This window comes from Bacillus sp. BC05(2025) (assembly GCF_056725905.1).
The window spans coordinates 1-57,671 of record NZ_JBWYRA010000007.1 but is presented as its reverse complement, the minus strand read 5'-3'; the positions used below and the strand labels follow the sequence as shown (position 1 = coordinate 57,671).

53 protein-coding genes (1 of these 53 running past the window's edge) are annotated in these 57,671 nt (G+C 35.6%); 33 read left to right on the top strand and 20 right to left on the bottom strand.

Annotated elements, in window-relative coordinates; genetic code table 11:
- The 4 genes from rbsB to ACZ76X_RS20550 all read left to right on the top strand — a co-directional run.
- Positions 1-698, top strand: partial view of a ribose ABC transporter substrate-binding protein RbsB gene (rbsB, locus tag ACZ76X_RS20565; RefSeq protein ID WP_060629555.1) — the 3' portion only. Its footprint begins 229 nt before the window's first position; the window shows 698 of its 927 coding nt (coding positions 230-927); its start codon lies beyond the left edge, outside the window; it ends in the stop codon at positions 696-698.
- A 34-nt stretch (positions 699-732) separates the two neighbouring features.
- On the top strand, positions 733-1,380 hold the full coding sequence (gene fsa / locus ACZ76X_RS20560) for a fructose-6-phosphate aldolase (RefSeq protein ID WP_000667664.1): 648 nt from the start codon (positions 733-735) through the stop codon (positions 1,378-1,380).
- A gap of 313 nt (positions 1,381-1,693) precedes the next feature.
- On the top strand, positions 1,694-4,093 hold the full coding sequence (inhA2, locus tag ACZ76X_RS20555; protein ID WP_479851535.1) for a M6 family metalloprotease immune inhibitor InhA2: 2,400 nt from the start codon (positions 1,694-1,696) through the stop codon (positions 4,091-4,093).
- A 317-nt stretch (positions 4,094-4,410) separates the two neighbouring features.
- Entirely contained in the window at positions 4,411-4,752 is a 342-nt protein-coding gene (locus tag ACZ76X_RS20550; protein ID WP_087955397.1) for a hypothetical protein, read from the top strand.
- Positions 4,753-4,788: 36 nt separating this feature from the next.
- On the opposite strand, the gene ACZ76X_RS20545 is transcribed toward ACZ76X_RS20550, so the two are convergent.
- Positions 4,789-5,961 carry an MFS transporter gene (locus tag ACZ76X_RS20545; RefSeq protein ID WP_479851534.1) on the bottom strand — a complete coding sequence of 391 codons (1,173 nt, stop codon included), beginning with the start codon at positions 5,959-5,961 and terminating at the stop codon, positions 4,789-4,791.
- A 225-nt stretch (positions 5,962-6,186) separates the two neighbouring features.
- On the opposite strand from ACZ76X_RS20545, the gene bdhA reads away from it, so the two are divergent.
- The 6 genes from bdhA (at position 6,187) to ACZ76X_RS20515 (ending at position 12,467) form a co-directional block, all read left to right on the top strand.
- Positions 6,187-7,239 (top strand): (R,R)-butanediol dehydrogenase, encoded by a 1,053-nt coding sequence (gene bdhA, locus ACZ76X_RS20540; protein ID WP_000645822.1) that lies wholly within the window; start codon positions 6,187-6,189, stop codon positions 7,237-7,239.
- A 118-nt stretch (positions 7,240-7,357) separates the two neighbouring features.
- Positions 7,358-7,702, top strand: a complete 345-nt coding sequence (locus ACZ76X_RS20535) for a potassium channel family protein (RefSeq protein WP_479851533.1) — start codon at positions 7,358-7,360, stop codon at positions 7,700-7,702.
- A 254-nt stretch (positions 7,703-7,956) separates the two neighbouring features.
- Positions 7,957-8,808 (top strand): phospholipase CerA, encoded by an 852-nt coding sequence (gene cerA / locus ACZ76X_RS20530; RefSeq protein ID WP_479851532.1) that lies wholly within the window; start codon positions 7,957-7,959, stop codon positions 8,806-8,808.
- A gap of 73 nt (positions 8,809-8,881) precedes the next feature.
- A complete protein-coding gene (gene sph, locus ACZ76X_RS20525) occupies positions 8,882-9,883 on the top strand; it encodes a sphingomyelinase C (protein ID WP_479851531.1) in 1,002 nt (333 codons plus the stop codon).
- Positions 9,884-9,993: 110 nt separating this feature from the next.
- Positions 9,994-11,166, top strand: a complete 1,173-nt coding sequence (locus ACZ76X_RS20520; protein WP_479851530.1) for an amino acid deaminase/aldolase — start codon at positions 9,994-9,996, stop codon at positions 11,164-11,166.
- Positions 11,154-12,467, top strand: coding sequence for a D-arabinono-1,4-lactone oxidase (locus ACZ76X_RS20515; RefSeq protein ID WP_479851529.1), 1,314 nt, complete (start codon positions 11,154-11,156; stop codon positions 12,465-12,467). Before ACZ76X_RS20520 ends, ACZ76X_RS20515 begins: the two co-directional genes overlap by 13 nt.
- Positions 12,468-12,474: 7 nt before the next feature.
- Here the strand turns inward: ACZ76X_RS20515 and ACZ76X_RS20510 are convergent, their stop codons facing one another.
- Positions 12,475-13,626 (bottom strand): VanZ family protein, encoded by a 1,152-nt coding sequence (locus ACZ76X_RS20510; RefSeq protein WP_479851528.1) that lies wholly within the window; start codon positions 13,624-13,626, stop codon positions 12,475-12,477.
- 172 nt (positions 13,627-13,798) lie between these two features.
- Between ACZ76X_RS20510 and ACZ76X_RS20505 the strand changes: the two genes are divergently transcribed.
- On the top strand, positions 13,799-14,002 hold the full coding sequence (locus tag ACZ76X_RS20505) for a hypothetical protein (protein ID WP_001268332.1): 204 nt from the start codon (positions 13,799-13,801) through the stop codon (positions 14,000-14,002).
- A gap of 50 nt (positions 14,003-14,052) precedes the next feature.
- Here the strand turns inward: ACZ76X_RS20505 and ACZ76X_RS20500 are convergent, their stop codons facing one another.
- The 3 genes from ACZ76X_RS20500 to ACZ76X_RS20490 form a co-directional block, all read right to left on the bottom strand.
- Positions 14,053-14,352 carry a hypothetical protein gene (locus ACZ76X_RS20500; protein ID WP_479851527.1) on the bottom strand — a complete coding sequence of 100 codons (300 nt, stop codon included), beginning with the start codon at positions 14,350-14,352 and terminating at the stop codon, positions 14,053-14,055.
- Between the two features lie 164 nt (positions 14,353-14,516).
- Positions 14,517-15,329: an undecaprenyl-diphosphate phosphatase gene (locus tag ACZ76X_RS20495; protein WP_087955389.1), complete on the bottom strand. Its 813-nt coding sequence runs from the start codon at positions 15,327-15,329 to the stop codon at positions 14,517-14,519.
- 132 nt (positions 15,330-15,461) lie between these two features.
- On the bottom strand, positions 15,462-16,142 hold the full coding sequence (locus tag ACZ76X_RS20490) for a methyl-accepting chemotaxis protein (protein ID WP_370174618.1): 681 nt from the start codon (positions 16,140-16,142) through the stop codon (positions 15,462-15,464).
- Between the two features lie 484 nt (positions 16,143-16,626).
- Between ACZ76X_RS20490 and ACZ76X_RS20485 the strand changes: the two genes are divergently transcribed.
- The 5 genes from ACZ76X_RS20485 (at position 16,627) to ACZ76X_RS20465 (ending at position 20,695) form a co-directional block, all read left to right on the top strand.
- Positions 16,627-17,889 carry a 3D domain-containing protein gene (locus ACZ76X_RS20485; RefSeq protein WP_479851526.1) on the top strand — a complete coding sequence of 421 codons (1,263 nt, stop codon included), beginning with the start codon at positions 16,627-16,629 and terminating at the stop codon, positions 17,887-17,889.
- A gap of 112 nt (positions 17,890-18,001) precedes the next feature.
- Complete coding sequence (locus ACZ76X_RS20480) at positions 18,002-18,220, top strand: helix-turn-helix transcriptional regulator (protein ID WP_000154008.1); 219 nt, start codon at positions 18,002-18,004, stop codon at positions 18,218-18,220.
- Positions 18,213-18,686, top strand: coding sequence for a hypothetical protein (locus ACZ76X_RS20475; protein WP_001977888.1), 474 nt, complete (start codon positions 18,213-18,215; stop codon positions 18,684-18,686). The genes ACZ76X_RS20480 and ACZ76X_RS20475 overlap by 8 nt, the downstream gene beginning before the upstream one ends.
- Before the next feature lie 116 nt (positions 18,687-18,802).
- Positions 18,803-19,435 (top strand): class A sortase, encoded by a 633-nt coding sequence (locus tag ACZ76X_RS20470; protein ID WP_479851525.1) that lies wholly within the window; start codon positions 18,803-18,805, stop codon positions 19,433-19,435.
- 138 nt (positions 19,436-19,573) lie between these two features.
- Complete coding sequence (locus tag ACZ76X_RS20465) at positions 19,574-20,695, top strand: YHYH domain-containing protein (RefSeq protein WP_479851524.1); 1,122 nt, start codon at positions 19,574-19,576, stop codon at positions 20,693-20,695.
- A gap of 30 nt (positions 20,696-20,725) precedes the next feature.
- Here the strand turns inward: ACZ76X_RS20465 and ACZ76X_RS20460 are convergent, their stop codons facing one another.
- On the bottom strand, positions 20,726-22,111 hold the full coding sequence (locus ACZ76X_RS20460; protein WP_479851523.1) for a peptide MFS transporter: 1,386 nt from the start codon (positions 22,109-22,111) through the stop codon (positions 20,726-20,728).
- Between the two features lie 252 nt (positions 22,112-22,363).
- On the opposite strand from ACZ76X_RS20460, the gene brnQ1 reads away from it, so the two are divergent.
- Positions 22,364-23,665, top strand: a complete 1,302-nt coding sequence (brnQ1, locus tag ACZ76X_RS20455) for a branched-chain amino acid transport system II carrier protein BrnQ1 (RefSeq protein ID WP_479851522.1) — start codon at positions 22,364-22,366, stop codon at positions 23,663-23,665.
- 133 nt (positions 23,666-23,798) lie between these two features.
- The gene (locus ACZ76X_RS20450; RefSeq protein ID WP_479851521.1) at positions 23,799-25,520 is read left to right on the top strand and encodes a DUF2339 domain-containing protein; all 1,722 of its coding nucleotides are present in this window, start codon (positions 23,799-23,801) and stop codon (positions 25,518-25,520) included.
- Between the two features lie 35 nt (positions 25,521-25,555).
- Here the strand turns inward: ACZ76X_RS20450 and ACZ76X_RS20445 are convergent, their stop codons facing one another.
- Both ACZ76X_RS20445 and ACZ76X_RS20440 read right to left on the bottom strand, forming a co-directional pair.
- The gene (locus ACZ76X_RS20445) at positions 25,556-27,103 is read right to left on the bottom strand and encodes a DNA-binding protein (RefSeq protein ID WP_479851520.1); all 1,548 of its coding nucleotides are present in this window, start codon (positions 27,101-27,103) and stop codon (positions 25,556-25,558) included.
- Between the two features lie 181 nt (positions 27,104-27,284).
- Complete coding sequence (locus ACZ76X_RS20440; RefSeq protein ID WP_479851519.1) at positions 27,285-28,676, bottom strand: amino acid permease; 1,392 nt, start codon at positions 28,674-28,676, stop codon at positions 27,285-27,287.
- 280 nt (positions 28,677-28,956) lie between these two features.
- Here ACZ76X_RS20440 and ACZ76X_RS20435 point away from each other — a divergent pair, with 280 nt between their 5' ends.
- The 3 genes from ACZ76X_RS20435 (at position 28,957) to ACZ76X_RS20425 (ending at position 31,018) form a co-directional block, all read left to right on the top strand.
- Positions 28,957-30,249, top strand: a complete 1,293-nt coding sequence (locus ACZ76X_RS20435; protein ID WP_479851518.1) for an NCS2 family permease — start codon at positions 28,957-28,959, stop codon at positions 30,247-30,249.
- A gap of 135 nt (positions 30,250-30,384) precedes the next feature.
- Positions 30,385-30,585 carry a helix-turn-helix transcriptional regulator gene (locus ACZ76X_RS20430; protein ID WP_000301182.1) on the top strand — a complete coding sequence of 67 codons (201 nt, stop codon included), beginning with the start codon at positions 30,385-30,387 and terminating at the stop codon, positions 30,583-30,585.
- Between the two features lie 4 nt (positions 30,586-30,589).
- A complete protein-coding gene (locus ACZ76X_RS20425; protein WP_479851517.1) occupies positions 30,590-31,018 on the top strand; it encodes a hypothetical protein in 429 nt (142 codons plus the stop codon).
- Between the two features lie 38 nt (positions 31,019-31,056).
- Here the strand turns inward: ACZ76X_RS20425 and ACZ76X_RS20420 are convergent, their stop codons facing one another.
- The 8 genes from ACZ76X_RS20420 to ACZ76X_RS20385 all read right to left on the bottom strand — a co-directional run bounded on the left by ACZ76X_RS20420 (position 31,057) and on the right by ACZ76X_RS20385 (position 39,337).
- A complete protein-coding gene (locus tag ACZ76X_RS20420; protein WP_098669160.1) occupies positions 31,057-31,494 on the bottom strand; it encodes a GNAT family N-acetyltransferase in 438 nt (145 codons plus the stop codon).
- A 14-nt stretch (positions 31,495-31,508) separates the two neighbouring features.
- Complete coding sequence (locus ACZ76X_RS20415) at positions 31,509-31,748, bottom strand: DUF4022 family protein (protein WP_098669161.1); 240 nt, start codon at positions 31,746-31,748, stop codon at positions 31,509-31,511.
- 70 nt (positions 31,749-31,818) lie between these two features.
- Positions 31,819-33,648 (bottom strand): monovalent cation:proton antiporter family protein, encoded by a 1,830-nt coding sequence (locus ACZ76X_RS20410; protein WP_479851516.1) that lies wholly within the window; start codon positions 33,646-33,648, stop codon positions 31,819-31,821.
- A gap of 219 nt (positions 33,649-33,867) precedes the next feature.
- The gene (gene qoxD / locus ACZ76X_RS20405) at positions 33,868-34,179 is read right to left on the bottom strand and encodes a cytochrome aa3 quinol oxidase subunit IV (protein ID WP_000081349.1); all 312 of its coding nucleotides are present in this window, start codon (positions 34,177-34,179) and stop codon (positions 33,868-33,870) included.
- On the bottom strand, positions 34,180-34,782 hold the full coding sequence (qoxC, locus tag ACZ76X_RS20400; RefSeq protein ID WP_000729315.1) for a cytochrome aa3 quinol oxidase subunit III: 603 nt from the start codon (positions 34,780-34,782) through the stop codon (positions 34,180-34,182).
- A 13-nt stretch (positions 34,783-34,795) separates the two neighbouring features.
- Positions 34,796-36,730 (bottom strand): cytochrome aa3 quinol oxidase subunit I, encoded by a 1,935-nt coding sequence (qoxB, locus tag ACZ76X_RS20395; RefSeq protein ID WP_142337505.1) that lies wholly within the window; start codon positions 36,728-36,730, stop codon positions 34,796-34,798.
- A 33-nt stretch (positions 36,731-36,763) separates the two neighbouring features.
- A complete protein-coding gene (locus tag ACZ76X_RS20390) occupies positions 36,764-37,639 on the bottom strand; it encodes a cytochrome aa3 quinol oxidase subunit II (RefSeq protein ID WP_098669164.1) in 876 nt (291 codons plus the stop codon).
- Between the two features lie 282 nt (positions 37,640-37,921).
- Positions 37,922-39,337, bottom strand: a complete 1,416-nt coding sequence (locus ACZ76X_RS20385) for an amino acid permease (protein WP_479851515.1) — start codon at positions 39,335-39,337, stop codon at positions 37,922-37,924.
- A 381-nt stretch (positions 39,338-39,718) separates the two neighbouring features.
- Here ACZ76X_RS20385 and ACZ76X_RS20380 point away from each other — a divergent pair, with 381 nt between their 5' ends.
- The 8 genes from ACZ76X_RS20380 (at position 39,719) to ACZ76X_RS20345 (ending at position 47,409) form a co-directional block, all read left to right on the top strand.
- Entirely contained in the window at positions 39,719-40,429 is a 711-nt protein-coding gene (locus ACZ76X_RS20380; protein WP_113742549.1) for a C39 family peptidase, read from the top strand.
- Positions 40,430-40,560: 131 nt separating this feature from the next.
- Entirely contained in the window at positions 40,561-41,736 is a 1,176-nt protein-coding gene (locus ACZ76X_RS20375; RefSeq protein WP_479851514.1) for an amidohydrolase, read from the top strand.
- Position 41,737: 1 nt separating this feature from the next.
- The gene (locus tag ACZ76X_RS20370) at positions 41,738-41,935 is read left to right on the top strand and encodes a DUF3311 domain-containing protein (protein ID WP_144656802.1); all 198 of its coding nucleotides are present in this window, start codon (positions 41,738-41,740) and stop codon (positions 41,933-41,935) included.
- A complete protein-coding gene (locus ACZ76X_RS20365; RefSeq protein ID WP_061658273.1) occupies positions 41,932-43,404 on the top strand; it encodes a sodium:solute symporter family protein in 1,473 nt (490 codons plus the stop codon). Before ACZ76X_RS20370 ends, ACZ76X_RS20365 begins: the two co-directional genes overlap by 4 nt.
- A gap of 144 nt (positions 43,405-43,548) precedes the next feature.
- Entirely contained in the window at positions 43,549-44,985 is a 1,437-nt protein-coding gene (gene gerLA, locus ACZ76X_RS20360) for a spore germination protein GerLA (protein WP_479851625.1), read from the top strand.
- The gene (gene gerLB / locus ACZ76X_RS20355; RefSeq protein WP_000802022.1) at positions 44,986-46,110 is read left to right on the top strand and encodes a spore germination protein GerLB; all 1,125 of its coding nucleotides are present in this window, start codon (positions 44,986-44,988) and stop codon (positions 46,108-46,110) included. It begins immediately after the preceding gene.
- Complete coding sequence (gene gerLC, locus ACZ76X_RS20350) at positions 46,094-47,260, top strand: spore germination protein GerLC (RefSeq protein ID WP_071716141.1); 1,167 nt, start codon at positions 46,094-46,096, stop codon at positions 47,258-47,260. The genes gerLB and gerLC overlap by 17 nt, the downstream gene beginning before the upstream one ends.
- Before the next feature lie 11 nt (positions 47,261-47,271).
- On the top strand, positions 47,272-47,409 hold the full coding sequence (locus tag ACZ76X_RS20345; RefSeq protein ID WP_061658275.1) for a hypothetical protein: 138 nt from the start codon (positions 47,272-47,274) through the stop codon (positions 47,407-47,409).
- 61 nt (positions 47,410-47,470) lie between these two features.
- On the opposite strand, the gene ACZ76X_RS20340 is transcribed toward ACZ76X_RS20345, so the two are convergent.
- From ACZ76X_RS20340 to ACZ76X_RS20330, 3 genes are read right to left on the bottom strand one after another with little or no spacing between them, the layout of a single operon-like run.
- Positions 47,471-48,871, bottom strand: a complete 1,401-nt coding sequence (locus tag ACZ76X_RS20340; RefSeq protein WP_000443600.1) for a nucleoside recognition domain-containing protein — start codon at positions 48,869-48,871, stop codon at positions 47,471-47,473.
- Entirely contained in the window at positions 48,849-49,571 is a 723-nt protein-coding gene (locus ACZ76X_RS20335; RefSeq protein WP_479851513.1) for a FeoB small GTPase domain-containing protein, read from the bottom strand. The genes ACZ76X_RS20340 and ACZ76X_RS20335 overlap by 23 nt, the downstream gene beginning before the upstream one ends.
- Positions 49,568-49,825 (bottom strand): FeoA family protein, encoded by a 258-nt coding sequence (locus ACZ76X_RS20330; RefSeq protein WP_071716140.1) that lies wholly within the window; start codon positions 49,823-49,825, stop codon positions 49,568-49,570. The genes ACZ76X_RS20335 and ACZ76X_RS20330 overlap by 4 nt, the downstream gene beginning before the upstream one ends.
- A gap of 512 nt (positions 49,826-50,337) precedes the next feature.
- On the opposite strand from ACZ76X_RS20330, the gene ACZ76X_RS20325 reads away from it, so the two are divergent.
- The 4 genes from ACZ76X_RS20325 to ACZ76X_RS20310 all read left to right on the top strand — a co-directional run bounded on the left by ACZ76X_RS20325 (position 50,338) and on the right by ACZ76X_RS20310 (position 53,769).
- Positions 50,338-51,237 (top strand): phosphate ABC transporter substrate-binding protein PstS, encoded by a 900-nt coding sequence (locus tag ACZ76X_RS20325; protein WP_142337508.1) that lies wholly within the window; start codon positions 50,338-50,340, stop codon positions 51,235-51,237.
- A gap of 70 nt (positions 51,238-51,307) precedes the next feature.
- Positions 51,308-52,198, top strand: a complete 891-nt coding sequence (gene pstC / locus ACZ76X_RS20320) for a phosphate ABC transporter permease subunit PstC (RefSeq protein ID WP_074607438.1) — start codon at positions 51,308-51,310, stop codon at positions 52,196-52,198.
- A 2-nt stretch (positions 52,199-52,200) separates the two neighbouring features.
- On the top strand, positions 52,201-53,121 hold the full coding sequence (pstA, locus tag ACZ76X_RS20315; protein ID WP_479851512.1) for a phosphate ABC transporter permease PstA: 921 nt from the start codon (positions 52,201-52,203) through the stop codon (positions 53,119-53,121).
- 123 nt (positions 53,122-53,244) lie between these two features.
- Positions 53,245-53,769: a P-loop nucleotide/nucleoside kinase family protein gene (locus tag ACZ76X_RS20310; protein ID WP_479851511.1), complete on the top strand. Its 525-nt coding sequence runs from the start codon at positions 53,245-53,247 to the stop codon at positions 53,767-53,769.
- Between the two features lie 42 nt (positions 53,770-53,811).
- Here the strand turns inward: ACZ76X_RS20310 and ACZ76X_RS20305 are convergent, their stop codons facing one another.
- The gene (locus tag ACZ76X_RS20305) at positions 53,812-56,856 is read right to left on the bottom strand and encodes an efflux RND transporter permease subunit (protein ID WP_479851510.1); all 3,045 of its coding nucleotides are present in this window, start codon (positions 56,854-56,856) and stop codon (positions 53,812-53,814) included.
- Positions 56,857-57,671: the final 815 nt, after the last annotated feature.

Sequence of the window (57,671 nt, the reverse complement as noted above, 5' to 3'; positions counted from 1 at the left end):
AAAATGATGCAGCAAAGCAAACAAATGATGTTGAAGATTTAATTCAAAAAGGTGTCGATGTAGTTGTTATTAATCCAACCGATTCAGATGCTGTTGCTTCAGCAGTAAGTGCAGCAAATGCAGCGAATGTTCCTGTTATTACAGTAGACCGCGTTGCCAATTCAGGTAAAGTTGTTTCTCACATTGCCTCTAATAACATTGAAGGTGGTCAAATGGCTAGTGATTACATTCGTGAATTAGTTGGCGAGGGAGCAAATGTTGCTGAATTAGAAGGAATCCCTGGATCTTCTGCTGCTCGTGAGCGCGGGAAAGGATTCCATAACGTAGCGGATAAGTCTTTAAAAGTAGTTGCTAAACAAGCGGCTGATTTTGATAGAGCAAAAGGGTTGTCTGTTATGGAAAACATTTTGCAAGCAAATGGTGATATTAAAGCCGTGTTTGCGCATAACGACGAAATGGCATTAGGGGCACTTGAAGCATTGAAATCTGCTGGGAAAACGGATGTAGTCGTTGTTGGATTTGATGCAACAGAAGATGCTGTAAAAGCGGTTAAAGATGGGCGTATGGCTGCAACAGTTGCTCAAAAACCGGAATTAATCGGGGAGAAGGCGATGCAAACAGCAAAAGAGATCACACAAGGTAAAAAAGTGGACAAATCTATTCCGATTGAATTAGAGCTTATTAAGAAAAACAAATAAATATAAAATGAAAATTAGGAAGGAAGAATAACAAATGAAATTCTTTATTGATACAGCAAACATTAACGAAATTAAAGAGGCAAATGCATTAGGCGTATTAGCTGGAGTAACGACAAATCCATCACTTGTAGCAAAAGAAGGAGTAGATTTCCACGAGCGTATTCGTGAAATTTGCAGCGTTGTAGAAGGCCCTGTAAGTGCAGAAGTAATTAGCTTAGAAGCTGATAAAATGATCGAAGAAGGAAAAGAATTAGCGAAAATTGCTCCAAACGTTGTTGTAAAGGTTCCGATGACAACAGAAGGTTTAAAAGCAGTAAAAGCATTCTCTGACTTAGGAATTCGCACAAACGTTACATTAGTATTCTCAGCAGTTCAAGCGTTACTTGCAGCTCGTGCTGGTGCAACATACGTTTCACCATTCTTAGGTCGTTTAGACGATATCGGTCATAACGGTATGGACTTAATTCGCCAAATCGCAGAAATCTTTGCCATTCACGGTATCGAAACAGAAATCATCGCAGCATCTGTACGTCACAGTGTTCACGTAACTGACGCAGCATTAAACGGTGCACATATTGCAACAATCCCAGCAAACGTAATTGCTTCATTAGTGAAGCATCCATTAACAGATCAAGGAATTGAGAAATTCTTAGCTGATTGGGAAAAAACACAAGAGAAATAATAGAAATCAAGAATCCTAGTTTAATTGACTAGGATTCTTTTTTATTTAAAAGAATTTTCATGCAATTTTGCATATTGTCTTTTAAATTTGTTATATAAGCTATTTAATATATATCAAATCACTTTTTATTTTTCATATTTCGACATAAAACGGTAGAAGTTCTGACCAGAAAACTGGAGGGCATGATTCTATAACAGAAAGCTTAACGTTTATAGAATTATGCCTTTTTTATAGGGAGGGCAGTAAACGGGGATTTCGACAAAAATACACTTATTTATCTGAATTTTAAGTTTTATAAAAGGAGAGAAATAGAATGAGAAGAAAAGCGCCATTTAAAGTGTTATCGTCATTAGCAATTGCGGCAATTATCGGATGTACATCTGTAATGAGTGCTCCATTAGCGTACGCAGAAACGCCAGCAAAAAAGAAAGAAAATGTGTCTACAACACCAATTGATTACAATTTAATTCAAGAAGATCGTCTAGCGGAAGCGCTGAAAGAAAGAGGAACAATTAATCCAGCATCTTCTAAAGAAGAGACGAAAAAGGCTGTAGAGAAATATATTGAAAAGAAACAAGGAGATCAGGCAAATAAAGAAATTCTTCCAGCTGATACTGCTAAAGAGGCATCTGATTTCGTGAAAAAAGTAAAAGAGAAAAAAATGGAAGAAAAGGAGAAAGTAAAGAAACCTGAAAAAAATGTTAGCCCTGAGCAAAAGCCTGAACCAAATAAAAAACAATTGAATGGACAAGTTCCAACATCTAAAGCAAAGCAAGCGCCATATAAGGGAGCTGTTCGAACAGATAAAGTATTAGTATTACTCGTTGAATTTAGTGATTATAAACATAATAATATCGATCAAACACCAGGGTATATGTATTCGAATGACTTTAGTAGAGAGCATTATCAAAAGATGTTATTTGGTAATGAACCATACACGTTATTTGATGGTTCGAAAGTAAAAACATTTAAACAATATTATGAAGAGCAGTCTGGTGGTAGTTATACGACAGACGGATATGTAACGGAGTGGCTAACTGTTCCAGGAAAAGCGGCTGACTATGGTGCTGATGGTAGTAGTGGGCACGATAATAAAGGACCAAAAGGTGCACGTGATTTAGTGAAAGAAGCTTTACATGCAGCTGCTGAGAAAGGATTAGATTTATCTCAGTTTGATCAATTTGATAGATATGACACAAATGGTGATGGGAATCAAAATGAACCTGACGGTGTAATTGATCATTTAATGGTAATCCATGCTGGTGTCGGTCAAGAAGCTGGTGGCGGTAAATTAGGTGATGATGCAATTTGGTCACATCGTTCAAAATTAGCAATAGATCCAGTAGAGGTTGAAGGTACAAAATCAAAGGTAGATTACTTTGGTGGAAAAGTAGCGGCGCATGATTACACAATTGAACCAGAAGATGGAGCAGTAGGTGTATTTGCACATGAATTTGGACATGATCTTGGCTTACCCGATGAATATGACACGAAATATACTGGAACTGGTTCACCTGTCGAAGCTTGGTCATTAATGAGTGGAGGTAGTTGGACAGGGAAAATTGCAGGAACAGAGCCAACTAGTTTCTCACCACAAAATAAAGACTTCTTACAAAAGAATATGGGTGGCAACTGGGCAAAAATTTTAGAAGTAGATTACGATAAAATTAAGCGTGGTGTAGGAGTACCTACATATATCGATCAAAGTGTTACGAAATCAAATCGTCCAGGCGTTGTACGTGTTAACTTACCAGGTAAGAGTGTTGAAACGATTAAGCCGGAGTTTGGAAAGCATGCATATTATAGTACAAGAGGCGATGATATGCATACAACATTAGAAACACCATTCTTTGATTTAACAAAAGGAACAAATGCAAAATTCGATTATAAAGCAAATTATGAGTTAGAAGCAGAGTGCGATTTTGTCGAAGTACATGCAGTAACAGAAGATGGAACGAAAACATTAATTGACAGACTTGGAGAAAAAGTAGTCCAAGGAGATAAAGATACAACAGATGGGAAATGGATTGATAAATCATATGATTTAAGTCAATTTAAAGGAAAAAAGGTGAAACTACAATTCGATTATATTACAGATCCGGCTGTAACATATAAAGGTTTCGCGATGGATAATGTAAATGTAACTGTTGATGGACAAGTTGTATTTTCTGATGATGCAGAAGGACAGTCTAAAATGAATGTAAATGGTTTTGTTGTTTCTGATGGAACAGAGAAGAAAGCTCATTATTATTACTTAGAGTGGAGAAACTATGCGGGATCAGATAATGGATTAAAAGCAGGAAAAGGCCCAGTGTATAATACAGGTCTTGTCGTTTGGTATGCAGATGATAGCTTTAAAGATAACTGGGTTGGGGTGCATCCAGGTGAAGGATTCCTTGGTGTTGTAGATTCTCATCCAGAAGCCCTTGTTGGTAATTTAAACGGGAAACCAACATACGGTAATACAGGTATGCAAATTGCAGACGCTGCATTTTCATTTGATCAAACACCAGCATGGAGTGTAAATTCATTAACACGTGGACAGTTTAACTATTCTGGATTACAAGGTGTTACAACTTTTGACGATTCAAAAGTCTATAGTAACAAACAAATTGCAGACGCAGGAAGAAAAGTTCCAAACCTTGGACTTAAATTCCAAGTTGTTGGACAAGCAGATGATAAATCGGCAGGCGCTGTTTGGATTAAACGTTAATAACAGAAAAGCACATTCTTCCTATGAAGAATGTGCTTTTTAATTGTACAGTAAGTTATTATTTTAGCTTATGTAATACAAGTGTCTGTTCATATGTAGTGTATCAAATTATGTAGGGAAAGGAAATATTTCCGAGGAAATTGTCGAAGTATCGTCGGTATTTATACACCTTTTTTGTAAAAGAAGAAATGTAGTATTGCCTTTACAGTTTAATTTATTTACATTGTTACTTGGTTACACACAAAAGTAATATATTCGGCAGTAAAAGAGCGCTATTGGATAGTGCTCTTTTTATAGATAGAAAGGAGTTGAGTTAAATGAAAGAAATAATTGAATGTCCACAGTGTGAAGGAGATATTACTGCGCAACATATTATTGATCTCCCGCATCCTTTTTCATTCAGGTGTCCACACTGTAAAGTGAGGCTAAAAGAAATGAGGATTACACCGTGCTTAATATTAGCAGCAATTTGTATAATCCCACTGTTTATTATAATTGGAGAGAGTAGTAAGGAATTATTAGTAAAATATTTTTCTATTATAGACGATGTACCAACTGTACTTATTTTCTTCTTGTTTTGTTATCCATTGTATTATCTCTATGAAAAATATAATGCCATATTGTTTATTAAATACGGCTTATTGAAAGTTAAAAGTTGAATAGAAGTTTATCATTAAAAAAAGACAATGATGGAATTATCCTATCATTGTCTTTTTTACTTTGTCTCTGCCTTTTACTTTGCTTCTTACGTAAATCATTCCGGCAAATGTTAATAAGAATGCAGTTCCAATAACGAAGCTAATGCTAGGGGATGCCCCGATTGCACCAACTGTAAAGGATCCAGCAACAACTCCTAATGAGAAGAAAGCATAAAACAATCCGAATGCTTTTCCGCGCTTATCATCTGTCGTATTTTCAACAAGTAATGCATTTATTGATGGGAAAAGGATAGCGAATCCAATGCCATAAACCATCATAACGATAAAGAGCATACCTTTTGTTGCGAATAATCCAAGTAAAGCTAATGCTAACGCCATTACTGCAATACCGATTAGCATTAGTTTTGAACGATTAAATCGATCGTAAATACGATTTGTTGGTAGTAAGAAGAAGAGGATAGCGGTAATACCGAATACACTTAACATCATGCCTGTTGTAGATGCTTTAAGTGCTAATGCCTCAACTTTCACTGGTAACATATAAGTGACAATTCCTTGTGAAAACATGAGTGTGAAAGCACCAATGTATGCTTGTAATAACGGTTCCGACTTCAATAGTTCAATCATATCTTCTTTGTTCATCATTTGTGTTCTTGAAGTATCTTTTCTCGATACGTTATTTGGTAAGAAGAATAGAGATACGATTGTACCAAGAACCATTAAAATAGAAATGGTAATGAACACCCACTCTATACCAGCAGTTGCTTTCATAATCCCGCTGAAAGCAGGTCCTACAATTGCCGCTGTTCCAACAGCAGCACCAGATAGAGCCATTGCCTTACCTTGTCTTGCTGCATTTGTTTGTTTTGATAAAAACGTAAAGGCAGCAGGAATTAAAAATCCATCACTAAAGCCGTGCATAAAGCGCACAACTAATAGTTGTTCACCATTTTGAACAACTGTGTATAACAATACTATGAAACTCGTAAGGCCCATGCTTATATAAAGTATTTTTTTTGCACCAAATTTATCGACAGCAGCGCCAGCAATAATATTACCGATCATATTAGCGAATGAGTACATGCCGACAACTAGCCCAATAATAAGAGGGGATCCTCCAAGACTTTGAGCGAACGTACTCATAATAGGTAATTGTGAAAATGTATCTAGAAATGCTACGATAACAATAAAGTAAATAAAATATTTCAAGCGATATTCACCTCTCCTATGCTATTATGGCATAATGCTAATTTCAACCGCAATGAAATTGAATTAACAGATGTGGAAAAAAGTACAAAGTGACAAAATATTGAACGTTATTTGTTAAAATTTAGTGGAAATGAGATTGTTTTTTTGAAATATATGGATAGAAGTATTATAATAGATTTGTAAACTTCACCAGGTTAAGTATATACATAGAGAGGGATGTATAAAATGAAAGCATTACTTTGGCATAATCAACGTGATGTAAGAGTAGAAGAAGTACCAGAACCAACTGTAAAACCAGGAGCAGTTAAGATTAAAGTTAAATGGTGTGGTATCTGCGGGACAGACTTGCATGAATATTTAGCAGGACCTATTTTTATTCCAACAGAAGAGCATCCATTAACACACGTAAAAGCACCGGTTATTTTAGGTCATGAGTTTAGCGGTGAGGTAGTTGAAATCGGTGAAGGCGTTACATCTCATAAAGTGGGAGACCGCGTCGTTGTAGAACCAATTTATTCTTGTGGTAAATGTGAAGCTTGTAAACATGGACATTACAATGTTTGTGAACAACTTGTTTTCCACGGTCTTGGCGGAGAAGGCGGCGGTTTCTCTGAATATACAGTAGTACCAGAAGATATGGTTCACCATATTCCAGATGAAATGACGTATGAACAAGGTGCACTTGTAGAACCAGCAGCTGTAGCAGTTCATGCAGTACGTCAAAGTAAATTAAAAGAAGGCGAAGCTGTAGCAGTATTTGGTTGTGGTCCAATTGGACTTCTTGTTATCCAAGCAGCTAAAGCAGCAGGAGCAACTCCTGTTATTGCAGTTGAACTTTCTAAAGAGCGTCAAGAGTTAGCAAAATTAGCAGGTGCGGATTACGTATTAAATCCAGCTACTCAAGATGTATTAGCAGAAATTCGTAACTTAACAAATGGTTTAGGTGTAAATGTGAGCTTTGAAGTAACAGGTGTTGAAGTAGTACTTCGTCAAGCAATTGAAAGTACAAGTTTCGAAGGACAAACTGTAATTGTTAGTGTATGGGAAAAAGACGCAACAATTACTCCAAACAATCTTGTACTAAAAGAAAAAGAAGTGGTTGGTATTTTAGGATATCGTCATATCTTCCCAGCTGTTATTAAATTAATTAGCTCTGGCCAAATTCAAGCAGAGAAATTAATTACGAAAAAAATTACAGTGGATCAAGTTGTTGAAGAAGGATTTGAAGCACTTGTAAAAGATAAAACACAAGTGAAAATTCTTGTTTCACCTAAATAATATAGAATAGTAAAAAGTAGCTCTTTTCTAGAAATAGAAGAGGGCTACTTTTTTTCTATACAGAAAGGTGATAGACTTTCCTGTAACTACAGGTATTTTGTTTGGAAGGGGAAGTCGAATGCTTTCATTTATGTTGACGTTGAAACGGATGCTAAAAGCTTGTTTACGAGCGTGGAAAGATAAAGAATTTCAAGTATTATTCGTATTAACATTTTTAACATTAACGTCTGGTACGATTTTTTATAGTACAGTCGAAGGATTACGTCCTCTTGACGCTTTATATTTTAGTGTGGTCACGTTGACGACTGTCGGTGATGCGAGTTTTAGTCCGCAAACTGATTTCGGAAAGATATTTACAATCTTATACATATTTATTGGAATTGGATTAGTATTTGGATTCATTCATAAGTTGGCAGTTAATGTACAATTGCCAAGTATATTATCGAATAGAAAAAAAGAGTAAAGCATGTGTATGCTTTACTCTTTTTTTACATTAGTTTAGACAAGCCTTAATAATAGTTTATTAAAATGAAAGTGCATTCAATCATTATATTCACTATGTATAAAGTTATAATGATATGAACATTTACATATTTTAATTTAGTGATAGAAATTTCATGAAAGGTGGGATATTCTAGTCATAGGTTAACCGGACGACATCATAGGATCCTAACAAAAAAGTTTACAATAATTCAATTATAAAATGGAGGATTTCAGATGAAAAAGAAAGTACTTGCTTTAGCAGCAGCTATTACATTAGTAGCTCCGTTACAAAGTGTTGCATTTGCTCATGAAAATGATGGGGGAAGTAAAATAAAAATAGTTCATCGCTGGTCTGCTGAAGATAAACATAAAGAAGGCGTAAACTCTCATTTATGGATTGTAAACCGTGCGATTGATATTATGTCTCGCAATACAACACTTGTAAAACAAGATCGAGTTGCACAATTAAATGAATGGCGTACGGAGTTAGAGAACGGTATTTATGCTGCTGACTATGAAAATCCTTATTATGATAATAGCACATTTGCTTCACATTTCTATGATCCAGACAATGGAAAAACATATATTCCATTTGCAAAGCAGGCAAAAGAAACTGGAGCTAAATATTTTAAATTAGCTGGTGAATCATATAAAAATAAAGATATGAAACAAGCATTCTTCTACTTAGGATTATCTCTTCATTATTTAGGAGATGTAAACCAACCGATGCATGCGGCAAACTTTACAAATCTTTCGTACCCACAAGGATTCCATTCTAAGTATGAAAACTTTGTAGATACGATAAAAGATAATTATAAAGTAACGGATGGAAATGGATATTGGAACTGGAAAGGTACAAATCCAGAAGAGTGGATTCATGGAGCGGCAGTAATGGCGAAACAAGATTACTCTGGAATTGTAAATGATAATACGAAAGATTGGTTCGTAAAAGCAGCTGTATCACAAGAATATGCAGATAAATGGCGCGCTGAAGTTACACCAATGACAGGTAAGCGATTAATGGATGCACAACGTGTTACTGCTGGATACATTCAGCTTTGGTTTGATACGTACGGAGATCGTTAAGTATTTAAAAAAGGTCAAATCTCACAATAGAGTATTTGGCCTTTTTATCACTATACAAATGGAGGTATGAAACGTGAAAGGTAAATTACTAAAAAGTATACTTAGCGTTGGAATCGGTCTAGCGGCTTTATATAGTGGATCGTCAGCTCAAGCGGAAGTGTCTACAAATAAAAATGATACATTAAAAGTGATGACACATAATGTGTACATGCTATCAACTAACTTATATCCGAACTGGGGACAAAGTGAGCGTGCTGATTTAATTGGAGCAGCAGATTATATAAAGAATCAAGACGTTATTATATTAAATGAAGTGTTTGATAATAGCGCATCAGATCGTTTGTTAGGAAATTTGAAGAAAGAATATCCAAATCAAACAGCGGTATTAGGTCGTAGTAACGGAAATGAATGGGATAAAACGTTAGGTAACTATTCATCTGCAACTCCTGAAGATGGGGGCGTTGCAATCGTGAGCAAATGGCCGATCGTTGAAAAGGTTCAATATGTATTTTCAAAAGGATGCGGACCAGATAATTTATCAAATAAAGGGTTTGTATACACAAAAATTAAGAAAAATGATCGTTTCGTTCATGTGATTGGGACACACTTGCAGGCTGAAGATAGTATGTGCGGAAAAACTTCACCTGCATCTGTACGTACAAACCAGCTAAAAGAAATTCAAGATTTTATTAAAAATAAAAATATACCAAATGACGAGTACGTTCTATTTGGTGGTGATATGAACGTGAATAAAATAAATGCAGAGAACAATAGTGACTCAGAGTACCCATCCATGTTTAAAACATTACACGCTTCTATTCCATCTTATACGGGACATACAGCAACTTGGGATGCGACGACAAACAGTATTGCGAAATATAATTTCCCTGATAGCCCTGCCGAGTATTTAGATTATATTATTGCAAGTAAAGACCATGCGAATCCGTCATTTATAGAGAATAAAGTGTTACAACCGGAATCTCCACAGTGGACTGTTACATCATGGCTCAAAAAATATACGTATGATGATTATTCTGATCATTATCCAGTAGCAGCAACTATTTCTATGAAGTAGTCCTAAAAAAGTTTCTTCTTAAATAGGAAGAAACTTTTTTATTTTGTAGAGGAGATTCCAACTTTCTTTCCAATATGTATAAGACATATAGAGAAGAGGAGAGAAAAAATGTGGATCGAGGAATTTTTAAAGAAGTTCCATTACCGTGTGCATTTTTGGATGAAGTAGCTTTAGATAGAAACATTCAATCGATTATAGAATTAAGTGGAAATAAGAAGATTCGTATAGCGAGTAAATCGTTACGTTCTGTTCCGGTTATGCAAAAGGTTTTATCTGCAAACGATTGTTTTCAAGGTATTATGTGTTTTTCACCTAGGGAAGTTTTGTTTTTAATTGAACAAGGATTCAATGATTTATTACTCGGATATCCTGCTTATGATGATAGAGCGTTACATGAAATAAGTTTGCTAACAAAGCAAGGGCTCATTATAACTTGTATGGTGGATTGTGAAGATCATATTGTTTATTTAGAAAAAATTGCTGAGAAGTCTAAAGGATGTTTTCGTGTTTGCTTAGATATTGATATGAGTAGTCGTTTTTTTAAGCTTCATTTTGGGGTCAAAAGATCACCGGTAAAAGATGTGCAGGGTGCTTTGAAAATAGTAAAAAGATTGAAGGAATCATTATTTTTAATACTAGACGGTGTCATGGGATATGAAGCACAAATTGCTGGGGTAGGAGATCATATACCGAATCAACGAGTGAAAAGTAAAGTGATTTCGTACTTAAAGAAGAAATCGGTGTTAGAAGTTAAAGGAAGAAGAGGACATATTGTGAAAGAAATCCAAAAACTAGGTATTGAACTAAGATTTGTAAATGGGGGAGGCACAGGAAGCATAAAAACAACTGAGAAAGATAATGCAGTTTCGGAGATTACAATAGGTTCTGCTTTTTATGCTCCGAAGCTATTTGATTATTATAAAGAGGTGCAATTTCATCCAGCTGTCGGATTTGCTTTACCAGTTGTGCGTAAACCAGCCCCGTTTATTTACACTTGTCTAGGTGGTGGATATATTGCCTCAGGCGCAATCGGGAAAGATAAAGAACCTGAGATTTGGAGGCCAAATGATGCGAAACTATTAGCTTTAGAAGGCGCTGGTGAAGTACAAACACCGATTTTTTATAACGGTGAGGAACGGATAGAGATAGGAGATCCTATCTTGTTTCGCCATAGTAAAGCTGGAGAGTTATGTGAGCGGTTTCCATTTTTATATCGTGTGAAAGAAGGAGAGATTGTTGGGAAGTATGCAACATATCGGGGGGATGGCCAATGCTTTCTATAAAGGGACAAAAATGGAGAAATTGGACAGGGAATGTAGAAGGAACGCCGCATTATACGATGTATCCAGAAAGTATACAAGATGTAGTAGAAGTTGTAGAGCTTGCACGAAAAGAAGGGAAGAAAATTCGCGTTGTCGGTTCAGGACACTCGTTTACCCCTCTTGTGCAGACGGAAGAAATTTTAATTTCTTTAGATGAATTGAAAGGTATTGTGAATATTGATGAAGAGAAGATGGTTGCCGAAGTATGGGCAGGAACAAAGCTACATGACTTAGGGAAGTTACTTGCAGAAAAAGGTTATGCGCAAGAAAATTTAGGGGATATTGATTCACAATCAATCGCAGGAGCGATTAGTACAGGGACTCATGGAACGGGTATTACCTTTGGAAGTTTATCAACACAAGTTATAGAGATTACCGCAGTTTTATCTACAGGTGAGAGTATAGTTTGCTCGGAAACTGAGAATGTGGAATATTGGAGAGCCTTTCAGTTATCGCTTGGAATGTTAGGTATCATTGTAAAAATAAAATTGAAGGTTATTCCAGCCTATTCACTTGTTTATAAAAGTGAAAAACAGTCATTATCTACTGTAATGAACAAGCTAGAAGAATATAAAAAAAATCGCCATTTTGAATTTTTCGTTTTTCCTTATTCAGATGAAGTACAAGTGAAATTTACAAATGAAACGACGGGTAAAAAAAGTGATTTGAAGTGGCATAAACTAAAGGTAGAGTTGCTTGAAAATAAGATGTTCTCTTTGTTATCTAAAGGATGTAAATGGTTTCCTTCTATAAGTAAAGGAGTAAGTCGATTATCAGCTAAAGCTGTACCGAATACAAAAATAATTGGTCCGAGTTATGAAGTATTTGCTACATCTCGTGCAGTTCCATTTTATGAAATGGAGTATAGTGTTCCGTCAAAGTATATGCAGGTCGTTGTAGAAGAAATATCAAATCTTATTGAAAAGAAAAAGTATAAAGTACACTTTCCGATTGAATGTCGTTATGTGAAAAGAGATGATATATGGCTCAGTCCAGCATACGGAAGGGATTCAGCGTACATTGCTGTTCATATGTATAAAGGTATGAAGTATGCTGCTTATTTTGGTGAAGTGGAGAAAATTTTTCTAAAGTATGAAGGGCGCCCGCATTGGGGGAAAATGCATACGTTAACGTACGAAAAATTACAAAATATATATCCGGAAATGCATTCGTTTCTAAAGGTGAGAAAGTTACTAGATGAAGCAGAAGTGTTTTCAAATCCTTACACAGAAAAATTATTTACGATTATGAAAAAAAGCTGACAAAGTATTACTTGTCAGCTTTTTTTAGTATGATCGCATTTCTTGTTTGACTAATGTGCTCGTAAAATAGTAACTTATCACGACTAAATACATGTAATAAAACATGAATAATAAATAGACCGTTAATTACGAGTTGGAATAATAATATAACTACTAATACTAAAGGCTCTTTAAGGTTTAAGATAGAGCTACTCGAAAGAATATAATTGATTCCACCTAAAATGAAATAGAATATACCGTAGCGGATGAATAATTCTTTTAGTGTAATACGCTCTGCCTGGCCTTTAATGTAAATCCGAAGCAATGCTTTTCCTATTGTTCTTCCATTTGTAAAGTATGGAATGATAATAAAGTAAATGAAGATTGAACATGTAATGAAAAGGAGTTCGTATACATTTGTATAAGATTGGATGTTAGCGATAAATAGTGAATTTCCTTTGTTTTTAATGAACGGTACAACGATAGATAAAAAAATCCAATCAATTTGCATAGCAATGAGACGACGAATAAATCCGACTGGTTTTGTTTCTAAATCAATATGAATATCTAATTCGCTTGTTTTCGGAAGGAAGTACGTAAATATTGGTGCAATGATAAAACCAATTACGCCGCCTAGTGTGTTTAAAAACAAATCGTCAATATCAAATAAGCGATAGGCACAATTATAAATACCATATAATCCAGTTACTTGTGTTAACTCAAAGAACAGCGAAAGGCAAAAAGAAATGCACGCTGTTTGTAAGAAGCTGCGTCGGAAATAATAACGTAAGTATATACCGAACGGAACGGTTAGTAGAACGTTAAAAGCAACTTGTAAAAAGGCAGACTCCTTTAATAAATAGAAGTACGTAGCTGGTTTCGTTAAAATCGCTGAGGTATGATTACCAATCTCTTGTATGAAATAAAATGGTGAGAGCTGCATATGTTGTGTGTTAGCCGGTTGTAGGCTACACGTGTCATATGTTTGGGGTAAAGGTAAAATAACAAGAAAATAGGCATTTAATACATAAAGTAATAATGAGTATAAAATAAATGAACGCCATTTATTTAAATAACCGTACTTGCGATAATTAAATATTAAAAAAGGGATTAATAGAAACATTGCTAAAATAGGAAATAAAATAAATGCTGTTTTTATTGGAAATAAATATGCAGTCAAAATGAAACTCCTTTCAATGAAAATTCGTTTATCATTATAACGTTAAAAGAACTTGAAAACAAAATTAAAATATTTCGAAATAGAAAAAATTACAAATTTAAACGAAATTAAGTTATACTAACTTTAATATAAGGATATTATGATTATTATAAGTTGAGAGAGGGTACAAGATATGCGATATGAGCTTTTTTCTGTAAGTGGGGATCATATTACAACTTTTGAAAGTGCATGGCGTTTTCAGGAGGGAGAACAGATTTTTGTTCATGATGATCAAACAAAACGAAATTTTATTATTATCCGCCTAACGCATGATGTATTTCAACAAAATAAACATGTTATTCGTTTGTATTGTCAAGAAAAGAAAGTATACGCATAAAAGAGCCCCTCTTACTGTACAAAAAAAGTAAGAGGGGTTTTACATGTCTTTTAGGAATGGCAAGCGAGAGGATCGTGCATATAGGTAGCATTTGATTTTGAAGAAAGGATATAGTTACGTTTCCAAGTTTCAATTTCTTCTCTTTGAGAAAGCCATGTATGATAATTTTGTTGTGTTTTCCATAACATACGAATCATATATTGTGCATCATCACTTGTACGATGCACATGTAAAAATTCTATATTAATACAACCATTTGTTCCAGGGGATGGATAACATTTTTTAAGCGAATTAAGTAGTTCATTTTCATAACTATATTTAATGCGAATGAGTTTAGTAACAATAAACATATGAACACCTCTTTTGCGATAATGGTAGAAAAGATTTACCGTAATAAGTATTATACTATTCAGAAAATTTAAAGTAAATGATAGGTTTTAACTTCATAGAGTTATAAAAAACGAGTCGTTCTAGTGTAATAGAATGACTCGTTTTTTGATTTGTAAGTTTCACCTTATAAGAAAATAAGAGTAAGTACACCTACGATAATGCAATAGAAAGAGAAATATTTTAAATTTCCTTTTGCCATAATGTTCATAAACCATTTTAACGAAATATATGTCATGATAAATGTTGCGATAAAAGCAACGACATATGGTACGAATAGTGTGTCTAGATTTGGATCTTTTGCAATGTCTGTAATACTTAGTAATAAGCCGCCTAAGCTAACAGGGATATATAGTAGGAATGAGAAACGAAGTGCTGTTTCTTGCTTCATACCAAGTAACATCGCCGCTACAATTGTTGCACCTGAGCGGCTTATTCCAGGAATTAGTGCGCAAGCTTGTGCTAATCCGACGATGATCGCATCTTTCATAGAAAGATCGCCATCATTTTTACGTCCACGCAAGTTTCTAATAATCCAGAGGCCGACAGCGGTAATAAGAAGGGAAATCCCAACCATCTTCACACCTTTTAAGTACTGGTCGATGTAATCTTTAAATAAAACACCAATAACACCTGCTGGAATAGTCGCAATAACAAGATAAATAATAAAGAAGAAATCTGATTTTGCGTCCTCTGCTCTTGTAAAGATATAAGATAGACCATTCTTCGTTAGACGAATTAAGTCCTTTCTATAAATAAGTAACACAGCTAATAATGAAGCTGAATTAACAAGTAGTTCGAAGCTAAACCCTTCTATTTTTAGTCCTAGCAAATGCTGTGCTAAAACGAGATGCCCGCTGGAAGAAATCGGAATGGGTTCTGTTAGTCCTTGGAACAGACCAAGAATTAAATATTTTAAAATGTAGTAAAATTGTTCCATAATAACCTCCTTGTTTAATAGTTGAAAGAAACAACTTGTCCATTATAACAAAGATACGGATGAATATTGAGAAGAAATAAATATTCTAAATATAATAAAAATCCCTTATAAAAGTATAAGGGATTTTTATTATTAATGAGAAACTACTGTTTCTTCAAGACTTTTCGTTAATTGAACATCGACTTTCTCAGCATCATGAATGTGATTCATAATAGTAGTATTTAACTTTTGGAACATTTGTTGTGTATTAGCAAATTCTCGTAATATATCATCATTACAAGATTTTTGGTTTTCGATAGCTTTAATAACATTTGTAGCACCGTTTTGTAACGTTTGAATCATAATTAAAATATTTTCGATTCTAGCGTTTGTATCGGCACTCATTTCTACACCTTCATCGACTAAATGTAAATTATCTTTTGTATTATCGTATGCTTTTTCAATTTCTTCTTGAATTTTTTTCGTTAAGTTGCCGATGTTTTTTGTACTTTCCGCTGTACTTTCTGCTAGTTTTCTTACTTCATTAGCAACGACAGCGAATCCTTTACCGTGCTCTCCAGCACGCGCGGCTTCAATACTTGCATTTAAAGCAAGTAAATTTGTTTGTGCTGCAATGTTTTGAATGACTTCTACAATTTGCTCGATTTCTTTTGAGCGTTCACTTAAATGATTCATACTGTTAGATGTACGCTGAGATTGTTCACCTAATTTGTTAATTACAATAAGTAAACGATGAACAGATTCTTTACCTTCATTAGAACAGTCAATAATTTCTTCAATAGATTGAATTAAGCTTTGTTCTTTTTGTAACATTTCGTTATTCAATTCATTGGAATGTGTCGTGCGCGTTGAAACATTTTCGAAACATGAGTTTAATTGTTGAACTAAATTTTGAAGTGTATGGTGCTGGCTATTTACAAGTTTATGTTCTTGAACAACGCTTTGTACACGATCGTGGATAGAAGAAATAGTCTCTTGTTGTTCGATATCCTTTTGTTTTAATTCTGCTTCTAGTTCTTGTATACGACTTTCTAATTGATCAATTTTATGTTGGAGTGATTTCTTTTGAGTAAACATATATTTATTTCAACCGCCTTTAGAAGTTATATTTTCTCTATATTTGGATTTTAGCATCTTTTATAATTTTTAAATATAGGAATTGTTAAATATTTAAGAATCTATTACATTTTATGCATAATTCCCTTTTTTTCGTCATGAAAAATAAACTGTATTTAATGATATTGTAAACAAACTGTAAAATAAATCATGTATAACTGTATAAGAAGGGAGTCGGATTATGAACTATTTTAAGCGAATCAGTAGTCTAGTATTAGCAGGAATTATAGGTCTTTCTAGTACAGTCGCTGTTAAAGCAGAGTCAAACGACGAGAAACTTAACAACATGCAACAGCAATTACAGCAAAACGATGCAGAAATGCAAAAGAAAGAGCAAGAGAAGCAAGCTGTTAGCAAAGAAATTCAAGGTATCGAAAACGAACTACATAATTTAAATAATACAATTGCAAAAAATAAAGAGGATCAAGCTGCTATTCAACGTAAAATCGATGAAACACATAAGCAGATTGAGCAAAAAAAGAACGAAATTGTCGTTTTAGAGGATAAAGTCCTTGCTCGTAAGGATATTATGAGAAAACGTATGGTTTCTGTTCAAAACAGTTCAAATACGAGTTTAGTAGTAGAAGTTGTAGTAGAGTCAAAGAACTTTGCAGATTTCTTACAACGTATGAACGCAGTTTCTACTATTCTAGAAGCTGATAAAGAAATTTTACGTCTACAAGAACAAGATCTTCGTCAAATTGAAGAAGATAAGAAAACAATTGATGAAAAAGAAGCATCTTTAGTAGTAGACAAACAAAAATTAGCAAAAGCACAAGCTGAGTTGCAAGATAACTTGAAAAAACGTCAAGCTAACTTACAAACAGTTCAAGCTAAATATAATCAGGTTGCAAGCCAACTTAATTTAGCAGCAGAAGAAAAAGCTAAAATTGAGTCAAATATGAAGGCAGTGCAAGAAACAATTGCTCGTGAGCAAGAAGCAGCAAGAATTGCAGCAGAAGAGCGTGCGAAAGCAGAAGCAGCTGCAAAGGCTGAGCAAGAAGCTTTAGCTAAGGCACAGGCGGAAGTTGCTGAAAAGAAAAAGCAAGAACAAGCTAGTAAACCAGCTGAACCTGTTGCTAATAATAATTCGAAGGTAGAACCTGCACAACCATCTAAACCAGCTGCTGGTGGAAGAGAAATCTATGTACATGCAACAGCTTATACAGCAGATCCAGGTGAAAATGGCTATGCACCAGGTCAACAAGTATATTCTGCATGGGGAGGCTATAATCTAACTGCAAACCCAGGAATGAAATTAATTGCAGTGGACCCATCTGTTATCCCATTAGGTTCTCGCGTATATGTTGAAGGATACGGAGAAGCAATTGCAGCAGACACTGGTGGTGCGATTAAAGGTCACAAAATTGATGTTTTAATGCCTGATAAAGCTTCATCTAGTAATTGGGGCAGAAAAAATGTTAAAGTTACAATTTTAAACTAATACGTAATCCAACTTTACAATACGTAAAGTTGGATTTTTTTATGAAACTAATGTTAAGTTGAGTTTACATTTTGTTAAGGTTAGCATACAATATAAATGAGAGGTGGTAAATTTGACCATTTTAAATAGAGTGAAGGAATTAAGAGCTCGGTTTAATTTTTCGCAAAGTGTATTAGCAGAAAAGGTTGGAGTGACGAGACAAACGATTGCTGCAATTGAAAAAGGGGATTATGTTCCTTCATTATTATTAGCGCTTATGATTTGCGATGTATTTCAGTTGAAAATGGAAGATGTGTTTGTTTTAAATAAGGAGGGGAAAGAGGATGAATAGACTTGTATTTTCTTATATGTTAAATGTACTTTTAATGGTATTAGCAGGTTGGGCGTTTATTGAGTTGTATTATTTTACTATCGAAGTTGCTAACTTTATTCAAACGGAGAGAGTACCATTTGAAATTTCATTGAGTTTAATGCCGCTAACATTATTATTAATATTTAGTATTGTATCGACTATTCTTTATAAAATTCAAAAGAAAAAATATAAAAAGCTCTCGTATTGGATGTTTCCACTATTATTTCCTCAAGAAGATGAACGAGAAAAGGCAATTACAGAAAAAGCTTGTCGTACTACATTTATGTCATTATGGTACGTGTTGCCTTGTGCGGTTGGTTTTTTAACTCTTTCTCCAATTGCTAATCTATATATTCCTGCATATCCTGTATATATTGCATTTAGTATTTTCTTTATTCAAATGACGATTTTCCACGTGTCCTTATATCGAAATAAAATCGCTTAAAAAGAAACCTTCTTGCATCGGCAAGAAGGTTTCTTTTTAGCTTATACTTGTACATATAGCAATATTATCTTATCATTTTATATAGAGTAAGATTTTGTATGGGAAAGGAATTGTATATGAATAAGCAAAGAATTTATAGTATAGTAGCAATCCTTCTATTTGTTGTAGGTGGTGTGTTAATCGGAAAGCCATTTTATGATGGATATCAGGCTGAAAAGAAACAGACTGAAAATGTGCAGGCTGTTCAAAAGATGGATTATGAAAAACATGAGACGGAATTTGTAGATGCTTCGAAAATTAATCAGCCAGACTTGGCAGAAGTGGCGAATGCATCATTAGATAAGAAACAAGTAATTGGGCGTATTTCGATCCCGAGTGTTTCATTAGAACTTCCTGTTTTAAAATCTTCTACTGAGAAAAATCTATTATCTGGTGCAGCGACAGTAAAAGAAAATCAAGTAATGGGAAAAGGGAACTATGCATTAGCAGGACATAATATGTCTAAAAGAGGTGTTTTATTTAGTGATGTATCCTCTTTAAAAAAAGGTGACAAAATTTATTTGTATGATAATGAAAACGAATATGAATATGCGGTTACTGGTGTATCTGAAGTAACTCCTGATAAGTGGGAAGTTGTTGAAGATCATGGGAAAGATGAAATAACGCTTATTACATGTGTATCTGTGAAGGATAATTCTAAGCGTTACGTTGTTGCTGGTGATTTAGTAGGAACGAAGGCGAAGAAATAAAAAAGAAGGTCAACTCTCTAAGAGTTGACCTTCTTTTTTACTAATGTTGAGAAATAATAGAATATTTTAGTTGGTATTTAAGTATTTTTCTATTTATGTATAATAAAGTTAGAATTCAAGATTTTGGGAGGAACAAGAGTGAAACAACAGGTGAAGAAACTTCTTTTAACAACAAGTGTAGCATTATTGGTAGCTCCAATTTCAGCTTATGCGCATCCAGGGCGTACAGATGCTAATGGTGGGCATACATGTCGTACAAATTGTGAAAAATGGGGATTACAGTACGGGGAGTATCATTATCACAATAAGCCAGCTTCTAGTAGTGGTGCAACGAGCCCAGCTCCTAGTCAAAATAATAATGGTGCTGTAGAAGCTGAAAGAAAAGCGGAAGCGCAGCGCAATGCAGAGGTTGAAAAACAACGGGAAGCAGAAGCACAGCGTAAGGCAGAGGAAGAGAAACAACGTGCGGCAGAAGAGCAACGTAAAGCTGAAGAGGAGCGTCAACGTGTAGCCGAGGAACAAAGAAAAGCAGAAGAGGCACGTAAGCGAGAGGAAGCACTGCGTCAAGCTGATATGGAAAAAGGGCAGCTTGAGGGACAAAAAAGTGGAGAGACTGATTTTAAAGCAGGGAAAAATGATGCGGAATCACAATTAGCTGGAAAATCAGATACATATAAAGAGGCATTTAAAACTGCTTATGCTGCATCTTGGTCTTTAGAAGAGCAGAAGAAAATGCATTTTGAAAAAGGAAAAGAGCAAGGTTTAGCGCAAGAGACGATGGAAGATAGTCAAATTGCTCCAGAGTTTAAGCAGAACTTTGCAGAAGGTTTCCAAGTAGGGAATAAAGAAAGAACAGAAAAAATTGAAAAAGAGCAAGCTGAACTAGGGGAAAAGGCAGGTAAGGAACTAGCTGGAAAGAACCCTGGAAATAGAGAGAAAGATGTGTATGTGAAGGCGTATGAAACAGCTTATGAAAAGGGTTATAAGTCTACAAAAAAAGCAGTAGAAAAAGCTGGCTATAAGTATGCGTTTGAAAATTATGATTTGAAGGTTCCTGCTAAGTATGAAAAGAATGAATCATTCAAGAAATGGTTTACTGAAGGATTTAAATCGAATAAAAAAGCAATGGAAATTCGAGAAGAAGGATATAAAAAGGGAGACAGTTGGCTTTCATTCTTCTATAAGAGTTTCATACCAAGTGAATATAAAGAACATAAAGAGCTGTATGAGCAAGCGATAGAAAAAGGTAAGAAAGCGTAAAAAAAGATGAGGGAAATCCCTCATCTTTTTTTAATCCATCCATTTCACTAATTTTTTAGAAATTAATAATAAAACACAACCTAATACAATTGCTACAGCTCCAATTACGGTAAATACTTCAGCATATCCAAGTGAAGTTGTGAAGCTTGCAAGTTGTCCGCCTAAAATGTTAGCGATACCTGAGCTTGCCAACCATACTCCCATTAATAAAGAAGCAAGTTTTACTGGGGCAAGTGCACTAACCATTGATAGTCCAACAGGTGATAAGAATAGCTCACCTAACGTATGGAAAAGATACGTAAAGACGATAAATAGTAAGTTTGCTTTTTCTGTAATGTTATGTTCATCACTACCTGTTTTTAATGTAGCGATAACGAGAATGATATAACCGATACCGAGCAAGATCATACCAAGTCCCATTTTAGTTGGGATTTTTAAATCCCCGCGCTTGCGAGTTGCAAGTTTTGCCCATAATGCTGAAATGACTGGAGCGAGTAAAATAATAAATAATGGATTGACCGATTGGAACCAAGATGTTGGAACTTCCCATCCGAACACAGAGCGGTCTACAAATTTGTTTGTATATAATGTTAATGAGCTACCAGCTTGTTCGAAGCCAGCCCAGAAGAAGACAACGAAGCATGTTAAAATGACGATAACTGCAGTACGTTGTTTTTCTTTTTTTGTTAACGGTGTATCTCCAACTGATGGTTGTCCATCTGTTGTTTGTAAATCGCGAGTTGGTTTTTTACCGATATCACCAAGGAAGCGATTTGATAATGTTGTAAATAAAATTTGTCCAATGATCATTCCGATTGAAGCGGCTAAGAAACCGTAACGGAATCCGAAATGTACAACGCCATCAACCGTTGTTTTGAATAAATTTTCTGATAAAAATCCGCAAACGAGTGGAGCTAAAAATGATCCGACGTTAATACCCATATAGAAAATGGTAAATGCACTATCACGTTTTGGATCGTTCTCTTCGTATAATTCCCCAACCAGTGTAGAGATGTTCGGTTTGAAGAATCCGTTACCGATAATAATAAGCGCTAATCCGAGGTATAGGCCGACTTGGTTTTGCAAGGCAAATAGTGTAAGGTTACCGATTGCCATTGTTATACCACCAATTGTGATCGCTTTTCGTCTACCTAGGAACCGGTCTGTTAAGTATCCACCAATCATTGGTGTGAAATAACAGGCTCCAGTATAAAATCCGTAAATGGAGAGTGCCCATGCAGGACTAAACCCAAGACCACCGCTTACTAAAGCTGTCGTTAAATATAATGTTAATAATCCTCGTAATCCATAGTAACTAAATCTTTCCCACATTTCTGTAAAGAAGAGTAAGTATAAACCTGGAGGATGTTTCTTTTTTCTTTGTTGTTCTCTTTCTAGTTGTATCGCTGATTCCATGTTATTTTCCTCCTGACACAAACAAAAACAAAGTTAATAATTTTGTACATTTAATATTTTACTTTATTAACTATTATAAGTCAATAAAGGTTGATTTTTCAGAAGAAATTGGAAAAGAGAGATAGCTATAGAATGGGTGTTTCTTTTGTGATAGACTATGGACTATGTTTTCTTTATAAGGAAGCGAGTTTTTGCACTTTTTTATATGTGGAATTGATTTCATAGAAGATGGAATTAAAGAAGGAGAAAGAGATGAAATTGTTACAGAAAAAAGAAATTTTACTTATTAGTCTTATGTTATTCTCGATGTTCTTTGGCGCGGGGAATCTTATATTCCCACCTTTCCTTGGGTATGAAGCAGGAGAACATGTGTGGATTTCATTAGTAGGGTTTATTATATCAGCAACGGGTCTTCCGATATTGGGAGTTATTGCGATTGCGAAAGCAGGAAGTTTTCAAGCGCTAGCGGGTAGGGTTCATTCCTCATTCGCCATTATTTTTCCGTGTATCGTGTATGTATTCATTGGACCAGGACTTGGTATACCACGTGCAGGAAGTTTAGCTTTTGAAATGGGGCCAGGTCAATTCTTCCCAGAAGCGGGAAGCGTAGTGTTATTATGTTATACGGTTATTTTCTTTAGTATTGTGTACTGGTTAAGTTTATCACCGTCTAAATTAATGGGGTTGTTCGGAAAGGTTTTAACACCGTTATTATTAGCTATGATTGCCCTTATCTTTATAAAGAGCATGTTTACATCAGTAGGTAGTGTGAAAGAGGCTGCTGGAAACTATGGACAAGCTCCTATGTTCCAAGGGTTTTTAGATGGATATTTAACGATGGATGCATTAGCAGCTTTAATTTTCGGGATTGTTATTGCAAATGCTCTTCGTGCAAAAGGTATTGAAGATGATAAAGGGTTAGCGAAATATATGAGTATTGCTGGAATTGGGGCAGGACTATTATTATCTATTATTTACGTCATACTTGGATATGTTGGTTCAATGAGTGGCTCATTGGGGAAATTTGATAATGGTGCACAAGTGTTAGCGCAAGTGATGACTACATTATTTGGACAAGGCGGAGTCGTTTTATTAGGTCTTATTTTTACGATCGCGTGTTTATGTGTGTCAATCGGACTTGTTACATCTTGTAGTCAATTTTTCGCAAGTGCATTTCCGAAAGTAGCTTATAAAGTTTGGGCATTTATATTAAGTTTGGTTAGTATGATTTTAGCTAATTTAGGATTAACACAAATTTTAAAAGTATCAGTACCGATTCTTGGATTTATTTATCCAGTTGCATTAACGCTTATTATTTTAGGGCTATTCCATAAGTATATTGGGAAGTATGCATATGTATATGCAGTAACTGTTGGGATTGTAGCAGCATTTAGTGCAATCGATGTTTTAAATAAAAATATAATGTTGAATCAGTGGACACCAGTATTGAAATACATTCCGTTTTATATGGAAGGTGTTGGGTGGATTGTTCCAGCTATTATAGGTGCTTGTATTGGTGTTATCGTGAGTATTGTTTTCAATAAGAAGAAATAAGTAAGAGGTGTTTTCCTATTTTGGGGAACACCTTTTTTTTTTGGAAAAATGGTATTGAAAATGAATAGACTAAGAGTATGATAAAGATAATTGGTAATATATAGGTTTCGAACGGATAATGAGGGGGGAGCGCATGAAGGAGGATTTGAATAAGAAAATAGAAGCACTCGAAACGGCAATTGAAACGATTCAAGAAGCACTTTTTGAATTGAAAGCAAAACAAAAAGAAATAGAAGTAGAAAATGCTCAGCAACATGTTAGTAAGGGAAAGAAAGAATATATTGAAACGGTTATGGAGGAAAGACAAAAAGTAGAAGTAGCTACAATAAAAGAGCCTGTGCAAGAACGTGAGGTAAAACAAGTGGATATATCTGCTTTTAAGCCGGAACCATTTAATATTATTAAGTTTTGCCAAACGTGGTTACCACGCATATTCGTCGGTATTATGTTGCTTGGAGTAATTTGGTTATTTAAAGCAGGGGTAGATGCGGGATTATTAACACCAGCAATACGAATTGTGTTTGGTATTGTCCTATCAATCGGTTTTTATTATATAGGGGATATACAAATTAAACGCGAGCGGCAAGCGTTAGGGTTAGTATTAGCAGGAGGAAGTATAACGGGTATAGTTTTAACGACATTTGCGGCACATTATTTATATGGATTTATTCCAGCGAGTGTCGCGTTTCTATGTAATATCGCATGGGTCATTTTAGGCATTTATATAGCGAAGAGGTATCAATCGGAATATCTTACTATCTTTGTAGCGGTAGGAGCTTTCTTTGTGCCATTCTTATTAAATAGTACGACTCCTAATCCTTATATTTTCTTTGGATATGAGACGATACTAACGCTTAGCTTATTATGGTATGCGTTGAAAAATCGTTATCAGTATTTATATATGATTTCTTATGTTGTTGCTGCGATTGTTCTTTTTGTCTTCTTTGCTGTTATGTCAATGTTAGTAGAGGATTTGCAAGTACAGTTAACAGTAGTATATGGTTTGATTCACTTACTATTATTTTGGCATATGTTTACGGAGAGAAGTTTTATAGTAGAGCCACGCTTGGCGATATTTAGTGCGAATGCAGTCTTCTTTATATTAGCCATTTCAAAAATACCTGAATTTACAACATGGGGATTAATGATAAGTGCACTCGTGCACGCTATTATGTTCGTGTTTGAATATAGGAAGAATAGACATTCTGCATTTACAAATCTTTTATTTGGTTTCGCAATGGGGGCATTTAGTTTAGCAATTTTATATGAGTATAGTTTAGTGAATGCAGCGATTGTACTATTATTACAAGGTTTCCTCGGTATGTTTACTTCTATTAAAGGAAAACAACAGATAAAATTGTATGTCAGTGCAACGATTTATGCAATTGGAATGGTACAGACGATTTTTAGCCCATTTGATCAATTTATTTCAGCAGGATTTGTTGCTCATCTTATTTTAATAGGAACGTTCTATTATTGCATGAGACAGGCGAAAGAAGTATTAGCAAGCTTTGGCAAGTATGTGTATTCTATAATACTCTATTGGTTTATGGTGATTGTATTCATTACAATTACTAGAATTGGTGAAGTTTTGTCTACAGATGGAAGCATAATAAGTGTATCTGTATCGTTATTATGGATGGTATATGCATTATTTGCAGTTTGGTTTGGACGGAATAAAAATATGAATGAAATATTGTATGCTGGATTAGTCGTGTTAGTCGTAACGATAGGAAAGCTATTCCTTCTAGACTTACCAGAAGTTTCAATGATGATCAGGGCAGTGTTATTCTTAATCGTAGGAAGTATAGGTATCGTTATTTCAAGAATGTTTTTCTCAAAAGAAGAGAAGTGAGAAGAAGGCAATCCATATCCGGATTGCCTTTTTTATTATTTCTTATTAATCGTTACAGTCTCACTATATTTCGCCGTTGTATTTTGGCGTAGACGAAGCGTTGCTTGTCCAGTTGTATTTGAATCGATTTGTACGTTCACGATTTTCTCAGCAGAACCTAAGCTGTTTGTTGTGAAAGAGAATGCACTACTATATCCGAAAGTAGATGGCCAAGTACCATTTGTATTTTGAACTTTTGCTACTTGTGTACCACCAGTCGTGAAGATACCTAAAGAGTAATTATTGTATGTTGTGTTTGGTAATAAGTTATTTACTTGAATTTTCATTTGGAACACTTCATTGTTTGGTAGAGTGCTAGGGTGTGTAACTACGTAGTCGTTTGCTGTTACAGCACCGTTATAACCGTATGAACCTGGTTTGAAAGTGTTTGTATTAAACCATTGATAACCTGCATTTGGTGCACTCCAAGGTTCAGGTTGTGGCTCAGTTGATAAGCTTGGTTGTTCAAATGTTTGTAAAGTAGTAGGTAAATCAAGTTGTAAACCATTTACTTGATCTAAACTTGTAAATGTTTCTTTATTCGATAGCCAATTTACGATGTTTTCTAGTAAGGTAGCATCGTTTTCTTCTTTATATCCATCGTAAGTTTTCTTTGTTTGACCAGAATCTTCACGAACGTACTTTGGCGATGCATCTTCAACAGGAGAAGAATCCCCGATAAAGGCAGCTTTTCCAAGTCCTACTTTAGCAATAGCAGCATAAGGACCCTCTGCAACACCACCGCCGTTATAAACACCGCTATCAACAGCGTTATTCCATTTTGACGGGTTTTCTGGAAGGTAAACAAGTCCTTTTGCTAGTTTTGGATTTGTAATTGCTAGAGTTGAACCAGCGTGCATTGCTACAGATGAAACACCTTTTGTAATTCCAAACGATTGTTCAGGTGACACAATATTTTTAGCGGAAACATCACCGATTGCATTGTAACGGAAGCGAATACCGAAGTTGTCAGATAGCCAATCAGAGCTTTCTACTCCTTGCATAGCTTGTGAGTTTACTTCCTCAGTAGACATTCCTTTTGCAGGATTATCCCAAGCACCGCGTCTATATCCATTAAATACTTCAGAAGAGTCCCAGCGATTTTTATTGCGATCTGCATTATAATGATCGGCAATGAAGAAGATACTGCCACCATTTTTCACGTATTGTAACATAGCGTCTTGTTCAGATTTTTTGTAAGGAATATTTGCTTCTGGAACGATAAATACATTGTAGTCTTTTAAATCTTCGTATGTAATTGGTGTAGATTTACGTAGTTCTTTTACATGATAGCCGTTTTGGGCAATGCCGTTTCCGAAATCAGAAAAGCCACCATCAATAACCCAGTCAGCGGTCCCAGCAGTTTGACCGTGTGTATTATCGAATAATACTTTTTTCCCATTGTTTTGATTTACAACTTTTGCAGCAATTTCAGGAGCTGGGTCTACAGAGCTTTCTGCATAAGTAGATGGTATGAACGAAGTCCCTATACTTAGTGTAATTGCTGTTGCTAAAGAAAATGTAATCCATTTTTTATTCTTCATAGAAGAATCCCCCTAATAATAAATATATGTGCTTTAATAATGTAATTTATTTTTCTGTAAAAATAAAGACGGAAAACATAAAAAATATTAAAAATTTGTAAAAATACCGTGAATTTTGTTGAGAAATATTTATAGAGATTTAAAAACATCCCTTCCAAGTAGTAAGGAAGGGATGTTTTGTTTAACTAATTTTTGAATTAGGTGTTTCATCAATTTTATGAAAACCTTTCATGTAATACACGACAGCTAAACCAATAAGCCAAATTGGTCCTACAATTAATGCAATTCTTGTATCTTCTGAATACGCCATTATACATAATACGAGTGCAAGGAAAGCGAGTGAGAAATATGAACTTAATGGGTATAAAGGCATTTTATACGATAACTTTTGTTTGTTTTGCGTAGGCAAACTTTTACGGAACTTAATTTGAGCGACTAATATAATACTCCAAGTCCAAATTGCCCCGAAAGTTGAAATACTAGTGAGCCATGTAAATACTTTTGCGGGCACAAGATAGTTTAATATAACACCGAAGAGTAAAACGATAGCTGTTGCTATAATTCCTTGACTTGGAATGCCATTTTTATTTAAACGACCGAATCTTTCAGGAGCTTTTTTCTGCTGAGCTAATGTATACAGCATACGGCCTGTACTAAATAAACCACCATTACAAGAAGAAAGAGCTGCTGTTAATACGACAAAGTTAATAATTCCTGCTGCTTTTGCAATACCGATTTGCTGGAATGTTAATACGAATGGACTGCCTTTCTCACCAAGTTCGTTCCATGGATAAATTGCCATCATAACGAATAGAGCCCCAACGTAGAACAGTAATATTCTCCAAAATACATTATCGATTGCTTTTGCGAGTGTTTTTTTCGGGTTTTGCGCTTCACCCGCTGTAACGCCGATTAGTTCAACGCCTAAATAAGCGAATAACACCATTTGCATGGAGAGTAGTAATCCAGAAAAACCATTTGGGAACCAGCCACCATGTGACCAAAGGTTTGAAATACCGGTAGCTATACCGCCGTTTCCGAATCCGAATAAAATAATCCCAGCTCCAACCACTATCATACAGATAATTGTGACAATTTTAATGAGAGCAAACCAAAATTCAAGTTCTCCAAATACTTTTACAGATAAGAAGTTGAAAGCACTCATTAATAATAGAGCGAGTAAAGCCCAAGTCCAGCGCGGGATATCTGGGAACCAGTATTGCATGTAAATGCCAGCTGCTGTAATTTCAGCCATACAAGTAACAACCCATAAGAACCAGTAGTTCCAACCGGTAATGTAGCCAGCTAGTGGTCCAAGGTAATCATAAGCATATTTACTAAAAGAACCAGCAACAGGTTGTTCAATTGCCATTTCTCCGAGTGCTCGCATAATGAAAAAAATAACGAGCCCAGCAATCATATAACCTAGTAGAATAGAAGGACCAGCTAGTTTAATAGCAGAAGCAGATCCTAAAAATAGTCCAACGCCAATAGCTGAACCGAGTGACATTAAAGTAATATGTCGTTCTTTTAAACCACGATTTAAAGTTCCAGATTTGTTTGTGTGTTGCATAAGAAGAATCCCCCTTGTAGAGTGAACGGTATTTGAATGCGTTTACTAAATATTTAACTATTTCAAATTATAAAACATTTCTATCTGTTATGCTACAAAAATAATCAGTATGAACTGTACTACATCTGTGCTTGTCAGACTTAAACTTAAAATTCGAACTATTAGTGAATATATTGACTCTTCTTTTTATTGATTGTTAAGATTAAGTATTATATTTTCTCACATACTAGTAAGAAAAGAATGTGTGATAATAATTCAGATGTAGGAAGGGTACATAACCATGTTTCAATTACAAAAATATAACACTTCTGTGAAGCAAGAGCTTTTAGCTGGCATCACAACTTTTTTTACATTTGCGTATATTCTTGTCATCAATCCGAAAATATTATCTGATGCAGGTGTACCATTTGATCAAGCTTTTACGGCAACTATTATTGCGACTGTTGTAGGGACACTATGCATGGCGTTTTTAGCTAACTATCCAATTGTTATTGCTCCAGCTATGGGAATGAATGCGTATTTTGCTTATTCTGTTGTTCAACAGGCAGAGGGGATTACATATGTCATTGCGTTTTCAGCAGTATTTGTAACAGGTATCATTTTTCTTTTATTATCTTTCACTTCGTTTAGACAAAAGCTAATCGTCGCAATTCCTGACAGTTTAAAACATGCGATTGCAGGTGGAATTGGGTTGTTTATTGCTTTTATTGGATTACGTCTATCTGGAATTATCGTTGATCATCCATCTAACTTAGTTACGATTGGTGACTTCCATTCTCCAGCCGTTATTTTAACCTTAATTGGTTTAATATTAGCGGCGGTATTAATGGCATTACGTGTGAGCGGTGCATTATTTATTAGTATGATTGTGACAGGAATTATAGCCTTCTTTACAGGGCAACTGAAGTTTACGGATAAAATTGTTGCGATGCCTCATTTACCAGAGGGAATTATCGTTTCAAATCCAATCAACGCCTTTACAGATGTAATTGAATACGGATTATACGGTGTTGTATTTTCTTTTTTACTTGTACTGTTATTTGATACAACAGGTGCATTACTCGGTTTAATTAAACAAGCAGGTTTAATTACAGATAATACAGAGAAGCGTTTTGGTAAAGCGTTTATTGCGGATGCAATTGGTGGGACTACGGGCTCTATCTTTGGGACAAGCCCAACAGCAGCGACGATTGAATCGTCAGCTGGTATTGCTGCGGGTGGTAAAACGGGATTAACAGGTATTGTAGTAGTCGGTCTAACGATTATAACGGCATTCTTCAGCCCTGTTATTGCTTCTTTATCAAGCGTAGCCGCTATTACAGCTCCTTCATTAATTATTGTAGGTAGTTTAATGGCGCAAAGTCTTCGTGATATTAATTGGAATGAATTTGATGATGCGTTACCAGCATTTTTAATTTTCGTTGGTATTCCGTTAACGTCTAGTATTGCGAATGGAATTGCAATTGGATTTCTAGTGTATCCAGTCTTAAAAATTGTGAAGGGGAAAGGGATGGAAGTACATCCGCTACTCTACTTATTTACAATTTTATTTGGATGTCATTTATTCTTATAATATAGATATAGGAGAGGGGGCTTCTTATGAGAGGCCCCTTTTTTGTGTATAATAAAGTGAAACTATAATTAGTTACGTAAAATATAAATTACTTATTGTAATATATATTACAATATAGATAGAGGGGGAACATGAATGGCTGTAAGTAAAATAAAAGTCGCGCGTGTTCAGTTAGATTTAACACAGCAACAATTAGCAGAAAAAGTAGGCGTTACAAGGCAAACGATTAGTTTAATTGAGAAGGGGAAATACAACCCATCTTTGGATTTATGTTTGAAAATTTGTTATGCAGTAGATAAAACTTTGAATGATTTATTTTGGGAGGAAAAGGAGTGAGAGGATGAGAATCGTGAAAGATGAACGCTTAATGATTGAGGGGCTAAAACATATTAGACTCGTTTTCATCTTACAAAATATTGTCATACTAGGTATTGTTTTTTATCGCTACGTTTTGCAAGGTGCAGGGTATGAAAGTGTTTCGGATTTATTAATGGTATTTATGTGCGGGATAATAGTTATTAACTTTTTAAACCTGAAAAATTCAGTGGAAGTGTATGAGCATACGGGCGGAGTATCACGTAGTTATTTTATGAAGTTATTATTTATTCCGGTAAGTATTATTATTGGTATTTTAGCCATTTGTATCGTTGTAACACCGAATATTTCGATGAAGGAAATTAGTATGACAGGACTTATTATGTTTGCGTGTTTTTTAGTGCCTAGTTTGTTTATATACATATATATGAAGAGAATAAAAAGTGAAGAATGAAATATAAAAAAGCTTTCCCGTATTGCGGAAAGCTTTTTTTATATTCTTTTATATAGTACTTTATGAAGACCAATCGGTTCAATTTCAAAGATCTCACCATGTTCCTGGAAGCCTAAGCGTTTGTAATAGTCAGCTACAGTAATTCGCCCATTACACCATAATATATTTGCTTGACGCTCTTGCAAGACTTGTATCGCCTTCTGAATTAAGGAGCTTCCAGCACGGTTGTTTCGAAATTCAGGTAATGTTGCCATTCCTCGTAGACGATAATGAATACCCGTTGGTAAGTCGGGATATATTTCTTTTGAGAAGGAAGCGATACTAATTAGTTCATCGTTTATAAATGCGCCTAAGTGGAAGGTGTCTGTTTCATAATCGGAAGGATATTTACAATCTGCTAATGTTTGACTCGGGCGCAAAATTTTTTGACGTAATACGTAAGTTTCAGATCCCTCAATATTTTTCACGGTAATCATATTAGCATCCTTTCTTATAAGGCTTTTTCTGTTAATTGTATAAAGAAATAGGCAGGTGCGGCGAGAAGTCCGAGTATGCTAGCAGTTCCGAGAAGGAGTGAAAGTAGGAGGCAAGAATATTTTATTCCATTCGATTTTTTCCATCCGTAACTACAAATCTCAATACTAACACCGATGAGAATAATGGCAACGAGTATTTCTGCTAACAATAAAAGAGCTAAAGTGACAATAGACATAATGTGATCCACCCTCATAATATGTGATAGTTACATTTTACCATATGAGATGGAAAAAAATGCCCCTCAATTATGTGAGGGACATTTTCTATTCTAATATGCTTTTTAGTGTATCGATATGTTCTTTTGAACCTGTTACAAGTAATGTATCACCGTGCTGTAGTCTCGTATCACCATGTGGAATTAATGCTTTATTCCCACGATAAATTTGAATGACTAGTACATCACCTAAAAAAGGAAGGCGGCGAAGTGCCACGCCGTTATATTTATTGCTTCGTAGTTCAACTTCGCGGACCGTTTCGTTAGCTGTTGTAATTAAGCGAACGAGACTCGGTTTATCAATAAGTGCACGTAATAGAATACGTGTAGAGTTAATTGTTGAGAATACAGCGATATGTTCTTGCGTTGCTTTTTCTTGTAGAAGAGGATCTTCTACACTTGCAATAACATGTTCAACACCTAGTTCTTTTGCATGTTCTGCTAATAATAAGTTTTGCTCATCATCACTTGTTGCAACAACAACGCGGTCTGCGTTAAATGCTGTTTGTTCAGTTAATGATGCGATTGTGATGTCATCTAATTTTACGATAGGGAAGTCATGTGATTTTGCTTCCTCATCATTTATTTTATTTTGACGCATCATATAAAGCGTTACGTCATAATCTTCTCGTTTTAAATCAAGTGATAACGGAAGGGTAATTCTACTCGCGCCAATAATAGAAACTTTTGGTTTTGGTGTTTCTACTTTCGGGAACATCTTTTTAAATAATATAGGTGCAAAAATACAAGTAATAACTGCGCTTAAAATAAGTGAAGCAGATAAACTTGGACTGATGATCCCTAGTTTTTCACCAATTTGTGCAGCTGCAATAACTAAAGAAAGTGTCGATGTTAATAAGATGGCACTTCCTAGTACGATATTCCGTGGATACCATTTGCGTAAAACAAGTGATGGTAACAGCTTTGAAATAAAGAGTCCTACAATTAAAATTGGGATCATTAACATGCTAGAAGGTTCTTTAAAAATAGACCAAACCTCTAAATTTACACCAACCATTACGAAGAAAATAGGAATGAAGAAACCATATCCAATGGAATCCAGTTTTTCAACCATATCTTCATTTGGTGATAATAATGATACGAGTACCCCTGCTAAGAAGGCACCTAAAATATTTTCAGCTCCAACAGATTCAGATAACCCAACTAATATTAAGATGAGTGCAAAAACAGCTCGTGTATCAATTTGTACACTACCAGCTTTTAAGTTATCTAAGTATGGAATGTTTTTAAAGCGTTTTGCAACGAAGTAAATAACAATACCAGCGCCGAATAGAAGGAGAAGGAGCCACATGCTTTGACCGCTTTCAGAATTTAATCCGACGAATACAGCGAGTAAAATCATTGTAACTAAATCTGCAATAACAGCGACTAATAAAATGATTTGTCCAATCGCCGTTTTTCCTAAGTTATTCTCTTTTAATGTTGGTACGACAACACCTAAAGAAATAGTTGAAATAATTAAAGTCATGAACATTGCATTATCTACAAATCCTAGCCATACGAATAGTAATGATAGGGCATAAGATAAGATGAAAATAAAGAAGAAGATAATGCTTGCTGCTTGAAACGTGTTTGGTTCGTTTGTCGTATTTTTTTTCCCTTTTTGTTTAAAGATAGAAAAATCAATTTCTAAACCGCTTAAAAACATAAGGAAGATAAATCCTAGTGTCGATAAGACTTGAAGCCACATATCTGGCTCAATAATATTAAACCCACTTTTACCTACAAAGATTCCTGCGATGATTTCTGCAACCACGACAGGAAGTGCTTTTAATTTAAAGCGTTGTAACAAAAGGGGAACGAAAAACGCGATTGCAACGACAACCATAAGTGATAGAACAGAAGTGTGATGTTCCATTGCGTTCTCTCCCTTCAAATAAATATAGTACTTATTTAGCCATATAATAGGTAGAAAAGCAACGCATATGGATTCGATTTCATAAAGAAAGAGTTTTCTTAACATTTGTCATAATAAGTATATTTTTCATGATTCTGTTGTTAATTCCGTAATGTGGATGTAATAGGGGATGTAATAAAAAAAGACTGCTGAGAAATCTCAGCAGTCTTTTCATGTACATTACATTGAGAAGAAGATCCATACAGTTAAACCAACTGTTGCAGTTGCAACGAAGAAACTGTATATCATAGTAAGAATTTGAACTCTTCCTTCTCCTTCTTTTAAGTGCATGAACATAATTAATTGTAACAACGCTTGCGCAACAGCCATTATGATAATAGTTGTTAAGATCGTTGAAAGTGGCAGGTTTGTGTAAAGTGCCACGTATAGAGCTAGAAACGTTAGTGCAAGCGATAAAATAAATCCGAAAACGTGTGACCAAGGGAATCCGCTATGCGCATGCCCGTTTGCTTGGTTGTTATTTTGACTCATTTACGCCACCATCCCGTTCAAGTAAACTAGTGTGTAAATAAATACCCAAACAAGATCAAGGAAATGCCAGTATAAGCTGATAATGAATACTTTACGAGCTGTAACTGGTGTTAAACCTCGTTTTAAAATTTGGATAATAACACAAATCGCCCAAATGATACCGCCTGTTACGTGGGCTCCGTGCGTTCCAAGAAGAACGAAGAATCCAGATAAGAAAGCACTTGTTTGAATTGTCGCGCCTTCACCAATATACATAATGAACTCTTCGATTTCGAAGAATAGGAAACCTGCACCTAAAAGTAATGTAAGGATGAACCATCCAAGCATTGCTTTTTGGTTATGCTTACGCATTTCGTGAATTACGATACCACATGTGAAACTACTTGTTAAAAGTAGTAATGTTTGAATTAAAAGCGTTTTAAGTTCAAACAGTTGTGCTGGTGTTGGGCCATCTGCCGTACGACCAGCAAGTACTAGATAAGAGGCGAAAAGTGTTGCGAACAGCATAATTTCAGCCCCAAGAAAAATCCAGAATCCTAGGATATTCAATCTGCTTTGTTCGGATTGATATTCCAAAGGTAAGCTTTTGTCTAAAGCCGCCATATCATTTCACCTCTCATGCTACATGTTCTGATTTTTTAATTTCATCAACACTAATATAGTAACCGTCATCGTAATCGAATGAACGATAGATTAAGCAAGCTAAAATACCAATGCCGCCGATTGCTGCAAGCCAGAACCAGCTAAATACTAATGCGAAACCTGCAAGACCGAAGAATCCAGACGCAATAATAGGCACACCAGAGTTACTTGGCATGTGAATTGGTTTGATATCTTCTGCTGCTGGTGTAACTGTTTCTCCGCGTTTTTTCATGTACCAGAAAGCATCAGCTTCTTTGATTTCAGGAAGTTTCGCGAAGTTGTAATGTTGTACAGGAGATTGAGTTGCCCATTCAAGTGTACGGCCGTCCCATGGATCTCCAGTTGTGTCACGTTCACCGTGACGAGCACTCCAAATTACGTTGTAGCAAAGAAGTAGGAAGCCGATACCCATCATTACCGCACCAACAGATGCGATTTGGTTTAGCCATCCCCATCCAAGACTTTCAGAGTAAGTGTACATACGACGAGTCATACCGTCTAAACCTAAGAAGTACATTGGGAAGAAACAGATGTTGAATCCGCTCATAAAGATCCAGAATGTCCATTTACCTAGGCGTTCATTTAACATATGACCAGTCATTTTTGGATACCAGAATGTGAATCCAGCAAGCATAGCGAATACTGTACCTGCGATTAATACGTAGTGGAAGTGAGCGATTAGGAAGTAGCTGTTATGGTACTGATAATCAGCTGCTGCCATACCAAGCATAACCCCTGTAACCCCACCGACTACGAAGTTTGGAATAAATGCCAATGACCAAAGCATTGGAACTGTAAAACGAATACGTCCTTTATACAGTGTAAACAACCAGTTAAAGATCTTAACACCGGTTGGAATCGAAATCGCCATTGTCGAAATCGAGAAGAATGAGTTAACCGCTGGACCTGCACCCATCGTGAAGAAGTGGTGAAGCCATACGACGAAACTTAGTAAAGAAATTGCAACCATTGAGTATACCATCGCACTGTAACCGAATAGACGTTTACGTGAGAATGTACTAATGATTTCAGAGAAAATACCGAATGCCGGTAAAATAACGATATATACTTCAGGGTGACCCCATACCCAGAATAGGTTGGCCCATAACATTGGCATACCGCCGCTCGCCATCGTAAAGAAGTGAGCATCGAATAGACGGTCAAATGTCATTAATGCAAGAGCAACTGTTAATACTGGGAAAGCGAAAATAATGATAATTGTTGTAATTAAGATTGACCAAGTAAACATTGGCATTCTCATTAAAGTCATACCAGGTGTACGCATTTTTAAGATAGTAACAAGGAAGTTAATACCTGTCATTAACGTACCGAGACCTGAAATCTGTAATGCAATTGCGTAGTAGTTATTTCCTACACCAGAAGTAAACTCTGTACCTGCCATTGGGAAGTAAGAAGTCCACCCAGCGTCTGGAGAACCACCGATTACGAAAGCGATGTTGAATAACATTGCTCCGACAAAGAATAACCAGAAACTTAAAGCATTTAAGAACGGATATGCAACGTCACGAGCACCAATTTGTAATGGTACTACAAGGTTCATTAATCCCATAACGAATGGCATCGCCATGAAAAGAATCATAACTGTACCGTGTGTTGTGAAGATTCCGTTATAGTGTTCAGCGTTTAAATAAGTTGTTTCTGGGAATGTTAACTGTGCACGGATCATTAAACCGTCCATACCACCACGGAATAACATAATAACCGCAGAGATAATATACATGGCCCCAATCTTTTTATGGTCAACAGTTGTTAACCATTCGTCCCAAAGCCATTTCCATTTTTTATACTTTGTTAGTACGAAAATGATTGCTAATGTCACAAGAACGATAGAAGCGTCTGCACCGTAAATAATCGGGTCACCTGTGACAAAAAATTCATCAAGCTTCACTTTGTTCACTCCAATCTGTTGGAATTATAGCTATTATTTTTTGTTTTTGTAGTAGTTGTAATCACAATATTCAAGTGATTTTGGATCTACATAACTTAAGTGATGGCTAGAGAATGTCATACGACCAACTACACCAGGTTTAACAATTTCGTTGTACTTATCTTCTGTTAGTTTAGGAGCAGTTTGTTGTACTTCTTTAACCCACTTGTCATACTTCTCTTTAGTTTTTGCTTCAACTTCGAACTCCATGTGAGTGAATCCTTCACCAGAGAAGTTCGCGCTACGGCCTAGGTAAGAACCTGGCTTATCAGCTTGTAAATAAAGGTCCATAATCATGCCATCCATAGTGTACTTCATACCACCAAGTTCTGGTACCCAGAAAGCATTCATTGGGCCGACAGAAGTCAGTTTGAATTGAATTGGTACACCAGCTGGGATGTTTAAATAGTTAACGGTTTCAATTTTTTCCTCTGGGTAACTGAATAACCATTTCCAGTTTGCAGATGTAACATAAATCTCCACTGGTTTAATATGTTCGGACTCTTTCGGAACCTCTTCCGAAGCATAAGTTGCTTTTACTGTTGGAATCGATAATGCGATAACGATAATAACAGGAACAAGCGTCCAAATGATTTCTAATAATGTGTTACCGTGTTGTTCAGGTGGCTCATAGTCCATATTCTCTGGTTTTTCACGATAACGAATCAAGATGACTGTAAACAAGATGAATACAATTGCGATAATTAATGACATAAGCAAGAATGACCAAACAATTAAATCATACTGTGCTTTTGCAACAGGTCCTTGCGGATTTAATACTGCGAGTTTTTTATCACAGCCACCGAGGAACAGAAGTAATGATAACGGAAGAAGCGAAGCCAACTTCCAAAACGCTTTCTTTAGTTGCACGATTGAAAATCTCCTTTCTCCTTGGATTGAAACTATGCCAATAAAACAATATAAACCTATTAATTTATAGAAGGCAATAGTTTTTGAGATATTGTTAAAAAATAGACACAAATGCACACTTTTTAAGGTGAATATCATTTGTAACTTGATTACATTGTAAACTATTTTCCAGAGAAAAATGCGATTGTGAAAATTTTAAGATAAATAAAGTTATACCAGGATACCCAAGAAATAGAAAAAAGCTATCTTATTATAAGAAAGATAGCTGAATATTTTGTATATTTAGTTTACTTCTTTTTTTAGACTTATTTGTTGTTCAAATGTGACAACTTTTTTATATTTAACTCGGTATAAAATGTAACAAATGATCATAAATGGAATACCGCAATAAAGAGCAATTCTCTGATCTGGAATGAAAGCTAAACTTACAAATGTAATGAAATTGAGTGAGAATGCTACGATTGGAACTAATGGATAAAGTGGTGTGCGATATTTTAAATCATTAATGTCTCCGCCGTTTTTCAAGAAGTTTCTACGGAAGAAAAACTGTGAAGCTGCGATTGACATCCAAACTACGACAGCGGCCATAGCTGCAATAGATGTTAAAACTAAAAAGACAGTATCTGCTGCAAATATACTTGTTAATAGAGATAAGCTCGCGAAAATGAGACTGAAAATTAATGCGTTCAGTGGCACACCTTTTTTCGTTAACTTCGTAAAAGCTGGACTTGCCATTCCTTGTTTTGCCATCGCCCAAAGCATACGCGAATTTGCGTATAGGCCAGAATTGGCTACGGATAATACAGCTGTAATAATAACAAAGTTCATAATGTCTGCTGCATATGGAACACCAGCTACATCAAATACAAGTACAAATGGACTTTCGACTAGATTAGCCTCTTGCCACGGGAGTAAACCTACAACAACTGATATGGCTAGGACGAAGAAGAATAGCGTCCGCCAAATGGTATTTTTGATTGCTTTTGGAATAGTTTTTTCAGGATTCTCACTTTCTCCTGAAGCGATTCCGATTAATTCTGTTCCTTGGAAAGAATAATTCACTGTAATCATCGTAAGAAGAACAGCCAATGCACCATTTGGAAATAATCCGCCATTTTCAGTGAAATTGTGAAGCATTGGAGCTGGTTTTCCGTTAAAGTCTAGTAGGCCAAACATAACTGCACCACCGAGTACGATGAAAACAACTATAGTTGCGACTTTTACACTTGCGAACCAAAATTCTGCTTCTGCATATGCTTTTGCTGATAAAGCGTTTACAAGAAAGAGTGCTGCCGCAAATGTAACACACCAAATCCACGAAGAAACGTCTGGAAACCAGCGTTTCATTAAAATACTTACAGTTGTTAACTCTACTCCAACTGTAACAGCCCAATTTAACCAATACATCCAACCGACAACAAAACCAAAACCAGGTGAAATAAATTTGCTTGCATAGCTTTGGAATGAACCTGCTTCTGGCATAGCTACGGATAATTCACCAAGACATAACATCGTTAAATACATAACAAATCCACCGACTAAAAATGCAAGAATAGCACCACCAGGGCCGGCGTTATGGACAATTTGACCAGATCCCATAAATAGGCCAGTACCGATAACACCACCAAGTGCAATCATAAATAGGTGTCTACTTTTCATTGTTCGTTTTAAATCTGTTTGTTCTACTTGTTGATTCATATGCCCCTCACCCCGTTATTTTCTTGTATGTGTTAACTGGTTTACATTCTGAGTTTTTAATCATTAGTGGGGGATGTGATACATACTCAGTTTATTTGCTATGAAATGAATGGAGTATGTAAAAAAACGAACTATGACTAAATACTCTAAGAATGTTTTTATTAACAAGGTGATATCTTCACCATGTTAATAATTTTGATTTTAGCAAAATGTTGCTAAAAAGTATATTGTTTTTTCTCTTTATTAAAAATAATTAGAATTTTCATGATAGTAAAAGTGTGAACAATAATTCACAGAATCTTTCTAGCAAACTAGTAAGAAGCAAGGTACAATGATAGGAGGTATATCTGTAAAATAATAATTAATGGAGTTTTGTTTAAAATGAAAAAGTTAAAATATCTTTTTGTTTTTGGAATTATATTTGCTGCCGCGTTCTTTATAGGGAAAGATAAGATTATACAAAAGGCACAAGTGCTACGCTTAGATTTTCTATCTGAAATGAAAGAAGCGGCTATGATTGAAAATGTTCCGTTTATAAAGCAGTTACCAGAATTACCTCGTGGATGTGAAGTGACAAGCTTAGCTATGTTGCTACAATATAAAGGTGTACAAGTAGATAAGATGCAACTTGCCAGTGAAATTCATCGAGTTCCATTTGAACAAGATGGTTTGCGTGGAAATCCTTATGAGGGATTTGTTGGAAATATTTATACGAAAGCTGAACAAGGATATGGTGTATACAATAAACCAATCTTTAATTTAGCAGAAAAATATGTTCCTGAAAAAGTAATTAATTTAACAGATAGAGACGTGAATGATCTATATAAGGTAATTAGTTCTGGTTCTCCAGTATGGGTTATTATTAATACAACGTTTAAGCCACTAGCTGAAAGTAGTTTTGAAACATGGAAAACAAGTTCTGGTGAAGTGAAAATTACATATTTTGAGCATAGTGTAGTAGTGGTTGGATACGATCAAAACTTTGTGTATGTAAATGATCCTCTGAAAAACAATCCGCGTTTCGCTGTTCCACGAGCAGAGTTTGAGAAAGCGTGGGAGCAAATGGGGAAACAAGCGATTACTATTTTGTAATAATGAAAAGTCATCTTTTTGATGGCTTTTTATTTTTAAATGTTTATAATGGAAAATTCGGAATATTCTTTTAAAACTTAACAATTCACGTTATAATAACATTTAACTTGGTGAAGAAGGGGAGAAGAGAAATGGATGTAGCGAAGGAACTAGTTGTATCGAAAAATCAATTGATTGAGTGGAGAAGGCATTTTCATAAGTATCCAGAGTTATCTTTTCAAGAAGAAAAAACATCACAGTTTGTATTCGACATACTTCGGAAAATCCCACATTTAGAAGTGTCAAGACCTACTAAATATAGTGTAATGGCAAGGTTAATTGGTAAGCAGCCTGGTAAAACCATCGCGGTTCGTGCTGACATGGATGCTCTTCCTATTCATGAAGAAAATGAGTTTGATTTTATTTCTGCATATCCAGGTGTGATGCATGCATGTGGCCATGATGGGCATATAGCGATATTACTTGGAGTTGTACATAAGTTAGTAGAGGAAAGAGAGAAGGTTAAGGGGGAGATTCGTTTTCTCTTCCAACATGCAGAAGAAAACTTTCCTGGCGGTGCAGAAGAAATGGTTACAGCGGGTGTAATGGAAGGTGTGGATTATATTATTGGTGCTCACCTTTGGGCATCGTTACAGGTGGGGAAAATAGGTGTAATTTATGGTCCGGCAATGGCTGCCCCGGATGTTTTTAAAATTACAATAGAAGGAAAAGGGGGACATGCTGGAATCCCTCATGAAACGGTTGATAGTATTGCAATCGGTACACAAGTTGTTTCGCAACTTCAGCAAATTGTATCTCGCCTTACGAACCCGTTAGATTCCCTTGTAGTATCTGTTACGCAGTTTCATGCTGGGACAACCCATAATGTAATTCCAGAACAAGCGGAGATTGAAGGGACAGTGCGGAGTTTAAGACATGAGTTACGAGAAGAAACAGAAAAACGGATTGAACAGATCGTGAAGCATGTGACGGAAGCTTACGAAGCGAAATATACATTTTCTTATGAATATGGATATCGCCCAGTCGTAAATGATTATGAGGTTACAGAGATTATTGAGCAAACAGCATTACAACTTTATGGAAGAGAAAGAGTTACTCGTTTACAGCCGACGATGGCTGGGGAAGATTTTTCAGCGTTTTTACAAAAGGCACCAGGGACATTCTTTTTTATCGGAGCAGGAAATAAAGAGAAAGGAATTATATACCCTCACCATCATCCTCGTTTTACGATTGATGAAGATGCATTACCAATTGGCGTGGAAGTCTTTGTATCGTCCATTATGAATTTCATAAGTAAAGGAGAATGAGATGAAGAAAATACATCTATTAGCGCTTATTCCAGTTTTTTGTTTAGTTATTGGACCCGTATTTGCTAATTCAGTTACTCCTTACATATTAGGGATGCCATTTTTATTATTTTGGATATTATTATCGGTGCTCATTACGTCTCTTTGTATGGGGATTGTGTATGTATTTGATCCTGCGAATAAGGGGGATGTAAAATGACCGCATTACTTATCATTATTTTATTTTTGTTTCTTGCACTATTTTTAGGAATTCGGGCGCAACATGGAAAAGATATGAATTTAGAGCAATGGTCAGTTGGAGGAAGAGGCTTTGGCACTATTTTTGTTTTTCTTCTTATGGCAGGTGAAATTTATACGACCTTCACATTTTTAGGCGGAAGTGGCTGGGCGTATAGTAAAGGAGCCCCTACTTTCTATATTTTAGGTTATGGCGCATTAGCTTATATTTTATCTTACTTTTTATTACCACCAGTTTGGAAGTATGCGAAAGAGCATAATCTTGTTTCGCAGCCAGATTTTTTTGTGAAGAAATATAAGAGTCAGACACTTGGCATAATCGTTTCTATCATTGGGGTCATTTCGATTATCCCATACCTTGTTTTACAGTTAAAAGGGTTGGGGATTATCGTTTCGGAAGCGTCTTACGGAAGAGTATCGCCAGTTATTGCAGTGTGGATTGGTGCAATTGTCATAACGATATATGTAATGGTTTCAGGTATACACGGCTCTGCTTGGACGGCCGCTTTGAAGGATATTATGATACTGTTTATCGTTATGTTTTTAGGCATATATTTACCGTACCATTATTACGGAGGATTTCAGCCGATGTTTGAAGCAGTAGAAGCAGCAAAACCAGGATTTTTATCTTTACCTGATGAAGGAATGAGTATTTCTTGGTTTGTTTCTACTATTGTATTAACAGCTCTAGGTTTCTATATGTGGCCCCATACATTCGCTTCTGCTTTCTCTGCCAAAAACGAAAACGTATTTCGTAAAAATGCGGCAATTATGCCACTGTATTCTTTAGTTTTACTTTTCGTATTCTTTGCAGGATTTGCTGCTATACTGCAGGTTCCAGGGTTAAAAGGAGGAGATGTAGACCTTTCGTTATTCCGTCTCGCTCTTCAAACTTTTGATCCGTGGTTTATTGGGATTATTGGTAGTGCAGGGGTTTTAACAGCATTAGTTCCTGGTTCTATGCTTGTTATGGCCGCTTCTACATTATTAGCGAAAAATATTTACCGAACAATGGTCCCATCTGCTTCGGATCGACAAGTTGCAAAAGCGGCGAAATTATTTGTCCCTGTAGTAACGCTTGTAGCTGTTTTGTTTACTTTTAAAGGTGGAGAAACGATAGGAGCACTTCTTTTAATGGGATATAGTATAGTGACACAACTTTTCCCTGCACTTGTATGTAGTTTGTTTCCACGTCAAGTTATTACGAAACAAGGGGCAATTGCGGGAATGGGGATTGGGTTGTTAGTAGTCGCATATATTACTTTATCTGGTTCAACTATAGCTACGATGTTTCCAAGTTTCCCTCAATATATAAAAGATTTAAATGTAGGTATAGTCGCATTGTTAATGAATATGATTGTGATGTTTATCGTTAGTGGATTCACGAAAAATGTGTCTGTAAAAGCAGACAATATAATAGTAGAAAAGTAATCTGTGGGCTAGAGCTATCTTTGAAAAGAGATAGCTCTTTTTTGTATATATTTTCTTTTATTAGCGGAATCTAACTAAAAACTTGTTGAAAAGGAAGTTAGGTGGGGGACTTTGTTAGAGTTAAAAGGTAACTTATTTGAAGTTATGAAAAAAATCAGGGATGAGTTAGGTTCGCCTAATGATTTAACAATTAGGGAAGTTGCCCTTGCTGGTAGTTTTACACGCTGTGCTGTTATTTTTTTATGTGGGTTAACAGATAAGGATAATGTTTATAAATATGTAGTTCGTACACTTCAATATGAAGAAGTACAAAATGAATCAGCTGTCGTTCAGACGTTATTGGATCGTTTTATTTCTATTGCGGAAGTTGGTAAGAAGACAACGTTTCCTGATATTATAAATGCGATTTTAGCGGGAGATACGGTTATATTAATTGATAATATTCAAACCGCTATCGTGATTAATAGTAGAGCTTGGGAAAAAAGAAGTTTAGAACCACCAGTAACAGAAGATTTAATACGTGGACCGAGGGTAGGGTTGAATGAAGATATTAACGTGAATAAAATGTTAATTCGCCGTAGTTTACGTGACCCAAAGTTGAGGTTTCAATCTTATATTATGGGGAAGAGATCCCAAAAAGAAGTGACGTTAGTATATATAGAAGACATTATTAATCCTTACATTGTAAAAGAACTAGATCGGCGTCTTCAATCCATAGTGACAGATGTCGTTTTTGAGACGGGTACGATTGAGGGATTAATTCAAGATAATAATTTGTCGCCGTTCCCGCAGTTTTTGAATACGGAAAGACCAGATAATATTGTGGCCTCCTTAGCGAAAGGGAAGGCAGCTATTTTGGTGGATGGATCACCGTTTGCCCTTATAGCTCCGCTAGTATTTGTTGATATTTTTCAATCTGTGGAAGATCATTATGAGCGGTGGGTAATCGGAACTTTATTAAGAATTTTGCGGATGGGTTCGGGTATAGTTGCAGTGTTAATGCCAGCGATGTATGTGGCTCTCGTATCATATCACCAAGGACTTATTCCTTCTAAACTGGCATATTCAATTGCTGGGGCGAGGGAAGGCGTGCCGTTTCCTGCCTATATAGAAACATTAATGATGGCATTAACGATGGAGTTAATACGAGAAGCGGGAATTAGGTTGCCGAAACCGATGGGGCAAACAATTGGGATTGTAGGTGGTCTTGTAATCGGAGAAGCAGCGGTGAACGCAGGAATTGTAAATCCGTTTTTAGTTATTATTATTGCGGTTACAGCTATCGCTACCTTTTCTCTCCCTGTATATAGCATTACGATTACGTTTCGTATTTTACTTTTCGTCTTTGTATTAGCAGCGACTGCTTTTGGTTTGTATGGAATTATTTTAGCCCTTATTGCACTTGCTGTTCATATTACAAATTTAACAAGTGTTGGTGTACCGTATACGACTCCAATTGCTCCTGCGTTTTATAAAGATTGGAAAGAAGAATTTATACGTATGCCAAAATCGATGTTGAAAGATAGACCAGAGTACTTACAGACAAAAGATTCTACAATACGTCCAAAGGAGAGAGAATAATTGAAACCATTTGAGTATGGCGATGAAGAGATTGGATCTCGGGAAATTGGGTTTGCAGTATCGTCGACCATCATTGGCATCGGGGCATTGTCTATGCCAAGAGATATCGCTAACCAAACTTTATTTTCGGACGGTTGGATTATTTTACTTTTGGGTGGATTGGTATGTGCAGTTTTAGGTTGGTTTGTAACGAGGGTAGCTATCTTATTTCCGAAACAAAACTTTGTTCAATATACAAGTGCACATTTGACAAAGCCTGTTGCATACACAATTAGTAGCATTTTAGTATTAACATTTGCTGCTTTGACAGCATATGAATCGAGAATGATTTCAATTATTTCTCAAACGTATTTATTTAGTGAGACACCGATACAACTACTGTCTTTCTTCTTCTTACTAGTTGTTATTTACGGAATAGCAGGATCAAGAGCGGCCTTATTAAGGTTAAATGTTCTATTTTTACCTATTGTTTTAATTGCGATAGTGCTTCTTTCTTTATTGAATATAAATTTAATGGAAATAAATAATTTACTACCAGCTTTTCAAACGGAAGTAAATGAATATGCTGTTGGAGTTAAAAACTCTATTTTTACATTTATTGGATTTGAAGTAGCTCTGTTTTATGCGGTGCTGTTAAACGATAAGACGGCGAAAAAAGCACCAATGGCAGTTGCGAAAGCTGTAATGGTAAACGTGTTGGCATACATTTTAATTTATGTAACTTGTATTAGTGTTTTTACATATATGACAACACGTGGATTAACATATCCAACAATTGAATTAGGGAAAGAAATTGAAATTGGTGGAGGATTTTTAGAAAGGTTTGATGCAATTTTTTTTACAACTTGGATTATTACTATTTATAACACGACCGCCATGTATTACGACGTCGCATCTTTATTGTTTTGCGCAATGTTTCCGAAAGTGAAGAAGCATATTTTTATTTTTGTAAGTGCCCCTATTATTTTTATGGTGAATATGGTACCGAGTAGTTTGAATGCTTTATCAAGTTATGGGACTTATTTAGCTTGGATAGATATGGGGTTTGTTGTGTTAGCGCCTTTGCTCGTTTTAATTGTATATAAAATAAAAAGAAGGAATGGTGGAAATGAGACACCTTCTTAAATTTATAATGGTTATGCTTGTAGTTGGATTTCTGAGTGGGTGTTCTGAGTTAGAGGAGATAGAAGAAAGGGGATTTGTAGTAGGTGCAGCCTATGATATCGTGAAAAAAAAGCAGGCGAATCCAATTATGAAGGGGACGTATCAGATGGTACTTCCGAGTAAGCTAGCACAGCAAGGTGGACAAGGTGGTGGAGATGGTGAGAATTATATTAACGTTAGTGCGAAAGCGGATAGTGTGTTTGAACAAATAAGAATAATCGCTAAAAAAATTAGTCGTACACTTTTTTTTCCGCATATACAAGTTATTATTTTCTCTGAAGAATTACTTTCACATCCATACATTTTACAAAATACGTTAGATGTATATATTCGTGATCATGAGATGAGAAGAAATATTCGTTTGTTCGTTTCTAAGAAAAATGCAGAAGCTATTTTGAAGCAGAGTGCCAAGCCTGAAAATTTACCGGCGCAGTATATTGATATGTTAGCTGAACATCCTCCGAAAAACGCTCAAATGATTGAGGCTGCAAGAATTGGTGAAGTTCAGGAAAAGATGATTTCCAATCGGAGTTTTGTATTACCTATTCTCGAACTAACAAAGCAAGGGGTACAAATGAACGGGGCAGCGTTGTTTCGTGGGAAGGATAATAAATGTGTAGGTAGTTTGAATGGGGAAGAAACATTAGGAATGAATTATATAATAGGTAAAAAAATTGGAGGTTTTTTTACCATCCGCAAAAAGAATCAACTGATTACATATGAAATCCATAAGGTGCGTCGGAAAATTAAAGTATCTACAACGAATGCTGAAAAACCAAAGTTTAATATTCATTTATATCTAGAAGGTATATTGGCTGAGTTGCACTTTAGTGACCATAAAAAGGTTTTGAACGAAAAGCATTTAGAGAAAGATATATCGGAAGAAATGGAGAAGCGTATTCAAAAATCGATTAAGCTTGTTCAAAAAAAATATAAGGTAGATGTATTGGAACTAGGAGAGGTATATAAGCGGCATAATTATAAAGAGTGGAAAAAAATAAGTAAGAATTGGGATCAAGGTGAAAATTACTTTAGTGATGCTGAAATTACTGTCCATGTTCATCCAACAATTGAACATTCAGGTTCGGCATTACCAAAGAGAGTGAAATAAGGTGATATCATTTGTTTACGGGATTAGGAATTAGCTGCACGATATTAATGGCAGTTCTTCCAGGAGCCATATATTTTATTCATAAGAAACTCACAATGTATGGAGCGCAGCCTTGGAATACTGATGCGCAAAAAAAGAAACCTGAATAAGATTCAGGTTTCTCTCGTGCAAAGCAAACGAAGGGGGATACCTTCTATGTATGCTTTGCTTTTATACAAGCCCTAACCAGTGTACCAATTGTGTAGAGAGGAATGTAACAACAATGGCGATAACGGTAGGGATTGCAAACGATAAGAATGTCCATTTTGCACTTTTTGTTTCTTTATATATGTTAACCAGTGTTGTTCCACATGGGAAATGAAGAAGTGAGAACAACATTGTGTTTAACGCTGTTAACCAAGTCCAACCATTTTCTAAGAATAGATTTTTAATTTGATTAAAATCATCTATTTCAGTTAAAGCTCCAGTTGATAAATAAGACATTAATAAAATCGGGATAACAATTTCATTCGCTGGTAGTCCAAGAATGAACGCAGCTAGAATAAAACCGTCAAGTCCTAACATTTTAGCAAATGGATCTAGGAAGTTTACAAAATACATAAGTAAGCTTGTGTCACCGATAAAAATATTAGCAAGTAACCAAGTTAATGCAGCCGCAGGGGCAGCTACAACTACAGCTCGTTTTAAAACATAGACTGATTTATCAAGTGTTGCACGCACAATTGTATTCCAAACCTTTGGCTTACGATACGGGGGTAACTCAAGTGTGTAGTGAGTGGGAACACCTTTTAAAGCTGTTTTTGATAGTACCCAAGAAACGGTTAATGTCATAATAATACCGATTACAACCATTCCAACTACAACGCCAGCAGTAACTAATGTTTGCATACTACCTGTATAACCAGCAGCCATAAATAATGAAGCCATTAAAATTAACATAGGCCAGCGACCGTTACAAGGAACGAAGTTGTTTGTTAAGATTGCAAGCATACGTTCACGTGGTGATTCAATAATACGTGTTGACATGATGGCTGCTGCATTACAACCAAAGCCCATTGCCATTGTTAAAGATTGTTTACCATGTGCACCAGAGCGTTTAAATAAGCGGTCCATATTAAATGCAACGCGTGGTAAGTATCCGTAGTTTTCTAATAGTGCGAACATCGGGAAAAAGATAGCCATAGGTGGTAACATAACGCTAATAACAGCACCGATACCACGGAATAAGCCGAGTATTAAAATGCCATGTAACCATTCAGGTGCATGCGCCGCTTGGAACCAAGAGGTTAAATATCCTTCGGCCCATCCGAAAAACTCAGCAATCATATCAGATGGTACGTTAGCACCAGCGATTGTAAGATAAAAAATGATAGATAAAATACCGAGCATAATTGGGAATCCCCATATTGGAGATGTGAAAATTTTATCTAGTTTTTCAGAACGATACAATTTATCAGTATTTGTATATTGAACAGATTCTTTACATATGCTTGCAGATGTTCGGTAAATATCTCCGACAATATCATCCCGTATATCTTCTTTTGATAGTGTTTGCGCATGTTGAATAATATAGTCCAATGGAAGAGCTTTACTGGCTGAGTGAGATTCCATTTATTACGACCTCCCTTACAAGTGGTTCATTATGGTGTTTTTGGAGTGTAGTTAAGAAGTTTTTATCTCCATCTAATATACGTAACGCAATCCAACGTGCTGGATACGTATCACCGAACACTTTATAAATTTGTGGTTCTAGTTCCTCAATCATACTTTCGATTTTTTCGCTGTAAGAAATTTTAATTGGTGTTGGAATTAATTTTTTGTTTGCTACTTTAGCAATGACGCTTAGTAAATGACCGATGCCAACTCGGTTACGAGCGGAAATCTTAACTACAGGTACACCAAGTGATTTTGCTAATTTCTTTTCATCGATAACGATGCCTTTTTTCTCGGCTTCATCAATTAAGTTAATACAAATGACTACGTTACTCGTCATTTCCATCACTTGAAGTGCTAAATTTAAATTTCTTTCCATTGCAGTTGCATCTACAACGACTACAGTTACTTCTGGTTTTTCAAATATAATATAATCCCTTGCTACTTCTTCATCCGCAGAGTTTGAATATAGTGAGTAAGTTCCAGGTAAATCTATTAATGTATATTTACTTCCGTTATGTTCATATTCCCCTTCAGCTTTTAAAACAGTTTTTCCCGTCCAGTTTCCAGTATGTTGTTTTAAGCCTGTTAAAGTATTAAATAATGTACTTTTCCCGGTATTCGGGTTACCAGCTAAAGCAATGCGATGTTTACTCATCTGAAATCATCTCCTATTAATACCCCGAAAATAAGGGAACTTTCTTCTTTGCGTAGTGCAATAGTTGTATTGCTTACTTGATAAGCGACCGGATCTCCGAGTGGACTGCGCTGCAATACTTTAATTGTTGCCCCAGGGATAAATCCTAAATCTAATAAACGTCGTTTCATAGTTCCTTCTAATTGTATCTTCTCAATTTCTACAAACTCTCCTGTTCTAAATTCGGAAAGTGGTTTTATATTAGCCGATACCATAAAAGTTACCTCATCTCTATATTTTTAGTTTTAGTTTAAAAAGTTTCCTTAGGTAAACTTTTTGTTAGTAATATAGTAGACTACATTGGATGATGCTGTCAATTGGTACTTTAAAAATATTCATTTATTTTTAGAATTGTTCCAATTTATTTAGTTGTACTAAAAAATATTACTGAAATTCTATGTAATGTACATAAATTAGTTGCGTAAAAGTAACAAAACACAGCGTAATTGTAAAGGCAACTTTAAATAAAAGGGAAAAAGAGTGAAAAATATTTACATTGAATTTACATTGTTAAGACTAAATTTACATTACAGCTTAATTAGTGTGGATTTTGTTGGGTTCTTCAACTATAAATGTTGGGATTCCTAGTTTTTAAGGGTTATTATCGTCATTTACTTAAAATTAAAAATTGCTTAACACTCACATAATATTATTGTCCTACAATGAATTTGTGTTCGAAAGAAGTAGATAAATGTGAAAAGTGATAATCCAAATGGGGGTACAAGACATGGTTATGAAAAAGGGTATTAAATTTTCTTTAGCAGCTTTAGTGGTAGCGGGTTCATTAGTGGGATGTGGAAAAGCAGAAGAGACATCAGGTAAAGATGCTAAAGGAAGCGATAATGCAAAACAAGAATTGTCGGGTACGATAGCAGCTGCAGGCTCTACAGCACTTCAACCTCTTGCAGAGGAAGCTGGAAAGAAATTTATGGAGAAAAATTCAAACGTTTCTATTCAAGTGCAAGGTGGCGGTAGTGGAACTGGAATTAACCAAGTAGCTTCTGGTGCAGTCCAAATTGGTAACTCAGATGTTCCATCTGCAGATAAAATAAAAGATGCTGATAAGGCGAAAGAATTAGTAGATAACAAGGTAGCGGGTATTGCATTCGCACTTGTCGTAAATAAAGATGTAAAAGTTGATAATTTAACAGTACAACAAGTACAAGATATTTTTACCGGTAAAGTAACAAACTGGAAAGAAGTAGGCGGGAAAGATGAAAAAATCAACGTAATTAATCGTCCAGCTTCTTCTGGTACACGTGCTACATTTGAAAAAACAATTATGAAAGACGCGAAAATTAATGATGGAACTGGTACTACACAAGATTCTAACGGTGCAGTAGAGCAAGCGATTAACTCTACTCCAGGTTCAGTAAGTTATTTAGCAATGTCTTACATGGTTGGTGAGAAAAAAGGTGCACTACAAACAGTAAAAATTGATGGTTCTGAACCGAAAGTTGAAAACATTGCATCTGGTAAATATCCATTCTGGTCTTACGAGTACATGGTAACGAAAGGTGAGGCAAAAGAAGCAACAAAAGCTTACATTGACTATGTAAAAGGTAAAGATTTTGAAAAGCAAGTAGAGGATATGGGTTATATTCCAATGTCTAAATTAAATAAGTAATAAAATTTATGGGGCTGGCTGCAAGGCCAGTCCTGTTCATTTCAATTTATGAAGTGGGGTCTGTCCTGTGATGAAGGGGAAAAAACAAATTAATTACGTGAAAAGTGAGTATATAGGAAGATCACTTGTTACGTTTTGTGGTATTTTTATTGTTTTAGTTACATTAGCTATTATTGCGTTTATTTGTGGTAAAGGAATTCAATCTTTTACGCAAAGTGGTATCTCGTTTACTGAGATGTTAACATCGACAAAATGGAGTCCAAATGCTGATGAGGGAACTTTCGGGGCTGTAATTTTCATTGTAGGTTCAACGGTGGTTTCGTTAGGTGCGGTTATTATTAGTGCGCCAATTGCTATAGCTCTTGCTATATTCATGAATTTAATTTCGCCGAAGTTTGGAAATAAAGTATTGAAGCCTGTTTTAGAATTATTAGTTGGTATTCCTTCAGTTGTATACGGATTATTAGGGGTTACGATTTTAGTGCCGCTATTACGTGATTCGTTTGGAGGAGTAGGGTTTAGTTTAATTGCAGGTATTGTTGTATTAAGTATTATGATTTTACCTACTATTGCTAGTATCGCTTCTGATGCAATACGCTCTGTTCCATTTGATTATTTAGAAGCTTCTTATGGTTTAGGATCAACGAAATGGCAAGCGATTAGTCGAGTGATTGTTCCTGCTGCGAAAAAAGGGATTTTAACAGGTGTTGTTTTAGGTTTAGCGCGTGCTTTTGGTGAAGCATTAGCGGTTCAAATGGTAATTGGGAATACGGTTAAATTACCAGAAGGAATATATAGTCCGACAGCAACGTTAACTGGTATTTTGACAATGGACATGACAAATACATTAAACGGAACTGCTTGGAACAATGCGCTATGGACTTTAGCAATGATTTTACTTGTTATTTCATTCCTGTTTATTTTAGTAATTCGAGCAATTGGGCAAAGAGGTGAGCGATAATAATGAATGCAAGAACGGTAAATAAAGTTTGGACAGGTATCTTTTATGCGGTAGCGGCTTTAGTTGTAGCTTTGCTAGTGTTTTTAGTATTTGAGATTTTACAAAAGGGATGGGGTTTTTGGGATCCTAGTTTCTTGTTTGGAGAACCAAGCAATACAAGAGCTGGTGGTGGGATTGGTCCGCAGTTATTCAATTCATTCTATATGCTTGTTATAACGCTTATTATATCTATTCCCCTTGGATTAGGTGCTGGAATATATTTAGCAGAGTATGCAAAACAAGGACGTTTTTTAAACTTTGTTCGTTTATGTATTGAGACAATGGCATCTTTACCTTCTATTGTTGTTGGTTTATTCGGTTTGTTAGTGTTCGTTACAATGACAGGATGGGGATACACAGTGATGGGTGGTGCCCTTGCTTTAACGATTTTAAACTTACCAGGTTTAACACGTGTTTGTGAAAATGCGATTTCAGAAGTTCCTGCTAATGTGAAAGAGGCGAGCCTTGGGTTAGGTGCAACAAAGTGGCAAACGATCACTCGTATTATTATCCCGTCGTCATTACCGCAAATTATTACAGGTGTTATTTTAGCGGCAGGTCGTATATTTGGTGAAGCAGCGGCATTAATTTACACAGCGGGTTTAACATCTCCAATTTTAAATTCAGCAGCGGACTTCTCAAGTCCTGCTCATCCTTTAAATCCATTTAGACCAGCTGAAACGTTAGCGGTTCACATTTGGAAGTTAAATTCTGAAGGGATTATCCCGGATGCGAAGTTAATTGCAACAAAATCTGCAGCTGTATTAATTATTATGGTATTGCTATTCAATGTTATTTCACGCCTAGTAGCATCTATATTGCACAAACGTTTTACAGGAGCGAAAAGAAAAAGTAAAACGACGAAGAAGGTAAAAGCAGCATAAATGATAAAGAGGAACTCTCTATTTATAAGTAGGGAGTTCCTTTTGCGTTTTAATATAGAAGGAATGGAAGTAACGGGAATTGAATTATATAGATGAATAGGTGCAAATGAAGGGGTGGAGGAATTGTTTTTTCTGCAAATGTCAGGATTTCCTGGATCGGGAAAATCGACAGTTTCTAAGTATATAGCGAAGTTAACAGGTGCTGTAATTGTAGATCATGACGTTTTGAAATCGGCATTGTTACAATCGTTAGAAATGAAAGGGATTGAATCGACGGTTGTTGGAGGAGTATCATACGATGTTGAATGGGCATTGATTGATTCTTATTTAGAACAAGGGCATAGTGTGATATTGGATAGTCCATGTTTGTATGAAGGGATGGTTGAAAAGGGAATAAAACTGTCTAATAAACATGGTATAAAATATAAATATATCGAATGTTATCTTAATGATATGGAAGAGATTAATAATAGGCTGCAAACACGTAAGCGTATGGTCAGTCAGGTTGGACGAGTGGATTCCGAAGTAGCTTTTAAAAAGTGGTTAGATGGTAGTAAAAGACCTTTACATAGTGAATATCTTATTGTAGATTCTAGTGAACCGCTAGAGCGGTATGTGGAAAAAATGATGGATTATATGAGCGGGTAGAGAAAAAGCGTTATCTTCATTCATGAAGATAACGCTTTTCTTTTAAATATCAGGTGTTTCTGTAGAAGTGCTTATTTTTCTACGAGAGCGTCTTTTTCTCCCGATTTTATCTAATAGTTCATACATAACTGGAACGACTACTAATGTAAGAACCGTTGAGACTGCTAAACCACCAATAACAACGACGGCAAGACTTTTTGATACCATGCTTCCGGCTTGCGATTGACCAAATAGAAGTGGTAGCATAGCGACGATTGTCGTTATAGCTGTCATAATAATTGGACGTAATCTAGTAGATCCTGCTTCTAGTAAGGCTTCTCTTGTTTCCATTCCGTGTTCCCGATTCTGTTGCACTCTTTCTATTAATACGATAGCGTTTGTAACGACAATCCCAATTAACATTAATGCGCCGATCAAGGAATTTACATCAACAGGTGTTCCTGAAATGATTAATCCTAAAATCCCGCCGACAGCAGCTAATGGTAAGGAGAACAAGATTGCAAAAGGAGCGCGCGCCTGTCCGAAGGTGATAACCATAATTAAATATACAATTCCGATTGCAATCCCCATAATTTTGAATAAATCGGTAAAATTCTCTTGCATAGATTCAGTTGCACCTGCAATAGTTACTTTCGCACCGCTAGGTAAATCTAAGTTAGCTATCACTTCGTTTACTTCTTTGCTTACTTTACTTAAATCTTCATTTGAGGCCTCGGCAGTTATTTGAATCGTTTCTTTTCCGTCTTTATGGAAGATTTCTGTTTGCAGTTGCTTTTCTGAAATAGTTGCGATGTCTTTTAAAGGAATAGGTCCATTGATAGGTGATAGTATGTTTGTATTTAAAATGTCTTCTTGTTTCGTAATGTTTACTTTTTTCTGTTCTATCATAATAGTTGTTTTTTCGTTGTTGATTGAAACTTCACCAATAGGCGATTTCTTCATAAGGAATGCTACTTGTTGTGCTGCTAATTCTGGTGTTAATCCTAGTTGTTCGGCTTTTGTTTGATCGACATGGATTTGCCATTCTTTCTTAGAGTCTTCTAAATTCGTTTTTACTTTAGAGAGAGCACTTATATCTTTTAGCTTTTTTTCTACGATAGTAGCAGCCTCTTTTAATTTTGTTTCGTTAGTGGCTGTTACGTTAAATTGTAAACTGTTCCCGCCGCCAGAGCTTGAATAACTCATTTTTATATAATCAAGTTCAGCGGGTTCAAAAGTTTTATGTTCTTTTTTTAACTCTTTAATATATTGATCGATATCAGAACCTTTTTTGAAGACTACTAATATACTTGCGAGATTATTTTTGGTCGTTTGTCCCCATTGTGCATCTTCTGCGCTAGATCCCATTCGTAAAATAACATCCGTTACATCCGAATTAGAAAGTAGCTTCTTTTCGAAATCAAATGCTTTTTGTTGTTTTGTTTCAGGAGCGTAATCAGCTGGGAAAGTCATGTTGATAGATAACATTGTGTCGTCTTCAGATTTTATATTCGCTTTCGGTAGTAATACATAGGCAGCGATCGATCCTGCGAATAATAAAAAAGAAGTAAGTAGAATAATGAATTTATGTGAAAGGGCCCACTTTAATGTAGCGACATATCGTGGTGAAGAACTTGGTTTTTTATGTTTTGTTTTTTTGAGTAGTAAAAAAGCCATAAGTGGAACAACTGTTAATGCTATGATTAAGGATGATAATATAGAATATACAACCGCTAATACCATAGGTAACATTAATTTTCCGATTACTCCTGATACGAGACCGATAGGTAAGAAAACGGCAACCGTTGTTAAAGTAGAAGAAGTAATTGCGACGGCGACCTCTTTCGTTGCATCAAGAATAATATCTTTAGAGAAAGATTCTTTTTGTAAACGACGGAAAATATTCTCAATGACAACGATGCTATCATCGACGAGACGTCCAACTGCAACCGCTAAACCACCAAGCGTTAGTGTGTTAAGTGTGATGTTAGATTGGTGTAGTAAAAAGAGAGTTAATAAAATAGATAATGGAATACTGACAACAGCGATGAGTGTCGTTCGGAAGTTACGTAAAAAGATTAAGATAATTAGAGTTGCAGCAATTGCTCCAAGGATTACTTCTTTTCCCATACTAGTAACAGCATTTTCAACTTGCTCATGAGTTGATGCTAAAAGTTTAATAGAAAACTGATCTTTATATTGTTTACTTATATCGTTGATTTTTTTATCGATTTCTTTTCCGATTGCAACTGCATTTTTACTTGGCTCTTTCATGATGATTAATCCGGTGCCTTCTTCTCCATTTATATGTGAGATTGTATCGTAATGTTGTTTAAGTTCAATTTGAGCAACATCTTGCAATTTCACTTGAGGTGCAACGGTAATGTTTTTAATATCATCTACATTTTTTATATCCCCAATGACGCGAAGGTTATATTCTTCTTTATTAACGGTAACGGCTCCAGCTGGAGTGGACGTTTCTTTTCCTTGTAAAACTTTTAATATTTGCTCGGTTGTTACATTTTTATCTTTTAATTGGTTTGGGTCTAGTATGATAGATAATTCTGAAGCTGATTTTCCGAAAAACATAACGTTGGCAACACCGTCAATGCTTTCAAGCTGTGGTATGATTTCTTTTTCGATTTGTTTTTCATCTGCTTTTGAAAATCCGTTTTGCTTTTGGATCGCAATTTGAGCGAGTGGAATCATAGAAGTATTTAACTGGCTTACTACGGGTTTCGTTGCATCTTTAGGTAATTTAATTGTATTAATGGCTTTTTCAACTTCGCGTGCTGCATCTTTCATATTTGCTTTTGATGTATACGTGATATCGATGCGTGATAAACCTTCATGCGTAGAAGAGGTGATGGTGTCGACGTGTTCTAAATTTCGAAATTGTTTTTCTAGGGGATCAGTTACTTCTTTCGTCATTGCTTCAGCGTCGAGTCCTGGAGATAAGGTTGTGACAGTGACTGCAGGATTATCGATGCTAGGTAAAAACTCCATAGGTAATTTAGAGCCGGAATAAACGCCAAGTATGGAAATGAGAAAAACCATGATGATAACAGCGGCGCGGTTTTTTAATGAAAACTTCGTTAACCTATCCATAAAGTAATTCCTCCATTGGTTTATTTATAGTTGAGTACGTCCTTTCTTACTATATAACAAAAAATGGATATTTTTCATTAATTAAATGTAAAAAAATTCTAAAAATAATCTTAAGTTAATGTTTTTGTTGGAATTTCGTTGTTTATTCTGTTATTGGCTGAGCGATAAGACTCTCGTTTCGCAATTCGGTTAGAGGGATATTTGTAGAAACATGATCTGTTAAGAATCTCCGGGAAGAACAAAATCAAAAATCAGCACATTCTCTTTATCCCGCATGCAGAGTAAGACTCCCACCTCAAAATTCAGCGGAAGTAAAGAAGTTAGGTGGGAGATCAACTGCTCATAAAAGCCCGATTGGTGCGGGCTAATAATCAGTGGGGATGAAGAAAACTCCCGCTGAATAAAGTTTCGTTTTATTGGAAAGTGAACACGCTGATTAGAAAGGGGAGTAGTGAATCTATTCTTTTTAGTGTGGATTGATTTGTTCTGTTATATTATTGGCTTATAGAGGGGAGATTATGGACTTTAATATAGAAGAGAATAGGTTTATAAAATGCGGTTTAGTCAATTAGAGTGTATGGGTATACAATTTTAAATGGCTGTTTTCTGTAGAGAGGATAAGGTGTTTTTATATAAAAGAAAGTAGGTTGGATATTTTTTTGTGTTTTTTTTAAAAAACACTTGTTATTTAAAAACCATGATGGTATATTAATAAACGTCGCTGATGCGGAAACGCAGAAAACGACAAAAAAGAAATTTTAAAACTTAGTTGACATCGAAAAATGAAGATGTTAATATGATGAAGTCGCTTCTGA

Excerpts from the sequence above, each read along its gene's own strand:
- fsa (WP_000667664.1), top strand. The coding sequence starts at position 733 with ATGAAATTCTTTATTGATACAGCAAACATTAACGAAATTAAAGAGGCA.
- inhA2 (WP_479851535.1), top strand. The coding sequence starts at position 1,694 with ATGAGAAGAAAAGCGCCATTTAAAGTGTTATCGTCATTAGCAATTGCG.
- ACZ76X_RS20550 (WP_087955397.1), top strand. The coding sequence starts at position 4,411 with ATGAAAGAAATAATTGAATGTCCACAGTGTGAAGGAGATATTACTGCG.
- bdhA (WP_000645822.1), top strand. The coding sequence starts at position 6,187 with ATGAAAGCATTACTTTGGCATAATCAACGTGATGTAAGAGTAGAAGAA.
- ACZ76X_RS20535 (WP_479851533.1), top strand. The coding sequence starts at position 7,358 with ATGCTTTCATTTATGTTGACGTTGAAACGGATGCTAAAAGCTTGTTTA.
- cerA (WP_479851532.1), top strand. The coding sequence starts at position 7,957 with ATGAAAAAGAAAGTACTTGCTTTAGCAGCAGCTATTACATTAGTAGCT.
- ACZ76X_RS20515 (WP_479851529.1), top strand. The coding sequence starts at position 11,154 with ATGCTTTCTATAAAGGGACAAAAATGGAGAAATTGGACAGGGAATGTA.
- ACZ76X_RS20505 (WP_001268332.1), top strand. The coding sequence starts at position 13,799 with ATGCGATATGAGCTTTTTTCTGTAAGTGGGGATCATATTACAACTTTT.
- ACZ76X_RS20500 (WP_479851527.1), bottom strand. The coding sequence starts at position 14,352 with ATGTTTATTGTTACTAAACTCATTCGCATTAAATATAGTTATGAAAAT.
- ACZ76X_RS20495 (WP_087955389.1), bottom strand. The coding sequence starts at position 15,329 with ATGGAACAATTTTACTACATTTTAAAATATTTAATTCTTGGTCTGTTC.
- ACZ76X_RS20490 (WP_370174618.1), bottom strand. The coding sequence starts at position 16,142 with ATGTTACAAAAAGAACAAAGCTTAATTCAATCTATTGAAGAAATTATT.
- ACZ76X_RS20485 (WP_479851526.1), top strand. The coding sequence starts at position 16,627 with ATGAACTATTTTAAGCGAATCAGTAGTCTAGTATTAGCAGGAATTATA.
- ACZ76X_RS20475 (WP_001977888.1), top strand. The coding sequence starts at position 18,213 with ATGAATAGACTTGTATTTTCTTATATGTTAAATGTACTTTTAATGGTA.
- ACZ76X_RS20470 (WP_479851525.1), top strand. The coding sequence starts at position 18,803 with ATGAATAAGCAAAGAATTTATAGTATAGTAGCAATCCTTCTATTTGTT.
- ACZ76X_RS20460 (WP_479851523.1), bottom strand. The coding sequence starts at position 22,111 with ATGGAATCAGCGATACAACTAGAAAGAGAACAACAAAGAAAAAAGAAA.
- brnQ1 (WP_479851522.1), top strand. The coding sequence starts at position 22,364 with ATGAAATTGTTACAGAAAAAAGAAATTTTACTTATTAGTCTTATGTTA.
- ACZ76X_RS20450 (WP_479851521.1), top strand. The coding sequence starts at position 23,799 with ATGAAGGAGGATTTGAATAAGAAAATAGAAGCACTCGAAACGGCAATT.
- ACZ76X_RS20445 (WP_479851520.1), bottom strand. The coding sequence starts at position 27,103 with ATGAAGAATAAAAAATGGATTACATTTTCTTTAGCAACAGCAATTACA.
- ACZ76X_RS20440 (WP_479851519.1), bottom strand. The coding sequence starts at position 28,676 with ATGCAACACACAAACAAATCTGGAACTTTAAATCGTGGTTTAAAAGAA.
- ACZ76X_RS20435 (WP_479851518.1), top strand. The coding sequence starts at position 28,957 with ATGTTTCAATTACAAAAATATAACACTTCTGTGAAGCAAGAGCTTTTA.
- ACZ76X_RS20430 (WP_000301182.1), top strand. The coding sequence starts at position 30,385 with ATGGCTGTAAGTAAAATAAAAGTCGCGCGTGTTCAGTTAGATTTAACA.
- ACZ76X_RS20425 (WP_479851517.1), top strand. The coding sequence starts at position 30,590 with ATGAGAATCGTGAAAGATGAACGCTTAATGATTGAGGGGCTAAAACAT.
- ACZ76X_RS20420 (WP_098669160.1), bottom strand. The coding sequence starts at position 31,494 with ATGATTACCGTGAAAAATATTGAGGGATCTGAAACTTACGTATTACGT.
- ACZ76X_RS20415 (WP_098669161.1), bottom strand. The coding sequence starts at position 31,748 with ATGAGGGTGGATCACATTATGTCTATTGTCACTTTAGCTCTTTTATTG.
- ACZ76X_RS20410 (WP_479851516.1), bottom strand. The coding sequence starts at position 33,648 with ATGGAACATCACACTTCTGTTCTATCACTTATGGTTGTCGTTGCAATC.
- qoxD (WP_000081349.1), bottom strand. The coding sequence starts at position 34,179 with ATGAGTCAAAATAACAACCAAGCAAACGGGCATGCGCATAGCGGATTC.
- qoxC (WP_000729315.1), bottom strand. The coding sequence starts at position 34,782 with ATGGCGGCTTTAGACAAAAGCTTACCTTTGGAATATCAATCCGAACAA.
- ACZ76X_RS20385 (WP_479851515.1), bottom strand. The coding sequence starts at position 39,337 with ATGAATCAACAAGTAGAACAAACAGATTTAAAACGAACAATGAAAAGT.
- ACZ76X_RS20380 (WP_113742549.1), top strand. The coding sequence starts at position 39,719 with ATGAAAAAGTTAAAATATCTTTTTGTTTTTGGAATTATATTTGCTGCC.
- ACZ76X_RS20375 (WP_479851514.1), top strand. The coding sequence starts at position 40,561 with ATGGATGTAGCGAAGGAACTAGTTGTATCGAAAAATCAATTGATTGAG.
- ACZ76X_RS20370 (WP_144656802.1), top strand. The coding sequence starts at position 41,738 with ATGAAGAAAATACATCTATTAGCGCTTATTCCAGTTTTTTGTTTAGTT.
- ACZ76X_RS20365 (WP_061658273.1), top strand. The coding sequence starts at position 41,932 with ATGACCGCATTACTTATCATTATTTTATTTTTGTTTCTTGCACTATTT.
- gerLA (WP_479851625.1), top strand. The coding sequence starts at position 43,549 with ATGAAAAAAATCAGGGATGAGTTAGGTTCGCCTAATGATTTAACAATT.
- gerLC (WP_071716141.1), top strand. The coding sequence starts at position 46,094 with ATGAGACACCTTCTTAAATTTATAATGGTTATGCTTGTAGTTGGATTT.
- ACZ76X_RS20340 (WP_000443600.1), bottom strand. The coding sequence starts at position 48,871 with ATGGAATCTCACTCAGCCAGTAAAGCTCTTCCATTGGACTATATTATT.
- ACZ76X_RS20335 (WP_479851513.1), bottom strand. The coding sequence starts at position 49,571 with ATGAGTAAACATCGCATTGCTTTAGCTGGTAACCCGAATACCGGGAAA.
- ACZ76X_RS20330 (WP_071716140.1), bottom strand. The coding sequence starts at position 49,825 with ATGGTATCGGCTAATATAAAACCACTTTCCGAATTTAGAACAGGAGAG.
- ACZ76X_RS20325 (WP_142337508.1), top strand. The coding sequence starts at position 50,338 with ATGGTTATGAAAAAGGGTATTAAATTTTCTTTAGCAGCTTTAGTGGTA.
- pstC (WP_074607438.1), top strand. The coding sequence starts at position 51,308 with ATGAAGGGGAAAAAACAAATTAATTACGTGAAAAGTGAGTATATAGGA.
- pstA (WP_479851512.1), top strand. The coding sequence starts at position 52,201 with ATGAATGCAAGAACGGTAAATAAAGTTTGGACAGGTATCTTTTATGCG.
- ACZ76X_RS20305 (WP_479851510.1), bottom strand. The coding sequence starts at position 56,856 with ATGGATAGGTTAACGAAGTTTTCATTAAAAAACCGCGCCGCTGTTATC.